A 56,343-nucleotide genomic window follows, 5' to 3' on the forward strand; every position below is an offset into this window, starting at 1 on the left:
GGCCCAAAGGTGATGCGCCTAGGCCTCGAAGCCTTCCGCCGCATCAAATACGGCACCACTTTGAGGCTCGAAAATGTGTGAATCGGATAGCCGGTGACCGGGCTTTCTTGCCACCGTCATCTCAAGCGCGAACTTGTTCGCGCGAAAAACTTAGCGCCAGCGTCGGGGCGCCAGGACCACACGACTTCGCCGTCCGTGATGCGCGTGCTCGTCAGTCACACGCTTCACGTCCACCGCATCTCACCGCAACGTTCGTGACGATCGCGACCCGCCCCTCATCCGCCGTGAGACGCGCGGATTAATAGTGCTGATTTGCCCGTCGGGTTAAGCGGTTTATTTTTCACAAGCCGGCTGGACGGGGCAAATCACCTTGGAATCGTTGCCGAATTTTTCTCCGCCGCGCCGTCATTCCGGGGCGATGCGAAAGCATCGAGCTATGATGCGCAATTTGCACATCAGAGAGTCCATTTCTCCGCCAGCGCAAGTGGTTGAATGGATTCCGGGCTCGCGCTCCGCGCGCCCCGGAATGACAGCGAGTGTTAGGACGCAACCTCCCGAAACTTGCTAGGCTCTTTTCCCCCTAAACGAGTCGCGGACACTATCTCGTGGGCTACCTGTTCGTCCTCATCGTCGGCCTGATTGCCGGAACCCTTTCGGGCATCGTCGGCACGGGATCGTCGATCATGCTGATGCCGGTGCTGATCTATCAGTTCGGACCGAAGCAAGCGGTGCCGATCATGGCGGTAGCAGCGGTGATGGCAAATCTTTCGCGCATCCTTGCCTGGTGGCGCGACGTCGATTGGCGGGCCTGCGCCGCCTACTCCGTCACCGGCATCCCGGCCGCGGCGCTCGGCGCCCGCACGCTGCTGGCGCTACCCTCTCGCGCCGTCGATATCGCGATCGGCCTGTTCCTGATCGCGATGGTGCCGGTGCGGCACTGGCTCGCGCGGCATCAATTGAAAGCACAGTTGTGGCATCTCGCTGTAGGCGGCGCCATCATCGGCTATCTCACGGGCATCGTGGTCTCGACCGGGCCTTTGAGCGTGCCGCTGTTCCTGTTCTATGGCCTCACCAAGGGCGCATTCCTCGCCACCGAGGCCGCAAGCTCGCTCGGCCTTTATGTGAGCAAGTCGGTGACGTTCGAGCGCTTTGGCGCGCTGACGCCTGACGTCGCGCTCAAAGGCCTGATCGCGGGCTCCTCGCTGATGGCCGGCGCCTTCATCGCCAAGCGCTTCGTGCTGAAGCTTGAACCAGATGTCTTCCGCCTGGTGATGGACGGCATCATGCTCGTGGCCGGCGCATCGCTGTTGTGGCCCTCAGCGACGCAATGAAGTTGGTTGTATCCTTGGCAAAGCCTTTGACCTGACGCTCCAGGCAAGCTAAGGAACAAACTGAGAACAATCGGCGCAACACGCGCCAGTCAACTTAGCGCCGCTTGCACATGGCCAAGTCCACCCTCTCCTTTGTCTGCCAGAATTGCGGCGCGGCGTATAATCGCTGGCAGGGGAAGTGCGACGCCTGCGGTGAGTGGAATACGCTCGCGGAGGAGGACACGACCGGCAATGTGCCGGTGTCGATCCGCTCCAAGCGCAAGGGGCGGACGTTTGCGCTGGAGTCGCTGTCCGGCAAGAGCCATGACGCTCCCCGCCTCTCCTCCGGGATGGCTGAGCTCGACCGTGTCACCGGGGGCGGTTTCGTGCGTGGGTCGGTGCTGCTGGTCGGCGGCGATCCCGGCATCGGCAAGTCGACGCTGCTGACGCAGGCGACCAGCATGATGGCGCGCGCGGGGCACCGCGCGGTCTATATCTCAGGCGAGGAGGCGGTGGCGCAGGTGCGGCTTCGCGCCGAGCGGCTCGGGCTTGCCAATGCGCCGGTGCAACTGGCCTCGGAAACCTCGGTCGAGGATATCGTCTCGACGCTGTCCGAAGGCACCGTGCCGCGCCTGATCGTGATCGATTCGATCCAGACCATGTGGACCGACACGGTCGAATCCGCGCCCGGCACGGTGACCCAGGTCCGCGCCTCGGCGCAGGCGCTGATTCGCTTCGCCAAGAAGACCGGCGCGGCCATCATCCTGGTCGGGCATGTCACCAAGGATGGCCAGATCGCCGGCCCGCGCGTGGTCGAGCACATGGTCGACGCGGTGTTGTCGTTCGAGGGCGAAGGCTCGCAGCAGTTCCGCATCCTGCGCGCGGTCAAGAACCGCTTCGGCCCGACCGACGAGATCGGGGTGTTCGAGATGACGGGGCTCGGCCTGCGCGAGGTCTCGAACCCCTCCGAATTGTTCCTCTCCGAGCGCGACCTCGGCAGCCCCGGCACTGCCGTCTTTGCCGGGATCGAGGGCACCCGCCCGGTGCTGGTGGAACTGCAGGCACTGGTCGCCCCGACCTCGCTCGGCACGCCGCGGCGTGCGGTGGTCGGCTGGGATCCAAGTCGCCTGTCGATGGTGCTGGCGGTGCTGGAGGCCCATTGCGGCGTGAAACTCTCCGGCCATGACGTCTACCTGAACGTCGCCGGCGGCCTGCGCATCCAGGAACCCGCCGCCGACCTTGCCGCGGCCGCAGCGCTGGTGTCCTCGCTCGTCAACGCTCCCCTGCCGACGGATGCGGTCTATTTCGGCGAGGTTTCGCTATCCGGCGCGGTCCGCCCGGTGGCGCAGACCTCGGCCAGGCTGAAGGAAGCGGCGAAACTGGGGTTTGGCCGCGCCGTGCTGCCCGAATCGGCCCGCGGCGACGTCGGCGATGCCGGGCTTGCCCTGAACTCGGTCGGCGGACTGACCACGCTGGTGGCCGAGATCGCTGCCCGCGGCACGCCCAGGGGCAACCACCAGGCTCAACGGGACGCTGAACCGGTTGAGAAAAATGCCACACCGGCCCGATTCCGTCGCGAGAAGGGCTAAAGCGGGGTGACCTTAACGGGCCTCGCCGCTATACATCCCGCCACGTGGGACAGGCACTTTCCGGCCTTGCCGGAGACGCTATAAGCCCCTCAGCTAGAGCGGAACCGAAACGCCGATTCGCGACAGCCGACCCCTGCGGCACCCATAAGAAGAACGAGCGGACCTGACCACCCGATGCCGATAACGATCCTCGATCTCGTCCTGCTCGCGGTGATGCTGATCTCGGGCCTGCTCGCGATGGTGCGCGGCTTCATGCGCGAGATCCTGTCCATCGCGGCGTGGGGCGCGGCGGCGCTGGTCACGCTCTATGCTTTCTCGAAGCTTTTGCCGACCGCCAAAACTTACTTCAACAATGACACGGTCGCCGCCGTCGTGGTGGTCGCCGGCACTTTCATCGGTACCCTGATCGTGGTGTCCATCATCACGGTGCGGATTTCCGACATGATCCTGGATTCGCGCATCGGCGCGCTCGATCGTACACTCGGCTTCCTGTTCGGGCTGGCGCGCGGGCTCCTGATCGTGGTCGTCGCCTTCCTGTTCTTCAGCTGGCTGGTTCCTGACAAGCAGCGGCCGGACTGGGTGACGGGCGCAAAATCGCGCGTGGTGCTGCAAGGAACCGGGGATTGGCTGATGTCGCTCTTGCCTGATGACCCCGAGAACACCATCTTAAAGCGGTTCAAGAAAAACAAGCCGGAAGACGATCAGACTGACGCCGAACCCGCAGCACCGGCGTCTGGCGATGGTTATAGTAAACCTGCCCGCGACAGCCTTAAAAAGCTGATCGAGAAACCCGCGGGCCGTTAAACCTTGACTTAGGTCTGTTGGGCTAAACCCATCGTAGGCCACAAAGAAAGGCGATGAACGCGATGCAATCCCCTTCCGATCACGCCGAGCAGCTTGGCCCCGATTCCGGGCCCATCGAATTGCAGGATGATCTCGAAGGCGACACGCTACGCGAGGAGTGCGGCGTGTTCGGCATTTTCGGCCACCCGGAAGCCGCCGCCATCACGGCGCTCGGATTGCACGCCCTTCAGCATCGCGGCCAGGAAGCTTGCGGCATCGTCACCTTCGACGGCAGCCGCTTCCACTCCGAGCGCCGGCTCGGCCTGGTCGGCGACACCTTCTCCCGCCGCGAAGTGATCGAGCGCCTGCCCGGCACAGTCGCGGTCGGCCATGTCCGCTATTCCACCACCGGCGCCACCATCCTGCGCAACGTGCAGCCGCTGTTCGCCGAGCTCAATGCCGGCGGCTTTGCGGTCGGCCATAACGGCAACCTCACCAACGGGCTGTCGCTGCGCCGCGAGCTGGTCAGGAACGGCGCCATGATGCAGTCGACCACCGACACCGAGGTGATCCTGCACCTGGTGGCGCAGTCCAAGCGCAGCCATTTCGTCGACCGCTTCATCGAGGCGCTGCGGGCGATCGAGGGCGCCTATTCGCTGGTGGCGCTGACCAACAAGAAGCTGGTCGGCGCACGCGACCCGCTCGGCATCCGGCCGCTGGTGCTCGGCGACCTGGACGGCCGCCCGATCCTGACGTCGGAGACCTGCGCGCTCGACATGATCGGCGCCAAATATGTCCGCGATATCGAGCCGGGCGAGATCATCGTGTTCGATGAGGAAGGCGCGCATACGCACAAGCCGTTCCCGCCGAAGCCGCCGCGGCCCTGCATCTTCGAGTACATCTATTTCTCGCGGCCCGACTCCATCGTCGGCGGCCGTTCGGTGTATGAGGTCCGCAAGGCGTTCGGTGCGCAGCTCGCGCGCGAGAGCCATCCGGATATCGATGTCGTGGTGCCGGTGCCGGACTCCGGCGTGCCTGCCGCGGTCGGCTACAGCCAGTATTCCGGCGTGCCGTTCGAGCTTGGCATCATCCGCAACCACTATGTCGGCCGCACCTTCATCCAGCCGACCCAGAGCGTGCGCGAGCTCGGCGTGCGCATGAAGCATTCGGCCAACCGCGCCGCGATCGAAGGCAAGCGCATCATCCTGATCGACGACTCGCTGGTGCGCGGCACCACCTCGAAGAAGATCGTGCGCATGATGCGCGACGCCGGCGCCCGCGAGGTGCATTTCCGCCTCGCCTCTCCGCCGATCCTCTATCCCGACTATTACGGCATCGACCTGCCCGACCGCGGCGGCCTCCTGGCCGCGACGCACACGCTGGAGGAGATGCGCGAGATCATCGGCGCGGACTCGCTGGCGTTCCTGTCGATCGACGGCATGTACCGCGCCATGGGCTATCCCGGCGGCCGCGATCCCGCCAACCCGAAATTCGCCGACCATTGCTTCACCGGCGCCTACCCGACGCATCTCACCGACCACAGCGAAACCGAGCCGCAGCCGCGCCAGCTCTCGCTTCTGGCGGAGGCAAGCTAGCATTCCACGATGAGCTCCCAATCGCTGCTCGGAATGCTGATTGGGATCGTGTTTGTTGGCTTCGTCGTATTCGCATTTCGCCAAGGCATGAAGGTTGTGCCTGACGATCGCGAGGACCGCGGGCCGTCGGTAGGCGGCGGTCCTGACCCTTAGGCGATTTGCTTTTGTGTCGACTTGTCCCGGCCATCCACGTCTGTAAAAGCAGTCGCAAACGTGGACAGACATTATGACAAAACCCCTCGCCTCCCGCATCGCCCTCGTCACCGGCGCCTCGCGCGGCATCGGCTATGCCACTGCGCTGGCGCTGGCCAAGGCCGGCGCGCACATCGTGGCGGTGGCGCGCACGCAAGGCGGGCTGGAGGAGCTGGACGACGAGATCCGGAAAATCGGCGGCAGCGCCACGCTGGTGCCGCTCAGCCTCACCGATTCCGACGGCATCGCCCGGCTTGGCGCGGCGCTGCATGAGCGCCATGGCAGGCTCGACATCCTCGTCGGCAATGCCGGCGTCGCCGGTCCATCTTCGCCACTCGGCCACATCGATCTGAAATCATGGAGCGACGTGATTGCGGTGAACGTGACCGCGAACTTCCAGCTGATCCGCTGCATGGAGCCGCTCTTGAAAGTGTCCGACGCGGGACGCGCGGTGTTCATCACCTCAGGCGCGGCCAACAAGGCGCTCGCCTATCTCGGCCCCTATGCGACGTCGAAGGCCGCGCTGGAAACGCTGGTGCGCGTCTGGGCCAACGAGACCGCGAGCACCAAGCTGCGCGTCAACCTGTTCAGCCCCGGCCCGATCCGCACCCGCATGCGGGCCGCGATATTTCCCGGCGAAGATCCGATGGACCTCGACACGCCCGAGCAGGCGGCGGAATTCATCGTGCCGATGTGCGCGCCGGAGTGGCACGAGACCGGCAAGTTCTACGACTATCCGACACGCAAGCTGATGAGCTTCCGCCCACCGGCGTAATTTCTCCGTCATTGCGAACGAAGCGAAGCAATCCATCTCTCGGCTTGCAGAGGCATGGATTGCTTCGTCGCTGTGCTCCTCGCAATGACGGCCGCAACGGTTGACACCCTTCCCGCCCCGCGATTGACTGCCACCCGAGCGGGCAAACCGCCAAGAAAAATCACGGGAGGCCATCATGACGGCGAAACTCAATCGCGCGCGCACCCTTTTCGGATTCATCTTAAGCTGTATCGCCTGCTTCTGTCTGTCGGCGCCATCGCATGCCGGCGACATTCCGACCTTCGCGGTCGATGCGGCCTGGCCAAAGCCGTTGCCGAACAACTGGATCCTCGGACAGGTCGGCGGCATCACCGTCGACTGGCAGGGCCATATCTGGGTGATCCATCGCCCGCGCTCGCTGACCGATGATGAGAAAGGCGCAACGCTCAATCCGCCGCGCTCGAAATGCTGCGTCCCGGCGCCGCCGGTGCTCGAGTTCGGCGCCGACGGCAATCTCCTGCGCGCGTGGGGCGGGCCCGGCGAAGGCTATGAATGGGTCGGCCGCGAGCACGGCATCGAGGTCGACGAACGCGGCTTCGTCTGGGTCGGCGGCAATGCCGACAATGACAATGCGATCCTGAAATTCACGCTCGACGGCAAGTTCGTCTCGCAGATCGGCAAGATCGCGCCGAGCAAGGGCTCTAACGACACCACCCAGCTCGGCAAGCCCGCGGAGACCGCGATCGACAAGGCGGCCAACGAGATCTACGTCGCCGACGGCTATGGCAACCGCCGCGTGATCGTGTTCGACGCCACCACCGGCGCCTACAAGCGACACTGGGGCGCCTATGGCAACAAGCCTGATGACGACAAGCAGGCCGCCTACGATCCCAAGGCGCCGGTTGCCCAACAATTCGGCAATCCCGTGCATTGCGTGAAGCTCGCCAATGACGGGCTGGTCTATGTCTGCGACCGCATCAACAACCGGATCCAGGTGTTCAAGAAGGATGGGACCTTCGTCAAAGAATGGTTCTTTGAAAAGAACACGCTCGGCAACGGCGCGGTGTGGGATATCGCGCTCTGGCCCGATCCGAACCAAACCTATCTTCTGAGCGCCGACGGCGAGAACAACGAGATCCGGGTCCTCAGGCGCGATGATGGCACGGTGGTCGGCAGTTTCGGCCGCAGCGGCCGCAATGCCGGGCAATTCCACTGGGTCCACGCCATGGCCATCGACGCCAAGGGCAGCGTCTATACCGCCGAGGTCGACAACGCCAAGCGCATCCAGAAATTCAAACTGACCTCCGATGCGCTACGATAAGCGCATTGCCGGACGGCGCGAGACAGGATAAGCGGGAACCTGGATCGTCCCATCGATCGCGCCGCTGGTGAAAGGCCCCAAAAAAGAGGGCCATGCCGGCATTAACAGGAGGGAACACATGAAAACGACGCGCGCGCGGCGTTACGCCGCGCTATTCGCTTGCGCCGGATTAGGTCTTGCGACCCCGGCTTTCGCCCAAGACAAAACTCAGGACAAAACAGTCAAGATCGGCGTCCTGAACGATATGTCGAGCCTTTACGCCGACATCGGCGGCGCCAATTCGGTCGCCGCGGTCAACATGGCGGTCGAGGATTCCGGCCTGCGTAACAAGGGCTGGAAGATCGACGTGCTGAGCGGCGATCACCAGAACAAGCCGGACGTCGGCGTCAACATCGCCCGGCAATGGATCGACAACGAGAAGGTCGACGTCATCGTCGACACGCCGAACTCGGGCGTCGCGCTCGCGGTCAGCAATCTCGTCAAGGAGAAGAACGCGGTGCTGCTCAACTCGGGTGCGGCCACCGCCGATCTCACCGGCAAGGCCTGCACGCCGAACACGATCTCCTTCACCTACGACACCTACATGCTCGCCAACGGCACCGGCAAGGCGCTGACCAAGGCCGGCGGCGATAGCTGGTTCTTCCTGACCGCCGACTACGCCTTCGGCCATGCGCTGGAGCGCGACACCACCGCGGTGGTTCTCGCCAATGGCGGCAAGGTGCTGGGCGGCGTCAAGCATCCGCTCAACACGTCCGACTTCTCCTCCTTCCTTCTGCAGGCGCAGTCCTCGAAGGCGAAGGTGGTCGGTCTCGCGAACGCCGGTGGCGACACCACCAACTCGATCAAGCAGGCGGCGGAATTCGGCATCGTCTCCGGCGGCCAGAAGCTCGCGGCACTCCTGCTCTTCATCACCGACGTGCACTCGCTCGGCCTGAAGACGGCGCAGGGACTGACGTTTACGGAATCCTTCTACTGGGATTTGAACGACAAGACCCGCGAATGGTCGAAGCGTTTCGCCAAGGTGTCGCCGAAGGGCATGATGCCGTCGATGACGGTCGCCGGCAATTACGCAGCCACCCTGCATTACCTCAAGGCGCTGGAGGCGATGGGCGGCAATGCGCATGACGGCGCCAAGACCGTCGTCAAGATGAAGGAGCTGCCGACCGACGATCCCCTGTTCGGCAAGGGCCCGCTCCGCATCGATGGCCGTCGCATCATCCCGGCCTATCTGTTCGAGGTGAAGAAGCCGGAGGAGTCCAAATATCCCTGGGACTATTACAAGCTGATCGCCACCATCCCGCCGGAAGATGCGGCCAAGCCGCTCGAAGCCAGCGAATGCCCGCTGGTGAAGAAGTAATGTTGTGAGGCGTAGGGTGGGTTAGCCGCAGGCGTAGCCCGCCCTACGAAGCTTCACTCACGACAAGCGCTTGCGCTTGTGGGCGAAGGGATTGGCTTTCTCGCGCAGCGTGATGCGCACCGGCGTGCCCGGCAGGTCGAAGGTTTCGCGCAGCGAGTTGGTGAGATAGCGCAAATAGGATTGCGGCACGGCGTCGGCGCGCGAACAGAACAGCACGAAGCTCGGCGGCCGCGCCTTGTTCTGGGTGATGTAGTTCAGCTTCAACCGGCGGCCGGAGACGGCCGGCGGCGGATTGGCCGCGATCGCCTGCTCGAACCAGCGATTGAGCGCGGCGGTGGAAACCCGCTTGTTCCAGGTGGCATAGGCCTCTTCGATCGCCTTCATCAGGCGATCGACGCCCTCGCCCATCAACCCGGAGACTGCGACGATCGGCACGCCCTTCACCTGCGGCAGCCAATGATCGGCATCGGCGCGCAGGCCTGCGATCAGGTTCGGCTTGCGCTCGACCAGGTCCCATTTGTTGACCGCGAGCACGATCGCACGGCCTTCGCGCTCGATCAGATCGGCGATGCGCAGGTCCTGCTCCTCGAACTTGTTCTGCGCGTCCATCATCAGTACGACGACTTCGGCAAAGCGCACAGCGCGCAACGCGTCCGCGACCGAGAGCTTCTCCAGCTTCTCCTCGATCCGCGACCGCCGCCGCAAGCCCGCGGTATCGAACAGGCGGAAATCGCGGCCCTGCCAGGTGATCTCGACCGCGATGGAGTCGCGCGTGGTGCCGGCTTCCGGGCTGGTCAAGAGCCGCTCCTCGCCGAGCAGGTGATTGATCAGCGTGGACTTGCCAGCGTTGGGACGGCCGACGATGGCGACACGGATCGGACGGTTGCCGATGTCCTCATCGGTTTCAGGCGCGTCATCGTCGACGTCTTCATCTTCGGCGGGCGCCGGCATCAGCGCGCTCAGCGCGTCATAAAGGTCGCCCATGCCCTCGCCATGCTCGGCGGAAATCTGGACGGGATCGCCGAGGCCCAGCGCGTAGGATTCCATTGCGCCGAGCTCACCATGTTTGCCCTCGGCCTTGTTGGCGACCAGCACCACCGGCTTGTTGGCGCGGCGGGCGAAATCGGCGAAGGCGCGATCGGTCGGCGTCAGCCCTACGCGGGCGTCGATCACGAACATCAGCGCGTCCGCAAGGCCGATCGCGGTTTCGGTCTGCTCCTGCATGCGCGCGGTCAGCGAACCCTTGGCGCCCTCGTCGAGCCCTGCGGTATCGATGATGGTGAATTCGAGATCGCCGAGCCGTGCCTGCCCCTCGCGGCGGTCGCGCGTTACGCCCGGCTCGTCATCGACCAGCGCGAGCTTCTGCCCGACGAGACGGTTGAACAGCGTCGATTTTCCGACATTGGGCCGGCCGATGATGGCGATCGTAAAGGACATGGATCATCAAAGCGCTGTTCGCGGAAACGCGTGTCAGTGGAGTCGAGGTCAAGAGAGTCTAGAGCGTGATGATTTTTCTTCGAATCATCATCCCGCTCTATCTTTTTGTTTGAGCATGATCTCTTCGGAAAACCGGTATCCACTTTTCCGGATCATGCTCTAGCAGGAACTAGCGCGCAAAGCTGCCGCTCGGCAGCGGGGCCGGGAATGGTGCGGCGGATTGCTGCGTGGGCTGTGCAGGAGCCGGCTCCGCGGTCGGTTGGACCGTCGTCTGATCGGGCGGCGGCGCGGTGGTGCGCTTGCGCGCCATCCTCTTCGCCTTCGGCTCCTCCGGCAGCGCAGCGGGCGCGCCTTCCTCGGACGGCGCGGCATTGGGATCAGCGGCGGCTGGCTCGGCTGCCGGCGCCGTGCTGGCGGTGGCCGCCCTGCCCTTGCCCTTGGCCGCTCGCTTCGACTTCGCCTGCTCCGGCGGAGGCTCAGGCGGCGGAGCAGCGGCGGCAGCCGCCTGCGCGTTCTGCTCATCGATCTGCTGTTGCTGCGAGCCCTTGTACAGTTCTTTCGGCACGCCCTGCTCCAGGCCCGGCACGCCATCCGGGAACACCGGCTTGCGGTCGCCCGGCAGCTTCTTCTTGGTGTCGAGGAAGTCGAGCAGGTCCGACGGGTCGAAATTGGACAAGCCCCCGCCCCCGCAGCCGGCCAGCACGCTGCAAAGCGCGACGGCGACGGCGGCTGCGATCAGACGTTGCGAGCGGCGCATGGGCAATCCCTCACTCAACTCGTTAGCTCTTGGCGACCGGCGGCAGCAGGGCCTGCAACGCCTCGGCACGCGAGCGCAAGCTCGGCGGCGTCTCGGCGTCGTTGGCGATCAGGTCGAGCCACTGCCGCGCCGCGGCCGCGTCATTGGCGCGGTAGGCCGACAATGCCAGCAATTCGCGCGCGGTGTGACGGAAGGTCGAGTTCGCCGCCGTGGCGGGCTCCAGTCGCTGCAGCATGTTCTGGTAGGTCGTGCCTTCCAGCAGCAATTGCGCGGCGCGGATCCGCGCCAGATCCTGCTCCGCAGCACCGACGCTGCGGTCCGCGGTGATCTCGTCATACATCTTCGCAGCCGCCTGCGGGTCGCGGTTCGCGACCTCCGCGGCCAGACGCAACCGCGCCAGCACGCGATACCCTGCCGGCGCCTTCGCAGCCAGGTCGGCGAAAGCAGCCTCCGCCTCAGTGTGCTTGTTCTGCTCGGAAAGCTCGATCGCCCGGTCAAAGGCAGCCCCCGCCTCGGCCGCCTTCTGGCCCTGGAGGTATTCGTAGCCGCGCCAGCCGCCGACGCCGGCGACGATCAGAATCGCAAGCGCAATGATGTAAAGCGAATACTTGTCCCACAGCTTCTTGAGCTGCTCGCGACGTAGTTCTTCGTCGACTTCACTAAATAATTCAGACACTTAAGGCTATCCCATCCCCGGAGGGCGAAGCAAAATGCCAAGGCGCCAGACGCGCCTGATCCCCACATCGCGGCGGCGTTACCCTAATGATATGGCGGTGGCAAGGCAAAGCGAGGCGGATCAAAGCGTTAACGGTGGAAGGCTGCCTGCTCCCGGAGAGCCTATAGCCGCGCAGATCGGTCAGGGTGGAGGATTGAGTGCGGGCTGTTGCTGATCGACACTCGCCGCAGTTGTCCGCTTCAACGTTCCCCCGTGAAGGAGCATGCCGTTCGGCGCCGCAACCTCGATCAGTTCTGCGGCAAGGAAAGCGTGTTGATCGGGTTTGAATTGGAAACTGTGGTTGCCGCTTCCAAGATTGGCGCCTTCAAGATCTTGTCGATAGCGGTCGGCCAGAACTCGACCTGCCAGCCTGCCGTCAAAATAGAGTTCCACGCGAAGCGGGATTTCGGGATGGTCGACACATTGAGCCCAGCCAGCAATGGCGTGAGGCTCTATATGATCGACGTAACCCCGCAGCGTGCCAACCTTCAAGATATCCTGGATGCCGTCTTCGATCGCGGCGAGATCCTGCTGGCACAGATCACGTGATAGCGCGAGGCTGAACTGATCCGTGTCGAGCGCCCGAGAGAGCAGTTCCTTTCGGTGAGCCTTCATCTCCAGGAGCGCGGTCACATTCTTCAGTCTGACATAAGCGCCAACGACTTGCTGGATTCCCTGGTTCATCGCCTTGCGAAATCCCTTAAAAATCGTCGAGAAAATATGCCTTGGCTGTCAGGCGAGAACAAGGCTGTCCTGACAGCCGCAGGGTGTCGCAGGGCAGCGATGCGATCGCGGTGGCGGGATGGGATAGCAAAGGAACCAATTGACCCAAGATACCTGCGAGAAGGGAGACTTGTCGTGACGCCGCAACATCTCTCCGAGGTCTATCGAGACTACATCGCCTGCTTGAACGCGCAGGACTGGATGAACCTGGGACGGTTCGTCCACGACGACGTGCGCCACAACGGCCGACAGATTGGATTGTCAAGCTATCGCGAGATGCTGGAAAACGACTTTCACCAGATCCCGGACCTCTCCTTCAATATCCAGCTCCTGGTCTCGGATCCGCCCTACGTGTCGAGCCGCCTGCTTTTCGACTGCACGCCGAAGGGAGAATTTCTCGGGCTCACGATCGATGGGAAGCGGGTCTCGTTCGCCGAGAACGTTATTTACGAATTTCGAGAAGACAAGATCGTGGAGGTTTGGTCGGTCATAGACAAGCCGGCCATTGAAGCGCAGCTTCAACGCTCGAAATGACTCCGTCGTCACGGCCTCGCGCGCCTTTGGCGTAGCCGGGAGCCGGACGACGATAGCCAGCGTGCTCCGTCGCGTAGGGTGGGCAAAGCGAAGCGTGCCCACCATCAAGAGCGGTGCAAGAAAAGGTGGGCACGCTGCGCTTAGCCTACCCTACAGCCCCGCCAGCGCTTCCCGTAGCTGCCGCTTGATCACCTTGCCGTTGGCGTTGCGCGGCAGCGGGTCGCGCGTGACCGTCATCGTCTCCGGCACCTTGTAGTCGGACAGCCGCTCTGCGCACCAGGCGCGCAACACGTCCGCGCCGACCTCGTCGCGGGTCACGATCACCGCATGGACGCGCTCGCCCAGCACCGGACAAGGCTTTGCGATGATCGCGCTTTCGACGACCGTCGGATGGCCCGCCAGCACGGACTCGACCTCGGCGGAATAGATCTTCAGGCCGCCGCGGTTGATCATGTCCTTCTGGCGGTCGAACACACGGACGAAATCACGATCGTCGATCGAGCCGAGATCGCCGGAGTGCCAGAAGCCGGCGGTGAAGCTCTCCGCGGTCGCCTTCGGATTGTTCCAGTAACCCTTGATGACCGAGCCGCTGCGGATCCAGATCTCGCCGATCTCGCCGCGCGGCAGCTCGCGATGATTGCCGTCCATCACGATGATCTCGGCGCCGGGGCACGGCAGGCCGACGCTGTCGATATGCGCGGCAGTCAATTCGCCGGGCATCAGCGTCGAGGGCGACGTAGTCTCGGTTGCGCCGTAGCAATTCGCGAGCTTCAGTCCGGGTATTTTCGCGTCCAAGCGCTCGATCGTCGCGACCGGCATCGGCGCGCCGCCGAAACCGCCGATGCGCCAGCTCGAGAGATCGTAGCTGTCGAAATCCGGTTGCAGCAGGCAGAGATTGTACATCGCCGGCACCATCACCGTGTAGGTAACGCGCTCGCGGGAGGCGACCTTCAGATATTCCGCCGCCTTGAACTCGGGCATGATGATCAGCGCGCCGCCGCAGCGAGCCATGGTCGTGATATTGGCGACCGCGCCGGTGACATGCGCCAGCGGCACCGCCGCGATCGAGCGATCCGCCGCCGTGAGTTTCAGGGCAGACACGAACACCATCGAGGAATGGATGACGTTGCAATGCGCGAGCATCGCGCCTTTCGGCCGCCCGGTGGTGCCTGACGTATAGAGGATCATCGCGGTATCCTCTTCGCCGACCATGGCGGGCGCCCCTGATGGCGCATTGTCGAGCAGTGCTGCGAATGGCGATGCGCCGGCGCATGGTAATGCGCTGTCGTCGCTGACCGAAATCCGATGCTCCAGCGCGGGGACATCGGCTGCGTCGGGCACACGCGCGGCGAGCGTCGCCTCGTGGATCAGGAGCTTCGCGCCGCAGTCGCTCAGAACGTAGGCGATCTCAGGCTTCTGCTGCCGCGTCGAGAGCAGCACGGTCACCAGGCCCGCATGCGCGGCGGCGAACATCGTCAGCACGAACTCGATGCGATTGCCGAGCAGCACCGCGACACGATCGCCGGCGCGCAGGCCGAGCTTCTGCAATCCGGCCGCAACCTGCGCGGATTGCTGCACGACCTCGCGCCAGGTCATCCGCCTGCCGCCGCAGATCAGCGCCTCGCCGTCAGGGTTTCTTGCGGCGGCCTCCAATATCATCGCCCAGATGCTCGTCGGCCGCTCGCAAAACACCGGCACGACGCGGTCGCCGAAGCGCGCCTCGAGCCGCATGTCCGGAATCGAATGCCCGTACCAGTCCATCGGTGTGCTCCGCGAACTCACTTACGTCCCCCGCTTGCGGGGGAGGTCGGCGCACTCGAAGAGCGCAGCGGGTGGGGACTCCTTCCCCACGGACAGTCCCATCGTGGAGATACCCCCACCCCAGCCCTCCCCCGCAAGCGGGAGAGGGAGCGCAGCATCCATCGCGGATGAAATTCGACCTGAGCTCATCGTGCCCTAGCTCTTTTTCATGTCGTAGACATGCTCAGGCCCGGGGAATTTGCGCGCGCGGACGTCGGCGGCGTAACCCTCGATGGCCGCTTCGATCGACGGCCCGAGATTGCCGTAGCGGCGAACGAATTTCGGTATGCGCGGCGACAGCCCGAGCATGTCCTCGAGCACGAGCACCTGGCCATCGCAGGCGGCGCTTGCGCCGATGCCGATGGTGGGAATGGCGATCTCCTGCGTGATCTTGCGTGCGAGCGGCTCGGCCACCGCCTCGATCACGACCGAGAAGGCGCCGGCCTCCGCGATCGCCCTGGCATCGTTCTCGATCGGCGCCCAGCCTTTCTCGTCGCGCCCCTGCGCGCGAAACGAGCCGAGCGTGTTGATCGATTGCGGCGTCAGCCCGATATGGCCCATCACGGGAATGCCGCGCTCGGTCAGGAACGCCACCGTCTCGGCCATGCGGGCGCCGCCTTCGAGTTTCACCGCGCCGCACTCCGTCTCCTTCACTATCCGCACCGCGGAATGAAACGCCTGCTCCTTTGACGCCTCATAGGAGCCGAACGGCATATCCACCACGACAAGCGCGCGATCAGAGCCGCGCATCACCGCGCGTCCCTGCAGGATCATCATCTCCAGCGTGACAGGCACGGTGGTCTCGAGCCCATGCATGACGTTGCCGAGGGAATCGCCGACCAGGATGACGTCGCAGTAGCGGTCGACCAGCGCTGCCGTATGCGCGTGATACGACGTCAGCATCACGATCGGCTCGCCGTTCTTGCGGGCGAGGATATCGGGTGCGGTCTTGCGCTTGATGGCTGATTGTACGGACATTGTTAAGCTCCAACGACGGGGACGCCAATCACGACCGGATGGAACGCGAAGGCCAGTGCAACATAGGCGACGACGCCGACCGCGACCGCGATCATATCATTGCCGGCACCGCCGACCGGGATCGGCGGGGCGCCGGCATCAGTGCGATGTTTCAGTGAAATGCGGTCAAACACCGCCCATGCCAGGAACGAGCCGAACAGGATGATCGAACCGAGATCGCCATTGGCGAGCAGATGCGCCGCCGCCCATAATTTGATGCCGGCGAGCATCGGATGTTTCAGCGTCGTGTAGATGCGGCCGCGGATGTAGGACGCCACCACCAGGATCACGGCCGGCAGCATCAGCGCGATGGTGATGTGCTTCATGAATGTCGGCGGATACCAGACGTCGATCCAGCCCGTCGCGCGGTAGCGGGCAAATCCCCAGATGATCAGCGCGAGCCCGACGGCGGAGACCACCGAATAGCCGATCTTGTAGCCGCCCTCGCCCATCACATCGATGCAGCGCGCGCGCAAGCTGCGCTGGGTCGTGAGCGTGTGGACTGCGAAGAACAGAAGCAATCCCAGGATCATCACCAGCAGTCCCACGGTGTCCCTCCCTCGGCGCGGTGGTGCCTTATTGAGCATCCGCGTATCATTTCGGGGGCAGGTTGTGCAATGCGTCAGGCGGCGCTCCCGTCATTCCGGGATGGCCCGAGGAGCCAGCAGGCCAACGTCGGGATTCCGGGTTCGCGGACTTTGTCCGCGCCCCGGAATGACACGCCGCAGGGCTACGGCTTCTCCGCCTGCTTGCTCAATTCGCGATTGTCGACATAGCGGATCGCGATCGGGCGGCCGGCGAGCGCGCCGCCGAGGCCATTGCTGAATTTGAGCGGCAGGCAGCCCTTCAGCGATGTATCGATCGCGTTCAGGTAGGTGGTGCGGGTGTCTGCGGGAACGCCTGATGTTGCGAAGGTCATGCGCGGCGCGCCGATCATCTCGCCGGAGCGCTTGAAGCTGAAACGGACCGACATCTGCATGCCCCCACGCGCGTCGTCCGCCGCCGGCGGGGTCCAGCAGGAGCGCAGCGCCTGGAAGAGATCGCCGATGGTATCGAGATCGTGATCCGGCTTCTTGTATTTCGCCGCCTGGTCCTGTGGCGGCACCGTCAGGATCGTGAGCTGCAGGTTCTGGCCGTAGGGGTAGTCCATCTCGGGGATGCACGGCCCATGGTTGAACACGCTGCAATAGGACGGCGTGCAGGGCCCTTCGTCCAGCACGCTGCAGGGCGTATGCGCGAATGGCACAGGGTTGATCTGCTGCCGTTCCGCAGCGTGGCCAGCGGAAATTCCCAAGACGATGAGTGCGAGGCAGATCACGACGCGTCGCAGCATGAGATAAGCCCTTTGGATGCCGCCCCCTCAAAAATGAGGGCCGCGAGCAACCGCATCAAGCCGGCGGGTGTTCACTTCCTTGCGTGCGCGGCCGGTTCCGCACATACCACTGTCATCGCCCGACTTGATCGGGCGATCCAATATTCCAGAGACAGCTTTGCTTCAGTGAGAGGCCGCCGCGTACTGGGTCCCCCGCCTTCGCGGGGGACGACGGCCACTGCAAGCAGCCCTTACGCCTTCCGCTTGACGTCCTTGACGTTGGAGAAGGTGATGCCCTCCGCGCGCTCCTGGGTATAGCCGAGGTAGAACTCGTTCCTGGCCATGAACACCGGATCGCCGTCGACGTCGTCGGCGATGGCGGAATTGTTGGCGGCGACGAAGGTGTCCAGCTTCTTGCGGTCATCGGAGGAGATCCAGCGCGCGAGCTGGAATTCCGACACCTCGAATTCCACCGGCAGCGAATATTCGGCATCCAGCCGCGCCTTCAGCACGTCGAGCTGCAGCGGGCCGACCACGCCGACCAGAGCCGGCGCGCCATCGCGCGGGCGGAACACCTGCACGACGCCTTCCTCCGACATCTGCTGCAAAGCTTCCTTCAGCTTCTTCGCCTTCATCGCATCGGTCAGCCGCACGCGGCGGACGATTTCCGGCGCGAAGCTCGGCACGCCGACAAAGGTCAAATCCTCGCCTTCGGTGAGCGTATCGCCAATCCGCAGCGTGCCGTGGTTGGGAATGCCGACGACATCGCCGGCGAAGGCTTCGTCCGCCACCGAGCGGTCCTGGGCGAAGAAGAATTGCGGGCTCGACAGGCTCATGTTCTTGCCGGTGCGCACCAGCTTGGCCTTCATGCCGCGGCTGAGCTTGCCCGAGCAGAGCCGCGCGAACGCAATGCGGTCGCGATGGTTCGGATCCATGTTGGCCTGGATCTTGAAGACGAAGGCGCTCATGCGCGGTTCGGCCGCCTCGACCTTGCGCAGATCGGAATCCTGCGCACGCGGCGCCGGCGCGAACTGGCCGAGGCCTTCGAGCAAATCGCCGACGCCGAAATTGCGCAGCGCGCTGCCGAAATAGACCGGCGTCAGATGGCCTTCGCGGAAGGAAGCGAGCTCGAACGGCTTGCAGGCTTCCGACACCAGCGCGAGCTCGTCCTTGATCTCGGCAACGTCGAGATTGGGATTGCGGCTAGCGAGATCGGCGATGTCGATCTGTTCGGCCTGCCCGGTCTTGGCGCCGCCGCCCTCGAGCAGGCGCACGCCGCCGTTCCTGACGTCATAGGTGCCCATGAAATCGCGGCCGCGGCCGACCGGCCAGGTCATCGGCGTGGTGTCGAGCGCCAGCGTCTTTTCGATCTCGTCGAGGAGATCGAAGGTGTCGCGGCTCTCGCGGTCCATCTTGTTGATGAAGGTGATGATCGGGATGTCGCGCAGGCGGCACACCTCGAACAGCTTTCGCGTGCGCGCCTCGATGCCCTTGGCGGCATCGATCACCATCACGGCGGAGTCGACGGCGGTCAGCGTGCGATAGGTGTCTTCCGAAAAGTCCTCGTGGCCCGGCGTATCCAGGAGGTTGAACACGTGGTCCTGGAACTCGAAGGTCATCACCGAGGTGACCACCGAGATGCCGCGCTCGCGCTCGATCTTCATCCAGTCGGAACGCGTGTTCCGCCGTTCGCCCTTGGCCTTGACCTGGCCGGCGAGATTGATGGCGCCGCCGAACAGCAGGAGTTTTTCCGTCAGCGTGGTCTTGCCGGCGTCCGGGTGGGAGATGATCGCAAACGTGCGCCGCCGCGCCACTTCATCGGCAAGCGGGGAACGAGACGGCGATTCGGCTGTCAGGGCAAGGTCGGACATGGCGGGAGCGTTTGGCAGGGAAACCGGTGTCAATCAACCCCATATGGTGATTGCGAAGCCCGATAGCCAGCCCCATATTCGCGGTCTCTCTGGGGCATGTCTCCGCGCAAACGCTTTGTCGCGAGGGAAAAGCGGTTTCCACTTTTCCGGATCATGCTGCGACGGGAAGGACGACCTTCCTGTTCACGACATCAGCTGCGGGGACGACCCTGCCCTATCAGGAGGGTCGTCATGGCCTGGACTATCTTGCTCATTGCCGGTCTGATGGAGGTCGGCTGGGCGATCGGGCTCAAATATACCGAAGGTTTCACAAGGCTCGTTCCATCGGTGCTGACGCTTCTGAGCATGCTCGGCAGCATCCTCCTGCTCGGGCTCGCGCTGAAGACGCTGCCGATCGGAACCGCCTATGCGGTGTGGACCGGCATCGGCGCGGTCGGAACGGCGATGCTCGGCATCGCCCTGTTCGGCGAACCAGCCACCGCGCTTCGGCTTTCGAGCATCGGGCTGATCGTGGCCGGCATTATCGGGCTGAAGCTGGTTACGTAGGTTTTTGACGCGTTAATGCGAACCGGCGTCCGCTTCGCTTGAAACGCTATGATCAGCGCAGCAGCACCACAGCCCAATAGGTGACGGCCGCGACCGCCGCCGCGGCCGGAATGGTGGTGACCCAGGCATAGACGATCGAGCTTGCGACATTCCAGCGCACCGCCGAGACCCGGCGCGCCGCGCCGACGCCGACGATGGCGCCGGTGATGGTCTGGGTGGTGGAAACGGGAACGCCGAGGAAGGTCGCGACGAACAAGGTCGCCGCCCCGCCGGTTTCGGCGCAGAAGCCCTGCATCGGCGTCAGCTTGGTGATCCGCAGGCCCATGGTGCGGACGATGCGCCAGCCGCCCATCAAGGTGCCCAGCGCCATCGCCGCCTGGCAGGCCAGCACCACCCAGAACGGGATGCTGAACTCCTCACCGAGATGGCCCTGCGAATACAGCAGCACGCCGATGATGCCCATGGTCTTCTGCGCATCATTGCCGCCATGGCCGAGCGAATAGAGCGAGGCAGAGGCGAATTGCAGAACGCGAAACGCGCGGTCGACCGCGAACGGCGTCGAGCGCACCGACAGCCAGGATACGATCGCAACCAGCACCAGCGCCAGCAGGAAGCCGATCAAAGGTGACAGCACGATCGCAAGCAGCGTCTTGGAGAGCCCGCTCCACACCGCCGCCGAGACCCCCGCCTTCGCCATGCCGCCGCCGACCAGGCCGCCGATCAGCGCATGCGAGCTCGACGAAGGAATCCCGAACGCCCAGGTGATCACGTTCCAGACGATGGCGCCGACCAGCGCGGCGAAGATCACGGTGGCATCGACGACCTCGGGCTCGATGATCCCGGTGCCGATGGTGTTGGCGACGTGCAGGCCGAATACCATGAAGGCGATGAAGTTGAAGAATGCCGCCCAGAACACCGCGAACTGCGGCCGCAGCACGCGCGTCGAGACGATGGTCGCGATCGAATTCGCGGCATCGTGCACGCCGTTCAGAAAATCGAACAGCAGGGCGACCGCGATCAGGATCACCAGGATCGGAAAACCAAGCGTGGCGTCCACGTGACGTCCCTGCTCTACACTTGCTCGATCACGATCGAGTTGATCTCGTTGGCGACGTCGTCGAAGCGGTCGGCGACCTTTTCGAGGTGATCGTAGATCTCGGCGCCGACGATGAAATCCATCGTGTTGGCGTCGCGGTGCTTGAGGTAGAGCTCCTTCAATCCGATGTCGTGGAGGTCATCGACCCGGCCCTCAAGCTTGGTCAGTTCCTCCGTGATCTGGGACAGCATCGAGACGTTGCTGCCGATCGACTGCAACAGCGGCAGCGCGCGCCCGACCAGGTTGGCGCATTCGACGATCAACCCGCCGATTTCGCGCATCGGCGGCTCGAACGCGCGCACCTCGAACAGCATCACCGCCTTGGCGGTCTGCTGCATCTGGTCGACGGCGTCATCCATGGACGTGATAAGGTTCTTGATGTCGCCTCGGTCGAACGGGGTGATGAAGGTGCGGCGGACGGCGGTCAGAACCTCGCGGGTGATGTTGTCGGCGTCATTCTCGAACTGGTTGACGCGCTGGCAGTGGACGGGCGTCTCGTCCCCACCCTTCAGCACGTCCCGCAAGGCCATCGCGCACTGGACGGAAGTCTTGGCGTGGCGGGCGAACAGGTCAAAAAACCGCTCCTCCTTGGGCAGAAAGGCTCGAAACCAGCGTAGCATAGGTCAAATCCATTGTTCCGGAGGACCGCTCCGCAACATGTCACAAAACTGTCATACATCATTTTGTGCAGGAACAGCCAGCGCTCCGCCGGCGGAACCGGATCATCCACCGCTTTGTGAAAGTGGTCCCGACGCCTTCCAGGGCCCAACGCAAGTGTCGTAGCCCGGGTGGAGCGCCAGCGTAACCCGGGGCCGCTGTGAACACGGACGCAAATGCCCGGGTTACGCGTTCCGCTCCACCCGGGCTACGATGCGTAGCAAGTCCTACAGCGACCGCCTGAGCAGACGCGCGATCTCGCCGATGATGCCGCGGCGGAAGGTCAGCACGCAGGCGACGAAGATGACGCCCTGGATCACCGTCACCCACTGGCCGTAACCGGCCAGATACTGCTGCATGGCGATGATGATGAAGGCGCCGACCACGGGACCGAAAATGGTGCCGAGACCGCCGACCAGCGTCATCAGCACGATTTCGCCCGACATCGACCAATGCACGTCGGTCAGCGAGGCGTTCTGGGCCACGAACACCTTGAGCGAGCCGGCAAAGCCCGCCAGCGTGCCTGATAGAATGAAGGCGAGCAGCTTGTACTGGTCGGTCTTGTAGCCGAGCGAAATCGCGCGCGGCTCGTTCTCGCGGATCGATTTCAGCACCTCGCCGAAGGGCGAGTTGATGGTGCGGTAGATCAACAGGAAGCCGGCGAGGAAGCCGGCCAGCACGACGTAATAGAGCACCGTCGGCTTGGAGAGGTCGAAGACGCCGAACAGATGGCCCTGCGGAACGCCCTGGATGCCGTCTTCGCCATGAGTGAACGGCGCCTGCAGGTAGATGAAATAGAGGAGCTGGGACAGCGCCAGCGTGATCATCGAGAAGTAGATGCCCTGCCGGCGGATCGAGATGTAGCCGGTGATGACGGCAAGCCCGCAGGCCGCGGCCGTGCCGATGATGATGCCGAGCTCAGGCGGCAGCGCCCACACCTTCAGCGCATGCGCCGAGACGTAGCCGGCCGTGCCAAGGAACATCGCGTGGCCGAACGAAAGCAGGCCGCCATAGCCGACCAGGAGGTTAAAGGCGCAGGCGAGCAGCGCAAAGCAAAGCGCCTGCATCACGAAGAACGGATAGATGCCCGTGAGGGGCACCACGGCCAGCAGCACGGCCATCAGGGCGAAGGCGACCATCTCGTCGCGCATCGCGCGCGGCGTGATGGGCAGGGTGTCGTCGGTGAGTGCTGACATATCAGGCCGCCCGTCCGGTCAGTCCCGTCGGCTTCACAAGCAGGACCAGCACCATCAGGACGAACACGACGGTGTTGGAAGCCTCGGGGTAAAAATACTTGGTCAGTCCCTCGATCACGCCGAGCGCAAAACCGGTGATGATCGATCCCATGATCGATCCCATGCCGCCGATCACCACCACCGCGAACACGACGATGATGAGGTCGGCGCCCATCAGCGGCCGCACCTGGTTGATCGGCGCCGACAGCACGCCCGCGAGCGCCGCAAGCCCGACGCCGAGGCCGTAGGTCAGCGTGATCATCCTGGGCACGTTGATGCCGAAGGCGCGCACCAGCGTCGGATTTTCGGTCGCGGCGCGCAGGTAGGCGCCAAGCTGCGTCTTCTCGATCAGGAACCAGGTCGCCAGGCATATCACCAGCGAGAACACGACCACCCAGCCGCGATAGATCGGCAGGAACATGAAGCCGAGATTCATGCCGCCGCGGAGCGCGTCAGGGATCTGGTACGGCAGGCCTGAGGAGCCGAAATAGTTCTGGAAGACGCCCTGGATGATCAGCGCGATGCCGAAGGTCAGCAAAAGGCCGTAGACGTGGTCGAGGCCGGACAGCCATTGCAGCATGGTCCGCTCCAGGATCATGCCGAAGATGCCGACCACGATGGGCGCGATGAGCAGCGCCCACCAATAGTTGATGCCGGCGATGTTGAGCAGGAAATAGGCGCAGAAGGCGCCCATCATGTAGAGCGCGCCATGGGCGAAATTGATGATGTTGAGCATGCCGAAAATCACGGCAAGCCCCAGGCTGAGCAGCGCGTAAAACGAGCCGTTGATCAGTCCCACCAGTAGCTGTGCGTAGAGAGCCTGCATCGCGTTGGCCTTCGCCCCCTCCCCCCGAATGGAGCCCGCCGGCTTCAGCGCCGGCGGGCGATGATAGTTACTTCTTGAGCAGCGCGCACTTGCTTTCGGAAAGCGGCGTGAACGCCTGGTCGGCCGGAACGGTGGCGACCAGCTTGTAGAAATCCCACGGCCCCTTGGATTCCGAGGGCTTCTTCACCTCGAACAGGTACGCCGGATGGATGGCGCGGCCGTTCGGCTGGATCTCGCCCTTGCCGAACAGGTCGTCCTCGGTCGGGATCGACTTCATCTTGTCCACGACCTTGACGCCGTCATGCGGGTTGCCGCCGAGCGCTTCCAGCGCCTTGAAATAGTGACGCAGCCCCGCATAGACGCCGGCCTGGACCATGGATGGCATGGCATGGTTCTTCGACCGTTCGCCGAACCGCTTGGAGAAGGTCCGGGTCTGGTCGTTCATGTCCCAGTAGAAGGTCTCGGTGAAGTTCAGGCCCTGCGCGGTCTCGAGCCCGAGCGCCTTGACGTCGGTGAGGAACAACAGCAGCGCCGCGAGCTTCTGGCCGCCGGAGACGATGCCGAATTCAGCGGCCTGCTTGATCGAATTGGTGGTGTCGCCGCCCGCATTCGCGAGGCCGATGATCTTCGCCTTGGACGATTGGGCCTGCAGCAGGAAGGACGAGAAGTCCGAGGTGTTGAGCGGATGCTTGACGGTGCCGAGCACCTTGCCGCCATTGGCGGTGATGACGGCTGTGGTGTCGCGTTCCAGCGCGGCGCCGAAGGCGTAGTCAGCGGTCAGGAAGAACCAGGTGTCGCCGCCGGACTTCACCAGCGCCTGTCCAGTGGAATGCGCCAGCATGTAGGTGTCGTAGGTCCAATGCACGGTGTTCGGCGTGCACTGGGCGTTGGTCAGGTCGGAGGTCGCCGCGCCCGAGTTGATGTAGACGCCGTTCTTCTCCTTGACGACGTTGTTGACGGCGAGCGCCACGCCGGAGTTCGGCACGTCGACGATGATGTCGACCTTGTCGACGTCGAACCACTGCCGCGCGATGGTCGAGCCGATGTCGGGCTTGTTCTGGTGATCGCCGGAGATGACGTCGATCTTCCAGCCCTTGGCGAGCAGCCCGGAGTCCTCAACCGCCATCTGCGCCGCGAGCGTCGAGCCGGGCCCGCCGAGATCGGAATAAAGCCCGGACTGATCGGACAGCGCACCGATCTTGACGGTCTTGTCCTGGGCAAGCGCGAGGCCAGCCGATGCGAACGTCAGGGCGGTGCCGAGCAGCAACGCCGAAATCCTGTTTTTCATATGATTGTGGTCCTTCTTGCTTTTCTTGATGTCGGCAATTTCAGACGCCGAGATAAGTGTGGAGCTTGTCCATGTTGGCGGAGAGCTCCGAATTGGCAAAACCGTCGATCACCTTGCCGTGCTCGACAATGTAGTAGCGGTCAGCGACCGTCGATGCGAAACGGAAATTCTGCTCGACCAGCAGAATGGTGAATCCCTCCGATTTGAGCCGCGCAATGGTGTGGCCGATCTGCTGGATGATGACCGGCGCGAGCCCTTCGGTCGGTTCATCCAGCATCAGGAAACGTGCGCCGGTGCGCAGGATGCGCGCGATCGCCAGCATCTGCTGCTCGCCGCCGGAGAGCTTGGTGCCCTGGCTGGTGAGGCGCTCCTTCAGATTCGGAAACAGATCGAAGATCTGATCGAGCGACAGGCCTCCAGGCCGCACGGTCGGCGGCAGCAGCAGGTTTTCGCGCACGTCCAGGCTTGCGAAAATGCCGCGCTCCTCCGGGCAGAAGGCGATGCCCATCCGCGCGATCCTGTCGGACGACGCGCGGATGATGTCCTGGTTCTCGAAGCGGATCGAACCGGAGCGCTTGCCGATGATTCCCATCACCGATTTCAGCGTGGTCGTCTTGCCGGCGCCGTTGCGCCCAAGCAGCGTGACCACCTCGCCGGCATTCACATGAAAATTGATGCCGTGAAGGATGTGGGATTCGCCGTACCAGGCCTGGAGGTCCTGCACGGCCAATACCGGCGCGGCCGCGGGTTTGACGGCTGGCGCTTCGGCCATTTTCAGCTCAGGCATGACCGGCTCCCAGATAGGCTTCCTTCACGCGCTCGTCCTTGGAGAGATCGGCATAGTGGCCTTCCGCGAGCACCTGCCCTCGCGTCAACACGGTGATGATGTCGGAAAGGTTCGCCACCACCGAGAGGTTATGTTCGACCATCAGGATGGTGTATTTTGCGGAGATGCGCTTGATCAGGGCGGCGATCTTGTCGATGTCCTCATGGCCCATGCCGGCCATCGGCTCGTCCAGCAACATCATCTCCGGGTCGAGCGCGATCGTCGTTGCAATCTCAAGGGCGCGCTTGCGGCCATAAGGCATCTCGACGGCGGGAGTGTTGGCGAACTCGCTCAAGCCGACATCGTCGAGCAGTTCGAGGGCCCGGGCGTTATAGCGGTCGAGCACGCTCTTCGAGCGCCAGAAATCGAACGAATTGCCATGCTGGCGCTGCAAAGCGACACGGACATTCTCCAGCGCCGTCAGATGCGGAAAAACCGCCGAGATCTGAAACGAGCGCACCAATCCGAGACGCGCGACATCGGCCGGCGGCATCGCGGTGATGTCCTGCCCCTTATATGTGATCCGGCCCGCGGACGGCTTTAGGAATTTTGTCAGGAGGTTGAAGCACGTCGTCTTGCCGGCTCCGTTAGGCCCGATCAACGCATGGATGCTACCGCGACGCACTTTCAACGCGACGTCGCGTACGGCGAAGAAACCCGCGAATTCCTTGGTCAATCCGTGGGTCTCGAGAATGAACTCGTCGGCCAAACAATTTCCCCCGTCGGCCTCACCGCGATCTCGCGCGTGGCCAAGTTTTTTCCTGATCCGGCTGGTTTTCCGCGACCCCGGAAACCCATCCCGGACCGCCGCCCCCGGCGGCGGAATATGCCGATGCAACATGGGTTAGGCAAGGCGGAAAGCTGGGCGTCGAGGACGCACCCTCACCGGTTCCGTCTTCTCCAATAGTCGAATTGCAGCCGCACCCGATTTATCACTTCGGAAAGCGGCCATTAACGTTATTTTGCGGCGCAGCCAAGCCTTCATAGAATATTTCCGCGTCGAGCCGATGCTCTGGCCATTTAGTCCTGGGACGGATTTCGACCTTGGAATTTGAGAGCGCCAATTCATCGATCGTGAAATCGATCCGGCAGCGCGATCTGCTGAACGCCTGGCTCAGGCTGTATGCCCGTGACCGGTCGACGCCGCGCTTCGATGAGTACGAGCCGGAGCGACTGGAGGATGAGAGGCTCGACCTTGTCCACTACACGGTCGAAGCCGAGCGGCAGCCGCCGCGATTGACGATCCAGAGCGAGGGCACACGGATGGCGCACGCCTACGGCCACACCGGAAAGGGCCGCGCTCTCGACGACTATCTGGGCCCGCGCCTCGCGCCGATCGTGATGCCGGCCTATTATGAGTGCATCGCGCGCCGCCTGCCGGTCTACACGATCGCCCATATAGACGACATCTATGGACGGCTGGTGGCCTATGAGCGGCTGCTCCTGCCATTTGGTGAAGGCGGCCAGATCACCCGCATCATCGCCTCGCTGAAGACGATCTGCGAGGACGGCCATTTCGAGATCAAGAACCTGATGCGCGGCGGCGACAAGCTGCCGGTGCAAAAGTTGTGCGCGACCATCGATCGCGATCTCTTCCATCGCGCCCCCGGCCGCCTCGCAGCCCCCGACGCGCTCGAATTCGACTAGGGCCCTGAGCTCAATTTCGGCGAAACGAGTATCGCTGTCTATCGCGGCCATGGCGCGCGCGCCAAGTTCTTCGGCTGGAAAGTGCTCAAGCCCCAAAACGTGTTCGACGACGAAGGTGGATGGCGTTCCAGCGTAAGTTGCTCGGACGATCCACCGCTATTGTACCGCCATACTGCCCAACAACAGGACCTTCTTTAGGCATATTTTTGGCAGAGTTTTGCCATCTGGGGCGGCGATTTTCGCGCGGTATTAAATGGGGTCGACAATTATGATTGCTCCAAAGAGCTTCCGCTTCTTCCTGAAATACGCGTTAACGGATCCATCGCAGCTGACCGACATGGTGCGACGCAGGGCGCTCGAGCAGATCAAGGTAGCGCCGACCGGTATCGCAAAAGCGCATTTTAATGGCGTGCGGTATGAAATAGATATGTCGTTGCATCGCTTGATGACGAAGTATTTTTTTCAAACCCATGAGATGTTTCTGGAGCGCATCTTCCGGCGTTTCTTGAGTCCTGGAACGACCTTCATTGATATCGGCGCTAACTGCGGTTACTGGTCTGCTTATGCACTGTCGCTAGTAGGTCAGACCGGGGAAGTGCACGCATTTGAGCCGGTGCCTCAATACTTCGCCTTTGTCCAACGTCTCGCCGAACTCAATCCGGACTATCGGATTTTCGCTAACCAGACCGCTTGTGGCGCTCTCCGCGGAAACTCAATGATGGCCGTCGTTGCGCCGCGCCCAGAGAATTTCGATAACTACGACACGAACATCGGATCGAGTTCACTTGCTGCCGGCTTTCTCGATCACGCGAAGGATCTTACCGACAACATCAGCGTCGGCGTCATCGCTCTGGATGATTATGTGCGCGATCGGAAGATTGATCTTGATCGAGTAAGTCTGATCAAGATCGACGTCGAAGGCTTTGAAGGGGCGGTATTTGACGGGATGCAAGCGGTGCTGGCAAAGGACGGCCGCAAAGTCCCGCTTCTCTGTGAAATTCTCACGGACCTAAACCGTTCCAAGCCGCTCGACGGCAGGCTGATCATCGAGCGTCTCGAAGATAACGGATACCGCTGCCTTGATGCGACGCATTTGCGACCGATCAACCGTCGCGCCCTCGGCTTTGAAGAGAACATTCTTTGTGTGTAGTGGGTACCCACTTCGCTCGAAAACGCTCTAAGGATTACAAATCGACAACGACGTCGCCAGTCGGTTGTGAGCAGCAAATGAGAAGGTTGCCGTCGGCGGGCCTGTCGAGTGGCTCGGGTCCATAGGCGACCGCGCCCGAAATCAGGCCGCTTTCGCAGTTGTGACAAACACCGGTCCGGCACGACCAACGGACCGGGACATCGCACGCCTCGGCCAGCTCCAAAATGCTCTGATAGGCTGACACCTTCCAGTGTACGGCGATGCCACTTCGCGCAAACGATACCAGCGGACCGGTGTCGGCGTCGTCCGAGGGCACGTGTGGAGTTCGCGCCGCTCCGCCGACGACACCGGGTGTCAGTGACTCGCCGCCGTTGAAGATTTCGACATGAATTCGCTCCGGCGGCACGAAGGCCGCGAGCGTCGCTTTCATGTCCGCCATAAAGCGAACCGGGCCACAGAGGTAGACATCTGCCTCTCGCGGAATGCCGACCGCGTCGAAGACCGATTGCGACAGATGACCGGTGGCGTCGAAATCCTCGCCCATCCTGTCGCGCGAGCCCGGCCTGCTATAGCAAACATAGCTGCGGCTGCCGGTGAGCCCGAGCATGAGACGGCGGACTTCGGCGGCAAATGGATGATGCTCTCGATCGCGAGCCGCGTGCAGCCACAAGACCTGCCGTGCGGAGCGAGCCTCCGCCAGCGCGTGCAGCATCGCCAGAACAGGCGTCGCTCCGATTCCGGCGCTGAGCAACACTACGGGCCGCCCCCCGGACTGCAGAATGAAGCTTCCGCGCGGCGAGCTGACGTCGAGAGCATCGCCCACCCGAACATGCTCCCGCAAGTAGGCCCCAGCAGTCCCGTTCGGCTCGATCTTGACGCTGATCCGATAGCGCTCCGTCGAAACAGGACCCGAGAGCGAGTAGCTGCGAAACATCGGCGGGCCGCCACCCGCGTGAAGACGCAAGACGACGTACTGACCGGGTAAAGCCGCTGGCAGCGGCTGACCGTCCCGATGTCGCATCGACAGGGACAGGACGTCCGCGGACTCTTGATCGATCGCGGCCACCACGAGCGGCTGAAATCCTGGTGCAACCGGGTGCGCAGCTGCTGCCGGCGCGAGCCCCGCGTTGCCACTCCCCGCGGCAACCGCTTGGCTCTGCAGGAGTGCCTCAAACGACCGGCGCCATCCGGGCGAAAGCGCCGCAATCCGCAAGGCCCGCTCCAATCGATCGCGCGGATGATTGGGCGAATAGAGCAGCGCGTTGATTTCCGCGACCGTCATTCGCTCGTCGGCCTCCCCCACCTTCACGATTTCGTCGCCGGCGCCTACCTCGCCTTCCTGCAAAACGCGGAAGTAGAAGCCGGGACGTCCGCTGGATGTCAGCAATGCGGGCATCCGCGGCTCGGTCGTCCGAATGCCGACGCGATAGCAGGTCACACGAGGCTGAGTGACTTCGAACAGCGCAGTGCCGATCTGATAACGATCGCCGATGCAAACGGCATCGTCGGGCAACCCTTCGATGGTGAAATTTTCACCGAACTGTCCATGGACGAAGTCGGTCCTGTTCAGCTGATCCTGCCAGTAGCGATACGATTCGATCTGGTAGACGAAGACGGCGCGCTGCTCACCTCCGTGGCCGGCTAGGTCCCCTTGACCGTCTCCGTCCAGATTCAACCGGCCTGCCCGACAGCGGCCAGGCAGCGGATCTTTCCAGATCCCGGTGTGTACGGTGCGACCTTTCCAGTTGATATCGCGCGGAAGCCCGACGTTCACCGACAGTAATCGCGCCATGTCCCGCTCCGCTTTGATGGCGACCGGAGGTTTTCCCAGAGCGTTTTCGAGCGAAGTGGACACAGGTTCGCGTGAAGAAAACGCGTCAAAACTAGAATCCAGAGCTTCGGTTCTGATTGCATCAGAACCGAAGCTCTAGCCGCTCGCAGCCGATGCGGATCCGTTATCGGGCGACCGCTCATGGCCGTTTGCAGGGCGGACCACCTCGGCGACGTCGAGGTTGCGATCGGGGCCATGCGCGACCACCGCCTGACCCGGCTCAAGGTGGAGCTGGATGCCATCGAGATGGACCGTGACGATGTCCGGTTCGAACGACACCAGGTTGGAGATGCGGCGCACCTCGGGATAGGCGTCAGGATAGAACCAGGCTGCCTGGCGCGCGTCACCGATGCTGTAGTAGCTGCACAGTCCCTTGTATGGGCAGAAGGTCTGGAGTTTGACGGGAGTGAGGGCGGACTCATCGATGTCGGCGCGCGGAACGTACCAGCGCGGCGCGAAGCCGGACTCGTAGAGGACCACCGGCCGCTTGGTGTCGGCGATGACCTGGTCACCATAGCGGACGACGAGATTGCGGGAGGCTTGGCGAATGTCGATGCGGTGATAGGGATCAGCGGCATGGCCCAGGATTCGCTCGTCTTCTTCGTAGAACGCATCCATGGCCCGCCAGGCGAACGCGACGCGTGCCTGCAGTTCACTTGCGTGGGCCGGCAGACTCGTGTGCTGCCACGCTCCCCGCGGCACGATGTGTTGCTCGTCCGCCCTGACGCTGTACCAGGACGTGAGCCCGAGATCGGGGTGTTGGGTGGTATGCTCGGTGCGCTCCAGGACATTTGGAGAAACATCGTTCTCCGGGAAGTAGGCCACCGGATAGCGCCCCGGTTCGAAGAGCAGGAGCACGTTCTCGCTATCAGCGATCCATGTTCCTGCGAAGCGCACCCGCATACGCCGGCGCAGACGCTCTGCGTACAACAATCGCTTGGGCAGCGGTTCGGGCACGAGGAACCGACCAAATGCTCCCGTTGAGAGCGGACCTTGTTGCCAGGACAGTCCCACTGCTCCCTCCCTATAGGCTTGATAATGGAGGCCGGTACACGTCCAGAAATATTCATTACCTCAGAACGGAGACCGGCAGCAATGTTCCATGAGGATGGCGGTCTTCGGTCCGCGTCTGTCGCTAACTCGCGTCGACGAAATGATCAAATGTGTCGTGCGCCAAATGTTTACAATGAGAGACCAGCGTCGCGGGCGGATTCAAGATGAGGAAACTGACGCGGCGTGAGGCTCAAGACCTCGCGGTTTCGTGACCCCCGCGGCGCGCATACTTGCTCTGCTGTTCGACGGCTCAAAGCAACTCGTCAGTGTCACCTCGACAGGTCTTCCTTCCGGCATCCAAGCAATCGGGAAAGAAGCTCCGCGCAAGCCGGAACTTCCTTCTGATGACCAGGCAGATAGATCCGATGATCTTTTGCGACGGCTAGAGCGTGCCGGCGGCAAACCTGGCAAGCGCCTCCGCAACGCCCCTGCCGTAGGCCGGGTCAGCCTTGGCGCAGTTTGCCACATGCCGTTCCCGGATGTGCTTGGAAGCCTTGCCGACCTGGCGGGCGGTGTTATCGAACAACGCCTGCTTCTGCGCGGCATCCATCTTCCGGAACAGATTGCCCGGCTGTTGCCAGTGATCGTCATCCACACGGTGATCCCAATGGGCGGCAGCGCCCGTGATCTCAAGCGGCGGCTCGTTCAACTGCGGCTGGTCCGTCCACTCACCCAGGCTGTTCGGCCAGTAGGTCGGCGTACCGCCAAGATTGTCGTCGGTGCGCATCGCGCCATCCCGGTGATAGCTGTGGAATGGACATTTCGGCGCGTTGATCGGGATCTGGTGATGGTTGACGCCGAGACGGTAGCGCTGCGCGTCGCCATAGGAGAACAGGCGGGCCTGCAGCATCTTGTCGGGCGAATAGCTGATGCCGGGCACGACATTCGCCGGCGTGAACGCCGCCTGCTCGGTCTCGGCAAAGAAGTTCTGAGGGTTACGGTTGAGCTCGAAATAGCCGACCTCGATCAGCGGATAATCCGCCTTTGGCCAGACCTTCGTCAGGTCGAACGGGTTGAACGGGAAAGCCCTCGCCTGCGCGTCCGTCATCACCTGGATGAACAGCGTCCAGCGCGGGAAATCCCCGCGTTCGATGCTGGCGAAGAGATCGCGCTGATGGCTCTCGCGGTCCGCGCCGACCAGCGCCTCGGCCTCCGCATCGGTCAAGTTCTGGATGCCCTGCTGGGTGCGGAAGTGGAATTTCACCCAGATGCGTTCATTGTTCGCATTGATGAAGCTGTAGGTGTGGCTGCCGAAGCCGTGCTGGTGGCGGAAGCTGCTCGGAATGCCGCGCTCGCTCATAATGATGGTGACCTGGTGCAGCGCCTCGGGGAGCAGCGTCCAGAAATCCCAGTTCATGTCCGGATCCCGCATTCCCGTGCGCGGGTGTCGTTTGATCGCGTGGTTCAGGTCGATGAAGCGCAAGGGATCGCGGAAGAAGAACACCGGCGTGTTGTTGCCCACCACGTCCCAATTGCCTTCATCGGTGTAGAACTTGAGTGCGAAGCCGCGGATATCACGCTCCGCATCTGCGGCGCCGCGCTCGCCGGCCACCGTCGAGAACCGCGCGAACATCGGTGTCTGCTTGCCGATCTTCGAGAAGATCTTGGCCTTGGTATAGCGGGTGATGTCGTGGGTGACGGTGAATGTGCCGTGGGCGCCCGCGCCCTTGGCGTGCATGCGCCGCTCCGGGATCACTTCCCGGTGGAAATGCGCCAGCTTCTCGATCAGCCAGATATCCTGCAGCAACGCCGGACCGCGCGGTCCCGCCGTCATGATGTTCACGTTGTCAGTGACAGGCGCGCCGGAGGCATGGGTCAGAAGCGGTCGTTTTGTCTGGTCGTTCATTGGAAACTCCTGGATCGCGTGTTCGAGGAGTTAGAAAGCTCAGCGTGCGGATTCAAGGACTGACATCCACCAATTCTGGCCAAATGTCCGCTGATCTCGGCCAACGTCACTGGCGGCGGATGTGCTCCCAAATCAGGCAGCTTGCGATCAAGGCGACGGCTTACCGTCAATCTTGAGCATCGCCTTCATGTTGGGATGGAAGCGGCAGTAGTAGTCGACGGTGCCGGCCTTCTTCAGGACGTAAGTCACCGTCTGCTTCGGCGGTATCATCACGTCGAAATCGCCGTTCCTCGCAGTTGCGGTGTGCGCGAACACGTCCTTGTTCACCCATTCGATGGTATCGCCGACCTTGGCCGTAGCCTCGGCCGGCGAGACCACCAGATTCTCCATCACGATCGTGATCGTCGCGGCATGCGCGGGGACCGCCGTCGCCGCAAGGGAAAGCACGCCGGCGATCAAACCAAAGCGTCCGCGCTGCATGGGAGCCCTCCACGACCAACTGGTTACTTCAGGCCTGCGGCGACATGCTCGGCATGCTGCTCGTGGCCCTGAAAGATCTTCAGGCCGGTCTGCAGCAAGCTCTTCAGCTCGGCATTGCTGGCCGATGGGATCAACTTTGTTTCCAGCGCGCTGTCGACGGCCTTGTGATAGGCGACCTCGTTAGCGACATAGGCCTTGTCGAAGGCGGCGCCGTTGAGCTTGCCGAGCTCGGCGAGCTTCTCGGACGCCTGCTTCGACAGCGCCTTGCTGGTGTCGTTATCTTCGGGCGTTACATTGAGTTTCTTGACGAGGTCGAGCGCCTGCTTGTTCACGGCCTCATGGTCGCGCACCATGTCTTGCGCGAACGCCTTGACCTCCTTGTTGCTGGCTTTCGTCAGCGCCTGCTTGGCCGCCGCGATATCGATATTGCCGGCGGTATACGCAATATGGGCGATCTGTGGATCGGTGAGCTTGCTTTCGGCAAGCGCTGGGCCGCCTAACAACATCACCGCGGCGATCGCCGCTCCCACTTGAGCGAACATGATTAACCCTCCTGTGGCGCCGCGGGGTTCCAGCGGCGCATTTCGTTTGCACAGGAGTTGGATGGCGATTAGCGCCCGAGGTTCCCGGAATTCTTCAGATATAGCCGAGCCGTTGCAGCACGGCTTCGGTCAGCCGGTCGCAGCGGCGGCCGGCGAACGGGAAGACCTCCATGACTACCGGGCCGATCTTCTTCTCGACATTGTCGCGCAGCATGGCGCGGGCGCGATGCAGCCGCGTCTTCACCGTCTCGGGCTTCAGGTCAAGAAGTTCAGCAGTCTCCTCGACATTCATGCCCTCGACCACGCGCGCGATGAAGACGAGGCGAAACGCCTCCGGCAGTTCGTCGATCGCGGCCTCGACAACTCTGTGGATTTCGCGCTGGGCCATGGATTTTTCGGGATCGTCAGCAGTGGACATCAGGGGGAACTGGATGATCTGGGCTTCCAGCGCGCCTTGCGGCAGTGACGAAATCTCGACACCCACCCGCTCGCGGCGCAGCCGCCCCAGCGCCTCGTTCATCGCGATCCGCGACAGCCAGGTCGAAAGGCTGGACTCGCCGCGGAAGTCGGTGAGATGCGTGAAGGCGCGGACATAGGTTTCCTGGACGACGTCCTCGGCTTCGCTGTCGTTGCGCAGGATGCCGCGCGCCAGCCGGTAGAGCCTGCGGTTGTTGGCCTTGATGATGGCGCGGACGGCGGCCTCGTCGCGGGCCAGTGCGCGCTTGACGAGTTCGGCCTCGCCGGCCGCAGCCGGCGCTGTTTTGGGTGTGGAGGCGGATTGCATGGCGTTCTCGCCCTTAATTCCAGCGGATAATCGAAATTAGATGCGGCCGCGGCGCAGAGGTTCCCGGAAATCGTCCACGCCCTACCCTTTGCGGCCGCGCGATTTCACCTCCTTGGCGTAGACGTCATCCTTGAAGCCGACCAGGAGTTTGCCGCCGAGGTCGAGCACCGGCCGTTTGATCATCGACGGCTGCGCCGCCATCAGCGCCAGCGCCTTGCGCTCGTTCAGGCCTTCCTTGTCGGCATCAGGCAATTTCTTGAATGTGGTGCCGGCACGGTTGAGCAGCGTTTCCCAGCCGACCTCGTCGCTCCATTGCTTCAGCTTGTCCTTGGCGATGCCGGTCGTCTTGTAGTCGTGGAAATCATAGGCGACGCCATGGCCGTCGAGCCAGGCGCGCGCCTTCTTCATGGTGTCGCAGTTCTTGATGCCGTAGATGGTGATGCTCACAGCCGTTCCTCGCATGCGTTGCGGCGAGAAAGTGGCTTCGCAACGGCTGTTGCGCCAGATCGGGCGCCACGCCTCCTGTGAATTCCCGGGAGTCTTTGTTCGAGCATGATCTTTTCGGAAAACCGGATTCCACTTTTCCGGATCATGCTCTAGCGTCCATATCGCGTGAAGACGAAATCGTGGTCTTTCGCGTGGGCTTCGTGGCAGGCGAAGCAGGTCCGGTGCTGGGCCTCGTCCACGGGCTTGCCGTCGATGAACCGGCCAAAACCCCAGCCGCCGGTGGAGGCGTATCTGGCGGAGTCCTTGACCATGATCTGGACGGTGGTGGGCGAGCCGCTGATGAAGGCGCCGTTGAGGCCCTCGACCGGGACATGCTTCCAGGCAAGCTTGACGAAGGTGGTGCCGTCCGGAAACGGCAGCGCGCCGCCCTCGCTGGCTTTGACCGCGGTGGGGTTGCCGAGGACGCCCCGGAGTTCATCGAGGCCGACCTCCTGCCCGACGGCGATCAGCTTCCAGTCGCGATAGCCGTCGGGAATCCTGACGCCGAAGATCGGCGACACCCCATCATCGGCAGGGCTCGCGGCGAAGGGCGCTGCCGTCGCAGCGCACGTCACCATCAGGGCCGCGAGGGCCCATTTCAGATTCTGTTGCATCCGTTCGATACCCGCTGTTTTTCAATCAGGCCTTGTCGACATCGATGACGGCCTGCGCAAAGGCTTGCGGGGCCTCCTGCGGCAGATTGTGGCCGATGCCGCCGGTGATGAGGCGGTGTTCGTACTTGCCGGAGAATTTCTTGGCGTAGGCGCTCGGTTCCGGATGCGGCGCGCCGTTGGCATCGCCCTCCATGGTGATGGTCGGCACCGTGATGACAGGGAATGTCGCGAGCTTCTTCTCCAGATCGTCGTATTTCGCTTCGCCCTCAGCGAGCCCAAGCCGCCAGCGATAGTTATGGATGACGATCTTGACGTGATCTGGGTTGTCGAAGGCATCAGCGCTGCGCTCGAAAGTGGCGTCGTCGAAATGCCATTTCGGCGACGCGAGCTGCCAGATCAGCCTGGCGAAGTCGTGCCGGTATTTGTCGTAGCCCTGCTGTCCGCGCTCGGTGGCGAAATAGAACTGGTACCACCATTGCAGTTCGGCCTTTGGCGGCAGCGGCATCTTGCCGGCCTCCTGGCTGCCGATCAGGTAGCCGCTGACGGAGACCATCGCCTTGCAGCGCTCCGGCCAGAGCGCGGCAATGATATTGGCCGTGCGCGCGCCCCAGTCATAGCCGGCAAGCGTCGCCTTCTCGATCTTGAGCGCATCCATGAACGCGACGATGTCGGACGCGAGCGCCGCCGGCTGGCCGTTCCGGAACGTCGCATCGGAAAGGATACGCGTGGGGCCATAGCCGCGCAGGTAAGGGATGATCACGCGATAGCCGGCGGATGCCAACAGCGGCGCGACGTCGACATAGCTGTAGATGTCGTAGGGCCAGCCGTGCAGCAGGATCACCACCGGACCATCAGCGGGTCCCGCCTCGGCATAGCTGACATTGAGAAGGCCGGCGTCGATCTGCTTTAGCGGGCCGAACGACGTATGCGCTCCCGGCTGCGCCGCGGGCAGCGTGGCCTTCTTGGCACCCTGCGCATGGGCGGCTCCGATCAGGCCGAACTGGGCTGCGGCGAAGGTTCCGGCGGCAACGCCGAAGAAGCGGCGGCGGCTCTGATTGATATCCTGGGACATGGCGATCTCCGGTTCGAACTGGCGACCTTTTGCCTCCTCCTGACTATGCGCGCTTGGAGATTATCTGGATTTATCCTTCAGATGGCTTTGATTTTTACGACACGCGCCTTGTGCTACGTTCACTGCCACTCCCGTCACAGCCGGCAGGCCATAGAATTTGCTCTATCATTTCAACGACTTCGTCCTGGATACCGACCGCCGCGAGTTGCGCCGGGGCGACGGGCTTATCGCCGTCGAGCCGCAGGTGTTCGATCTGTTGGAGTTCCTGATCCGTTCACGCGACCATGTCGTCAGCCGCGACGACCTGTTGGCCGCCGTCTGGCGCGGGCGCATCGTCTCGGAGGCAACGCTGAGCAGCCGGCTGAACGCCGCACGCGCGGCGATCGGCGACAATGGCGACGAGCAGCGGCTGATCCGCACGCTCCCCCGCAAGGGCATTCGTTTCGTCGGCGAGGTCCGCGAGCAAGCGGCCGACGAGAGCGCAGGGCCGCCCGTTGCCGCCTTCGAAGGTCCCTCGATCGCGGTGCTTCCCTTCACCAATATGAGCGGCGATCCCGAGCAGGAGTATTTTGCCGACGGGGTCGCCGAGGACATCATCACGGCGCTGTCGCGCTGCAGCGGATTGTCCGTGATCGCGCGGAACTCCTCCTTCACCTACAAGGGCAAGGCGGTCGATATCCGCCAGGTCGGCCGCGAGCTAGGCGTCGGCTATGTGCTGGAAGGCAGCGTTCGCCGCGGCGGCGATCGGTTGCGAATCACTGGCCAGCTCATCGACGCGAGTTCGGCCGTCCATCTCTGGGCCGATCGCTTCGACGGCGACGCGCGCGAGGTCTTCGACCTGCAGGACCGCATCACCGAAAGTGTGGTGGCCGCGATCGAGCCGACGCTGCACCTCGCCGAAGCCGAGCGCCGCCGCTCCTCTCCGCCGAGCCAGCTCGATGCCTACGACCTGCTGCTGCGCGCCTACAGTCTTCGTTACGAGTTCACCACCGAGAGCATTGCGGCGGCAATCGACTGCCTCGACCAGGCGCTGGCGATCGATCCAACCTATGCGCCGGCAATGGCGGCATCCGCCTATTGCCATGCGCTGCGCCATTTCCAGGGCTGGATCAGACCGAACGAGGAATATCGCAGCAAGGCCGTCGCGCTGGCCTGGCGCGCGGTCGAACTCGCGCCGAATGATGCGCAGGTCTTGTGGATGGCGGCGTTCGCAATCTGGAACATGGCCGACGAAATCGAGCCCGCACGCGAATTGTTCAGCCGCTCGCTTGCGATCAACCCGAATTCCGCGATGGCGCTGACGCTCGGCGGCTGGATCGAGGCGATGTGCGGCAAACAGGGCGCCGGCCGCGCCATGATCGAGCGGGCACAGCGGCTCAATCCCCGCGACCCGCGCGGCTGGTTCGCCTCCGGCGCGCTCGCGATCTGCGCCGTGCTGGACGAGAATTTCCCCGAAGCGATCGTCTGGGCGGAGAAGGCGCTGGCGCAAAACCGCCGCTTCGCGGTGGCGCTGCGCGTCCTGACCGTGGCGCTGGTGAAGAGCGGCGAGCGCGAACGCGCGGCACAGGTCGCACGCGAATTGCTGAAGGTCGCGCCGGATTTCTCGATCACGAACTTCCTGTCGCGAATCCCCTTCCCGGTCGAGCCTATGGCGCGGACCTATACCGAGGCGCTGCGGGCCGCCGGCGTGCCGGAATGAGGCGTCTTCGCTGACGCCTCAAGCGCTCTTTGGTTTCTTGGAAAGGTTGAGTGCCACGGCCGCGCGAATGAGCGCCTTCAACGCCGCTTCATTGATCTTGGCGCCTTCCTGCAGATCGATCGCACGCCTGGTGTTGCCTTCGAGGCTGGAGTTGAAGAGGCCCGAAGGGTCCTCGAGCGAGGCCCCCTTGGCAAAGGTCAGCTTCACGGCGTTCTTGTAGGTCTCGCCGGTGCAGATGATTCCGGCGTGCTCCCACACCGGAACGCCTCTCCACTTCCATTCCTCGACCACCTCGGGGTCGGCCTGCTTGATGAGATTTCGGACTCGAGCAAGCATCTCGCCTCGCCAATCGCTCAGTTCCTTGATTCTCGCATCTATCAGCCGAGAGGGAGAGTCTCCTTCTCCCTCCTTGGAGCTGCTCTTCTTCACGGTTGTCAACTTGCTGGATGCTCTGTTGGCCATTGCGTTCACCTGCAGACTTCAATCCGTCCGCGCCAGGACCTGCTCCAGATTCGCGAAGAACTGCTGCCACCCGGCGTGGGCGCCGCCGTAGGCCTGCTTCTGATCCGGCCGGAAGCCCGATTGCTCCATGCGCAAATGGGTTCCCCTGCTCGTCGGCGTGAGCGTGAAGGTCACCACACTCGTCAGATTGAAGGCTGCATCGTCGTGCGCAAAATTCCAGGTGTAGGACAGCGCCTTGTTCGGCTCGATCGCGAGGACCTCGCAGTCCAACACGCCGCCCCACTCGCCGCGCAGGTTGAAGCGGTGGCCCACGACTGGCTTGAAGTCGCTCTTCATCAGCCACTCCTCGATCAGGTGTGGTTGTGTGAGCGCGCGCCAGATCTTTTCCGGCGGATAGGGAATCTCGCGTTCGACAATGACGGAGCGCGTTTCGGTCGCAATGTTGGTCATTGGTCCATCCTTTTGAGCAGATCTTCGAGGTGATCGAACCGGCTTTGCCAGAAGCCGGCCATTTGGCTGGTCCAGTCGATCAGCGGGGCCAACGCGCCGAGTTGCGCGCTGTAGTGCGTCTGGCGGCCTTCGTGGCGGTCGCGCACGAGTCCCGCCTGCTTGAGAACCCCAAGATGCTTCGAGACGGCCGGCTGCGAAACCCCGGCGAGAGCCGTCAGAGCTCCGACCGTCTGCTCGCCTTCACGGCACAGTCGCTCGAAGATGGCCCGCCGGGTCGGATCGGCGAGCGCCCTGAAGAGCTCATCGTGAGCATTCGGCATTTGATATCGATAACCCGCTGGCTATTGATTGACGTATAACCGACGAGATATAGGTCAGTCAAGCGGGCAGATAGAGCGGTACTAACCTAGGTCACCGCAGGCCAAAGGGAGCAGGCGTCGCACCGCTCCCTCAACCCACATACCCCTTGGTTATGCATCAGGCGTTGCCGCTACCGACCAGACGTGGCCTAGGAGCCGCCACCGCCCGGCTCGAGCGCCTCGCCGAGTTCGAGGGGGTGTGCCATGGTCTCGTGCAGCTTCTGCTTGTCGAGCTCGCCCTCAGAAAGGCTGATGACGACGCAGGCAACGCCGTTGCCGATCAGGTTGGTGAGCGCGCGGCATTCGCTCATGAACTTGTCGATGCCGACGAGGATGGCGAGCGACTGGATCGGGATGTCAGGCACGATGGACAACGTCGCCGCCAACGTGATGAAGCCGGCCCCGGTGACGCCGGACGCCCCCTTCGAGGTGATCATGGCGATGCCTAAGATGCCCAGCTCCTGCCATATCGTCAGAGGCGTGTTGGTCGCCTGTGCCAGGAACAGCGTCGCCAGCGTCATGTAGATGTTGGTGCCGTCGAGATTGAAGCTGTAGCCGGTCGGGATGACGAGCCCGACCACCGGGCGCGAGGCGCCGAGATGCTCCATCTTCTGCATCATCTGCGGCAACACCGTTTCCGACGACGAGGTGCCGAGCACGATCAGAAGCTCGTCCTTGATGTAGCCGATGAAGCGGATGATCGAGAATCCCGAGAGCCGTGCGATCGAGCCGAGCACGATCAGCACGAACAGCGCGCTGGTCAAATAGAAGGTGCCGATCAGCGCTACGAGATTCCGGAGCGAGCCCAGTCCGTAAGCTCCGACGGTGAACGCCATCGCCCCGAAGGCGCCGATCGGCGCAACACGCACGATGATGCGGATCACGCCGAAGAACACTTTGGCAGCCTGGTCGATCGCGTGCGCAATCGGCTCGCCAGCCTTGCCCATGAAGGCGATGGCAAAGCCTGATAGAATCGAGATCAAGAGCACCTGCAGCAGGTCGCCGCGTGACAGCGCGCCGAAGAAGCTATCGGGAATGATCGCCATTAGATGGGCAACGATCCCCTCCTCTTTCGCCTTGGTCACGTAGGTCGCGACCGATTTGGCATCGATCGTGGACGGATCGATGTTGAAGCCGCTCCCGGGCTGCAGGGTCCTGCCGACGATCAGGCCGACCGCCAGCGCCACCGTCGAGACGGTCTCGAAATAGATCAACGCCTTCAGGCCGACGCGGCCGACGCGCTTGAGGTCGCCCATCGAGGAGATGCCGTGTACGACGGTGCAGAAGATCACCGGCGCGATCATCATCTTGATCAGCGCGATGAAGCCGTCGCCGAGCGGCTTCATCTCCTTGCCGAGATCGGGATAGAAATGGCCGAGCAGGATGCCAAGCGCGATAGCGATCAGAACCTGGATGTAGAGGACCTTGTACCAGGGCTGGTGACGGGCCGCGGGGCGGATCGCTTCTGCTGTCATGAGAGCTCTGCGGATGGAGGAATCAGGATGGCGCCATCATGGAATGAGGTGACGCCGCGAACAATGCACGTTCCCGTTCATGGTGCTTTGCGGAATAATCGACCCTAACCCCGCTACCCTAGCACGTTGCGCCAGCATAATCTTTCCAGAAAACCCGATGCCCGCTTTTCCGGATCGTGCTCTGGTGTACGGTTGGGCTTGGCGCGACGAGAGTCCAGACAGGTGGATGAGAAACAAGCGTCTGTAGCAGCCGGTCTGAGCGACGAAGAACTCGCGCGGCATCCGACTGTGTTTGCGGTGGATGCGCTACAGCACCAGGTCGTGGTGATCTCGGGCGGCGCCGGCGGCATCGGGCGCGCGATCGCCTTTCTGTTCGCGCGGCTCGGCGCGCATGTCGCTCTCGTCGGCCGCAACAGGGAAAGGCTCGACGCGCTCGCCACGCAACTGGCCGAGCGAAACCTGAAAGCATCCGCGCATGTCGCCGATATAAGGGAGCCGGACGCGGTCGCCGGACTGTTCGATGCGGTATGGGCCACCCATGGTCGCGTCGACTGTCTCATCAACAGCGCCGGCGGGCAGTTTCCGCAAGCCGCGATCGATTTCTCGATCAAGGGCTGGAACGCCGTCATCAATACCAACCTCAACGGCACCTGGTACATGATGCAGGCCGCCGCGCAGCGCTGGCGCGAGCGGAAAGTGCCCGGCAGCATCGTCAACATCGTGGTCGTGACCACGCACGGGCTTTACGGCATCGCACACACGATCGCCGCACGCTCCGGCGTGATCGGCCTTTCGCGTGCGGTCGCCGTCGAATGGGCGCCGCTGGACATCCGTGTCAATTGCATCGCTCCGGGCGCGATCGAGACCGAGGGCTGGAATGTCTACAGCGAACAGGCCCGCGCCGCCTATCCGCGCTCCAACCCGATGATGCGCGCCGGCTCGCCCTGGGACATCGCGGAAGCCTGCGCCTATCTCGCCGCCCCCTCCGGCAAGTTCATCACCGGCGAGACGCTGACGGTCGACGGCGGCGGCCAACTCTGGGGCGAGACCTGGACCACGGAAAAGCCGGCGTATTTTCGCGGCGAGGAGTAAGTAGCGAGTTTAAGCGGCGGCCTCCTCAGGCTGAGGGGAACGATCCGAGCGCGCCGCTCTCTCCATCGTCATTGCGAGCGCAACGCAGCAATCCATCTCTCCTCACGCGCGGAAGCAATCGATTGCTTCGCAGAGCCTGTTATCGGCGGCGCTCCGCGCCGACCCGTTGGCTCGCAATGACGGGTGACGCTTCATCAAGCCCTTCAAACCCGCGAAATACCCCGTTGCACGTCATACGGATATCAATAATATGTCAGGCATATACAAAAAGCATAAAATGCATTTCGGGGAGGACGAACATGAGTAGCTTGACGACGGGCGGCTCCATCGGTCTGGCGCGACCGCTCTCTGACGAGGCGACATCGACCGCACAGACATCCGCGATTGCTGCCCGCCTCGAGCGGCTGCCTCTCACTTCCTACCAGCGCGGGATCTTTGCCATCATCGCGACCGCCTGGTTCTTCGACAGCATGGACCTCGGCGCGCTCACCTTCGTGCTGGGCCCGATCAAGCAAAGCTTCGGCCTGTCGACCGCGGAAGCCGGCCTGCTCTCGAGCATGAGCTTCCTCGGCATGTTCATTGGCGCGGCATCGGCGGGCATGCTGGCCGATCGGTTCGGCCGCACGCGTGTGTTTCAGGTCAGCATGATCTTCTGGGGCCTGGGCAGCATACTGTGCGGGCTTGCGCCTTCGGTGGAGGCGCTGGCCGCCGCACGCGTCCTGCTCGGCTTCGGCATGGGCATGGAGTTCCCCGTTGCGCAATCGATGGTCTCCGAGATCATTCCCGCGAAGCAACGCGGCCGATACATCGCGCTGCTCGAAGGGTTTTGGCCGCTCGGCTTCATCGCATCGGGCCTATTGTGCTACGCTGTACTCTCGTTTGCCGACTGGCGGTGGGTGTTCATCCTGCAGGGCATTCCGGCGATCTTCGTCCTGATCGTGCGCCGCTACGTGCCGGAATCGCCGCGCTGGCTTGCCGCCCATGGCGATGCCGCCGGCGCCGACCGGGTGATGTCGGAGATCGAGGCCAAGGTCACGCAGCGGCTCAACGGCGCCGCGCTGCCGGCACCTCAGCCGCAATTCGTCGAAGTGCAGAGGACGCGCGGCCTCTCCACGCTGTTCGCGCCCGGCTACGCACGCCGAACGGTGATGCTGTGGAGCCTCTGGTTCTTCGCCCTGCTCGGCTTCTATGGCCTGACGACATGGCTCGGCGCGCTGTTGCAAGCCAAAGGTTTCCCAGTGACCAAGTCGGTCTTCTACACGATCCTGATCTCACTGGCTGGCATTCCGGGCTTCCTCACTGCAGCATGGCTGATCGAAAGACTGGGACGAAAGCCCACGCTGGTCGGCGCACTGCTCGGCGCAGCCATCGCCTGCTATTTCTACGGTGGAGCAACCAGCCAGACCCAACTGATCGTCGCAGGTCTCTGCATGCAGTTCTGCGCCTTCGGGATGTGGTCGGCACTCTACGCCTACACGCCGGAGCTCTATCCCACGCATGTGCGCGCGACAGGCACCGGCTTTGCGTCGGCGGTGGGGCGCATCGGCTCCCTCATTGGGCCCTCGCTGATCGGCTTCATCCTGCCGGTTACGGGACAGGCCGGTGTATTCGCGCTCGGTGCCGGCGCTTTTGTTCTAGCAGCTCTTGTCGTACTCACGCTGGGCGAGGAAACCAGAGGTCGAACGCTCGAAAGCATCTCGCATTGACCGAGCATGTTGCGGCTCCGAGGCCCAATTGACCCTCCTCGTCACGCGTGAAATATCGTCGTGACGAGCAGAGGGAGAATCACGGCAGATGGCCGCGGACAGGCGAACCGGGCGAGCCCGCACCAGCAAGATTGCCAGGTCCCGGAAGAGCGAGCCGGGCTTGCGCGATGTGCCGCGTGGCGTCGACGTCGAACGCGACGAGCGCGATCAGGAGACCTTGACCGACCGCGCCTATCGGCAGCTCGAGGAACTGATCGTCACCCTCGCCTTGCCGCCCGAAACCATTTTGTCGGAACAATCGCTGGCGGCGAAACTCGGCATCGGTCGTACCCCGATCCGGGAGGCGTTGCAGCGGCTCGCCCGCGACGGCCTGGTCGTCATCCTGCCGCGACGGGGCATCCTGGTGTCGCAGATCAACCTTAAGACCCAGATGCGCCTGCTCGAAGTGCGCCGCGAGCTCGAGCGATTGATGGCCCGCGGCGCCGCAGAGCGCGCGACGCCGGAGGAAATCGCTCAATTCGTGACCATCGCCAGGGACATGCGCCGCGCCTCCGATGAAGCCGACGACATGACCTTCATGCGGCTCGATCGTGCCTTCAATGAGCTGGTCAGCCAGTCAGCGCGAAACGAGTTCGCTTCGCGCGCGATGGGCCTGATGCACGGCCTGTCGCGCCGCTTCTGGTACCAGCACTATCGGGAAGTCGGCGACCTGCCGCTCTCGGCGCGCCTGCATGCCGACGTCGCCGAGCGGATCGCCGCGCGCGATCCGGACGAAGCAGCGAAAGCGTCCGACCGCCTGCTCGACTACATCGAAAGCTTCACCCGCAAGACCATCGAGACGTGATCCAGAGCGTTTTCGAGCGAAGTGGGTCCCGATTCGCTAGAACATCACGACGCTGCGGATTGCCGCGCCGCGCCGCAGCGCCTCGAAACCCTCGTTGACTTGTTCGAGCGAGATCCGCGCGGTGATCAACTGATCCAGCTTCAGCCGGCCGTCGAGCGCGGCCTGCGCCAGCAGCGGGAAGTCGCGCAGCGGTCGGGCGCCGCCATAGCTGGAGCGCCGGATGCGCTTTTCCTGCATCAAGGAACCCCACCGGAATGCGACGTCCTGCGCGACATCGATCTTGCCGAGCCAGATGACCTCGCCGCCCGGCCGCACCGCCTCGCTCGTCATCCGAAACGCACGTGCGCTGCCGGCCGACTCCAGAACGACGTCGACGCCGCGACCGCCGGTCAATTGACGCGAGAGATCGATCACGTCTTCTTTGGCGGCGTTGATCGCGTGCGTCGCCCCGAGCCGCTTGGCCAGATCGAGCTTGTTGTCGTCGAGATCGACGGCGATGACGATTCCGGCGCCGGCCATGCGCACGCCCTGCACGGCTGCGAGACCCACCGCGCCGCATCCGATCACCATCGCGCTGTCGCCGTAGTGGATCGACGCGACGTTGAGCGCGGCGCCAACGCCGGTCATGACGCCACAACCGATCAGGCAGGCTTGATCGAAGGCAAGCTCCTTCGGCACCACGATCGCCTGTTGCGCCGGCACGATGCAGTATTCAGCGAGCGCGCCAAGATACATCAGATGCTTGAGCTCGCGCCCGTCGCCTAGCCGAGCGCGGCTGCGTCCATCGAATTGCACCGCGAGCGGCGCCTGCCCGAGATAGGACTCGCAGAGGATCGGCAGGTCGCGATCGCAATAGAAGCAATGCCCACAGTGCGGATTCCAGGAGAGGACGACGTGGTCGCCGACGGCGACGCCACGCGCGTTCGCCCCGACCTGCTCGACGATGCCGGAGGCTTCATGACCGAGCAGGATCGGCATCGGATTGCGCAGGCCGCCTTCGATCACCTCCAGATCTGTATGGCAAAGCCCCACCGCCTTGATGCGGACGAGCACGTCCTCGGCCACGAGTTCGCCCGCCTCGACGGTCTCGATGACGAGCGGCGACTTCGGCGCGTGCAGGACCGCCGCCTTGTATTTGAGCCCCACTTCCAGATCTCCCGTCCCGCCCTGTTTCAGGATGCCGCCCGAACAGCACCCCCGTCCTTTCGCAACGCCGCGAGCGCCGCGTCGATATCGGCGGAACTCATTTCCCACTCATTCCCGAAATTGGCAACCACCGCCTTCATGAACGGCTCCACCAGCGCCTTTGCCGCGGCGGCATCGTTCAAGTGCTCGGCAAGGATCGCCAGCGACAATTGTCGCGGCTCTTCGCCCTCATAGCTCCATTCAAAGCCGTTCGCGGTGTAGCGGTGCAGATCAAGCCTCTGATCGAGCGGCCGGCCATCCACCGTGACCACCACTCCGTCGATGGTGCGGTCTCCGCAAAACCTTTTCATGCGTGGTTCCTCCCCGACAGCTTAGAGTTTGAGCATGATCTCCGCGCGAACGCTTCGCGTTTTTCGCGAGGGAAAACCAGTTTCCACTTTTCCGGATCATGCTCAAGGCGTTACTCGCCGCCTTGCTCAATTGATAGATTAGTGATATATCACGCACAAAATCGAATGTCATCTTAGTTCGACATCGGGAGGTCGGCCATGGAACTCGCATCAACCGCGATGTCGGATCGGCAGCGCCGCTACCGCGAAACCTACCGCGAGCGGGTCGCCGGCTGGTACAATGGCTGGCTGCACGTCTTCATCATCTACGCGATCGGCTTCACCGCGCTCTACATCTATCTCGCCAATGTTCGCGACCTGCGCGCGTGGGAATTGCTCATCGTCCCCGTGACTTTTCTGGGTGCGAATTTCTTCGAGTGGTGGATCCACCGCTACGTGATGCACCGCCCCTCGCAGATCAAGGCGTTCCGCGCGATCTACAATCGCCACACCTTGATGCATCACCAGTTCTTCACCGATCAGGAGATGCGTTTCGCCGATCATCATGACTGGCGCGTGACCTTCTTTCCCCCTTACGCGCTGGCGACTTTTACGTTGATGTCGATCCCGCTCGCGATCGTGGCCGGCACCATCATCTCGGCCAATGTCGGATGGCTCCTGATCGCTACGACGACGTCGATGTACCTGATCTACGAGTTCATGCATTTCTGCTGCCACGTCGAGGAGAACTGGTTTGTCCGCAGCGTGCCGATGGTGAACACGATCCGCCGTCACCACACCGCCCATCACGATCAATCGATCATGATGGAGCGGAACATGAACCTCACCTTCCCGATCATGGACTGGCTGTTCGGCACGTCTGATCTCGACCGCGGGCTGCTCGGCCATCTCTTCAACGGCTACGAGACGCGCTTCGTTAAGCGCAACATGCGCAAGACCTCGCGCACCCCGCGGATCGATCCGGCCGTCAGCTCCGTGCCGGCGGAGTAATCGCGATGGCCGGCATCGAGCCGAACGGCCTCGCGCTGGTGCTGTTCGCGGCAGCCTTCGCAGCCTGCTGCCTCAGCTTCTTCACGCTGGTCGGCATGTTTCCATCGAGCGCCAGGCCGCAATCGATCGCGGGCGCGGCCGGCGCGCTGCTCGTGTTCGCCAATCTCGCGCTACTGGTGATCCTGCTCGCGGGCGTGGCCTCGTTTGCGCACCAGACGCTGCGCTGGACCTCCTTCGTGGTGTTCGGCGGCCTGATCTTCCTGTTCGTTCCCGCGGTGTTCCAGGTCATCCCGAGCGCATGGCGCGACAGCCGCGGCGGGCTTGCCGTCCTCGGCCTTGTCCAGATCGCAGCGCTCGCGCTGATGCTCTCCCCGCTGCAGGGATTTACCGCGTCATAGAGGAGTTTGCCGATGCCCGTCCCGATCAAGACAGCTCTGTCGATCATCGTGCTGCTGGTCGCCTGCGCGGCCTATTTCTACCAGGACTCGATCGGGCAGCACGGTCCGAAGATCGCGATCCTGGTGCTCGCTCCGTTTATGGTGGTCGCGATGTGGATATTCCCGGAAGTGACGCGGAAGTGAGCGCGGCGGCGCTTGCCGCTTCTAGATTCTTCTTTTGACGCGTTTTCTTCACGCGAACCGGTATCCACTTCGCTCGAAAACGCTCTAATAGTTGATCTCCATCCGCAAGCCGCGAACGTCGACCTCCTCGCCGCCAAGACGCGCATTGCTGTCCCGGGCGGCCACCGCGCAGGCACAGGCGTCGATCAGATCGTCGCGTCCGATCCCGGTGCCGTAACGTTGCGCCAACCAGCGTGATAGTTTGACAAAGCCCCGCTCGGCCAAGAGTTTCAGACGCTGCTCGCGGCCTCGTTCCGACTTCTTGCCTTCCAGTCGGATCTGCTTGCCGAGATTCCGGAAGATCAGTTCCGGATGCGCCTCGCCGATGGTCGCCTGACGCTCCGGCGTGATGAAATCGTCGACCTCCCTGATCTTGTCCCTGATGTTCCAGAGCTGGCAGGACACGCCCATGCCCGGGCCTTCGTAGCGCCAATAGTACCGGTTCGCCGAAGCCTGATCCGCAAACTCCCAAAGATTGCGCCGCGCGCCGAGAAACACGGAAGCGCCGACCAATTCGCGGGCACGCAGGTCGCAGGTCCGGTGCCCCTTCATCGTCAGGCCGATCGGCATATCGATCATGGCGCGCTTGTGCGCAGCCGCGAGCAGCCGATCCAGGCGCGGCGAATAGTCGAAGCCGTGGTCGCCCTGATCGTCGATCCAGGCCACCACCCAGCCGCCGCGAAACCCATCGAGACCGAGATAGCAGGACACGTCCGCTCCTTGTTTCGTTCAGGTTACACCATTGGCCGCTCCTTGCTCGAACGCCGTGACGGACCTTGCGATTGTCCATCGACACCAGCACTATCCTCTCGCATTTCGGGAAAATGCGGAGGCGGTTCGATGGAAGAAATCGAAGCCTTTCTAGCGATCATTGAGACCGGCAGCCAGACGGCCGCGGCGCGTCGACTCGGCCGATCGGTGCAGGCCGTCAATCGCTCGCTGCTGGCGCTGGAACATAAAGTCGGCGTCGAACTCGTCAGGCGCACGACGCGAAAATCCTTCGCCACAGAAGCGGGCCTTGCGTTCTATCGGCGCGTCAAGCCGGCCTTCTCCGAGATCAGCGAAGCGCGCCTGGAAGCGGCGAGCCGGCGGGCCGAGCCATCGGGACTGCTCCGCGTCACCGCGCCGGTCCTGTTCGGATCAACCTTTGTCGCGCCCGCGCTTGCAGACTTCATCGCGCGCAATCCGCGCATCAAGGCCGACTTGCAGGGCTCCGACCGCCAGATCGACCTGGTCGGCGCCGGTTTTGATCTTGCGATCAGGATAAGAGACCTGCCGGACTCCTCGCTGAAGGCACGACGTCTCGGCGAGCTTCGCACGGTGGTTTATGCCGCCCCTGGCTATCTCGATCGCCACGGCCGTCCCGGCCATCCGGATGGCCTCGTCCGCCACCAATGCATCCTGCACGGCACGAGCGAAGGCGAGACGGCAACGTGGCGGTTCCACGTGCGCGGCCGCATCAGGAATGTGCGCGTGAGCGGCTGCTTCCGCACCGACAATGTCGCCGCGGCGCATGCCGCCGCCTGCCATGGCCTTGGCATCGGATACGGTCCGTTCTGGCAGATTGCCGAACAGTTCGATCGCGGCGCGCTGGAGGTCCTGCTCGAGGAGTTCGAGGCTCCGCGGATTCCGATCCAGGCGGTGTTTCCACCGAGCGGCATGGCACCGGCGAAGACGCGGCTGTTCGTCGAACTGCTCGCCGAGCGACTGAAGCGCGAGCGCCTCTGATCTGATTTTCTCGATTTTCGGAAAAGTCTATTCCATCAGGCGCTGATTGTTTCTCGCGCCCAGCGAACTCAACTTACAGCCAACTCGGCGCGAACTCCGCGCTCGCCAGGCTTTTCAAATCGAGGAGCACGTCATGTCCACCGACAGACGCACGCTGCTGCGTGCCGGTTTTGGCCTCACCGCGGCATTCGCTTCCGGCAGTCACGTGACTGCATCGGCCCATGCAAGCGACGGACCGCAATTCAAGGGCGGGCTCAGTTACGACGAGGCCGTTCGCGCCGCCGCCGCAGACGATTTCGGCCGGATCATTCACAAAGAGCCGCGCGCGGTCCTGAAGCCAGCCGAGAGCGATGACATCGCGACCTTGATGCGATGGGCCGCCGAGCGTGGATGGAAGGTCGCAGCGCGCGGCCAGGGCCATTCGACCTACGGACGTTCGCTGACCGACGGGATCGTCGTCGACATGCGCGAGCTCAATCGCATCGGCGAAATCGAGACAGACCGCGTCGTGGTCGAAGCCGGGGCGACATGGCAGAGCGTGCTCGACGCGGCGCTGGCGCGCGGACTGACGGCGCCGGTGCTGACCAATTATCTCGGCCTGTCCGTCGGCGGCACGATCGCGATCGGCGGCATCGGCGGAGCGTCGTCGCGACATGGCATGCAGGCCGATAACGTGCTCGAATTGAGCGTCGTCACCGGCGACGGCCGCGAGCTGACCTGCTCGGCGACCGAAAATCCCGATCTGTTCGATGCCGTCAGAGCCGGGCTCGGCCAATGCGGCATCATCACCCGCGTCAGCCTGCGCCTGGTGCGCGCGCCCGAGCGGGTCCGCCGCTATCAGCTCTTTTATCGCGATCTGGCTTCGCTGACCGCCGACCAGCGGCGCATGTTGGCGACGGGGCGTTTCGACCAATTGCAGGGCGCGATCCTGCCTGATGGCAGCGGCGGCTGGCGCTACCAGCTCGATGGCGCGATCTTCTACAATCGCGACGCCGCGCCCGATGAAAGCACGGCGCTTGCGGACCTCGCCGATGACCGCGGCAAGGCTGTTATCACCGACCTCGCCTATCGTGATGACGCGCTCGTCTTCGCCAAGTTCGAGAGCTTGCTGCGGTCGAAGGGGCAGTGGTCCATTCCGCAGCCCTGGCTGTTCACCTTCCTGCGCGGCAGCAACGCCGAACAGGTGGCGCGCGAGATCATCGGCGAACTGGGCGACGCGGATGTCGGACCATTCGGGCGGATCACCTATTACCCGATGCTGACCGATGCGTTTCGCGCGCCGCTGCTGCGGTTGCCAGATGAGAATGTCGTATTTCCGTTCAACGTGGTCCGCATCCCCTCCGATACCGACGCGACGCAGATCGCGCGGATGGTCGCGGCGAACCGCGCGCTCTACGATCGCATTCGCAAAGCGGGCGGCGTCCTCTATCCCGTCAGCGCCTTTCCGATGTCATCAGACGATTGGCGCGAGCATTTCGGCCCGAAATGGTCGCTGCTGCGCGACGCCAGACAGCGCTACGATCCGCACAACCTGCTGACGCCCGGCTACAATTTGTTCCCGGGCCAGGCGTGATCAGCGCAGAGCCACGGCATCAGCGTTTCTGCGCAGGTCGTTTGCCAACACGTGAGCGCGGCGATTCAATTCCCGGGATCGAGCCGATCTCCCTGGCGAGAAAATCGATCAGGAGCCGGACGCGGGCGATGCCCGCGCGTTCCGGCACGATCAGCATGTTCAGCGGAACAGGCGACGGCGTATAGCGAGGCAGGATCGCCGTCAGCCGACCGGCTTTCAGGAGATCGTCCACCAGCCATCGATGCGCGGGCGCAATCCCGCGGCCCGCGACCATTGCCTCACGCGCGGCAAGGCCGTGGTCGACGCGAAGTCGTCCGCCGAACGGCACCGCATGATGCTCACCGCGCGGCCCTTTCAGGTCCAGCATGTCGCTGCCTGCGATGTTCGACATCCGAATGCCCTCGTGCTGCGCGAGGTCCTGCGGGACCGACGGCGTCCCGCACGAAGTGAGATAAGCGGGTGCCGCGACCAGGAGTCGCCGGGATTGGCCGAGCGGGCGGAGCTTCATCGAGCTGTCAGTCAGCGGCCCCAGCCGCAGCGCGATGTCGACTCCTTCGCGCACGAGATCGACGCGCTCGTCCGTAAGGCTGAGGTCGATCGCGATATCGCGATAGCGATCCTGAAACGCGAAGATCAATCGGCTGATATGCAAGACGCCGATCGCCGCCGTGCAGGAAATCCGGATCGTGCCCGCCGGCTGGCCGCGTGTGCCGCGGGCCTCGTCGCCGGCCTGTTCCACCAAACGCAGGATCTGGACGCAGTTGGCGTAGTAGCGACCGCCCTCGTCCGTCATGGTGACGCGCCGCGTGGTCCGCGACAGCAAAGGCACGCCGACGGCGTCCTCGAGCTCGCGCAGGTGACGCGTGATGGTGGATTGGCCGACGCCGAGTTCGCGCGCCACTGCCGACAGGCTGCCGCGCTCGGCAACGCGGACGAAGCTGCGCATCCGCTCCAGCGTGACGTCCGATCTATCCATTATTCGGCATAATCTTATGCATTGCCGACATGTAGTGGATCAGCACGACATCGTCTAGCTGAGGGACAGTTTTCCGCAAGGGATCATCGACCGATGAACGTGCTGCTTGTTTTCGCCCATCCCGAACCGCGCTCGCTCAACGGCGCGCTACGCGATGTCGCCGTCGCCGAGCTGAAGACCCAGGGCCATCATGTGCGAGTCTCGGACCTCTATGCGCAGGGTTGGAAGTCGCAGATCGATCGAGCCGACTTCCCCGCGTCGGCGAGCGACGCGCGCCTCAAGCCCGCTGCGGCTTCCGGCGAAGCCTTCGCCGCGGGCACGCTGACCGACGACGTCAAGGCCGAGCAGGAGAAGCTGTTATGGGCCGACATTCTGATCCTGCAGTTTCCGCTCTGGTGGTACACGATGCCCGCGATCCTGAAAGGCTGGGTCGACCGGGTCTACGCTTATGGTTTCGCTTACGGCGTCGGCGAGCACAGCGACAGGCATTGGGGCGACCGCTTCGGCGAAGGGACGCTTGCCGGCAAGCGCGCGATGCTGATCGTGACCACCGGCGGCTGGCAGGAGCACTATGCGCCGCGCGGCATCAACGGACCGATCGACGACCTCCTGTTCCCGATCAATCACGGCATCCTCTATTACCCGGGGTACGACGTGCTGCCACCGTTCGTGGCCTACCGTGTCGACCGTCTCGACGAGAACGGCTTCGATCTCATCGCCGATCGCCTGCGCGAGCGGATGCGAACACTAGCGACCACGCCGCCAATTCCGTATCGACCGCAGAACGGCGGCGACTATCTGATCCCGAGCCTGCAGCTTCGGCCCGAGCTAGTTGAACCTGATACCAGGGGATTTGCGCTTCATGTGGACGGCGCCGCGGCGCGCGCCCGCGACAACGTCGGTATGCGTCGGTTCCGAGAGGCCTGACGCCGCCCTGAGCGGGCCCTCGGTCACACCACTTCGAGCGGCACGAACGGCCCATCCGGCAATCGCACGACGATGACATCGTCCGGCCGCACGGCGCCGCCTTCAACGACGATACCCATGACGCCGCCCTTGCGAACCAGTTTGCCATCGACGCGCGTGATGATCTCGCGCAGCATTCCCGGCTGAAATGTATCGATCTGCACGCAACAGCTGCGCAAGCCCGTGATCTCGACGATCGCGTCGCGCCCGATGTGCAGGCGCGTGCCCACGGGCAGCGCCATCAGGTCGATCCCTCGCGTAGAGATGTTCTCGCCGAGGTCGCCGGGCCGCACGACGAAACCCTTGCGGGTCAGATCGTCGATGAGCTCTGCCTGGATGAGATGAACCTGCCGCAGGTTCGGCCGCGTCGGATCACGTTCCGCATCGAAGCGGTGCTTGACCAGCGGTCCACAATGCGCGTCGCCGTCGATGCCGAGCCCCTTGCGCAGCACGACGACGTCTTGCGGATGTTTGGTGAAGCTGTGCGTGCCGCTGAGGAAAACACCGAGCACGAAAGGCGGCGAGTTTCGGTCAAACCAAGCATGGCACAAACTCCATTGTGCTGATATGCGTTGGTTGACGTTAACGCCTACGCGGCAAGCTCGACGAGCAAACCGTCTGCTCTTTGTTTTTCACACCGATAACAGACTGGCAAGCCTAACTATGAGGCACGGGATGCCTAGCCCGGCTTGTCGTCGTCGAAGCTGACGATCACGGCGGCATTGGCGATGAGGATGGCATCGCTGCCCTGCTCGGCCGGAATCTCGAGCCCGCCCTTGACCGCGGTGACGGTCACCGTGCCGTAAGGCAGTTCCTTCGCGACAGCAGCAGTGTCGACCGCATCCGGATTCGGCACGCCGATGGTGACATCGACGAACATGTCGTTGGCGGTCTTGCCGAGCATGCGGAAGAAGCCAAGGCTCGAATGACGGATGGCGTCCGAGACCGCGCGCCTTGCCGCCTTGGTGGCATCCTTGCCGTGAACATCGACGCCCATGCCCATCTCGGTGATACAGCGAACGCGTGCCATTCAATTTCCTGTCTTGTCTTTGAGTGGGAGGAGGCCCTAAGGCGCGCCCTCCACTCGATTACCCCTGTGAGCATAGCTATCCACCTCACGCTGGCAAGGGCGGGGTCGCGCAAGCCGGCGTCCCGATCTTCGCTACCAGACCGAGGGGATGAACCGATAGCGCACGCGCGCGGCATACTCGTCGTATCCCTTCAGCTCCGCCCTCAGTGCGCCCTCCTCGTGCAGCGTCCGCCATGCGATGCCGAGAATGAACACCACCGACATCGCAAGACCGATCCAGGACCCGAGCAACAGCGGCAGGCCGACGATAAGGAGCAAGGCGCTCGTATACATCGGGTGCCGCACGATAGCGTACGGCCCAGTATCGATCACCCGCTGATCCTCCTGGATCTTCACCACCGGCGCGGCAAAGGTATTTTCCCGGAAGGTCCACCACACGCCGAGCAGATAGAGCACGGTGAGGACGCCGCCGACCACCTGCAGCCAGACCGGCACCGCGGTGAATCCCGTGCGCGCGGCATCCCATGACATGAAGATCATCCAGGCGCAGAACAGCACGATGAAGAGCGTCAGCCAGATCCGGTCCCACGGCTTTTGATCGCGCTGCACCGGTGAACCCATGCGCTCGCGCAACAGGCGCGGATTGCGCTTGGCGAGCCACAGGGTGATTGCAAGGCCGCCGATCCCGAATAGGGCGAGGAACGCCCAGCCTCCGGGATAAGCCAGTGTGCCGGCCGGCCACAGGATCATGGCGGCCATGATCGCGGTCCAGACCACGAGCTGAAGCGTGACTTTCACCATGACATGCTCCCGGCACCGGTCCGGGCTTGAGTCTGAAGCGTAGCGGCCATGGCAACTCTCCGCTCTGTCGCCCCATATTGGACAAATCCACAATATCCAGTATATTCGGGAAATGCCGAATATGTCAAACAAAGGTCCGACCGGCGCCGAACGGCGCTTCATCGAAGATGTGGCGCGGCTGCTGGTGCCCTGGGGCGTTCCGCAGGCGGCCGCCCGCCTCTACGGCTACCTGCTGCTGTTCCCGGAGCCGGTCAGCCTCGACCGCATGGCGGCCGATCTCGAGATGAGCAAGAGCACCGCCAGCGTCGCCGCCCGGCTGTTGGAGAAATACACGCTGGCGCGCCGCCACGGCCAACGCGGCAGCAAACGCGTGCTCTATGAAGTGTCCGACAATTACGAGGGCATGCTGACCGAGCAGAACCGCCTGCTCGATGCGCTCGCCGAACTTTTGAAGCAGGGCGCGGGCATCGCTGCCCGCGGAAAGACACGCAGTCGCATGGAGGAGATGGCCGAGTTCCACATGACGATCCGCCGGTCGATGGAAGCGGCGCTGAAACGCTGGCGCGCAAGGAAGACGCGGTAGGTCAGCGCAGCACCCATCGATCTCCTCCTCAGGCCGGCACAGGCGCCGGCTGAGGCTTGGCGCTCGGAAACGGCCTGAACGTCAGCGCGATCAGGAAGGCGCCAAGTCCAACGGCCCAGGAGCCGATGTAAAGCCAGGCGTAACTGGCGAAGGTGTCGTAGATCAAACCTCCGGCCACCGGCCCCGTTGCCATGCCCAGGCTGCCTGCCATCGCCGTTCCACCGATCACCGTGCCCATCATCCCTAGCGGAAAATTCTCTCGCGCAAGCACGGCGTAGAGCGGCATGGTGCCGGCATAGATGAAGCCGAACACCGCCGCGACGGCGTAGAACGCGCTGAGCTCGCGCACGAAGGCATAGGCGAGCGCACCGAATGCCTGGGCAAACAGCCCCGAGACCAGCACGCGCTTGGCGCCAAAGCGGTCGCCGAGCAGGCCGAACGCGATCC

59 protein-coding genes (1 of these 59 only partly in view) are annotated in these 56,343 nt (G+C 63.3%); 22 read left to right on the forward strand and 37 right to left on the reverse strand.

The window, feature by feature from the left end; translation table 11 throughout:
- Positions 1-605: 605 nt before the first annotated feature.
- The 7 genes from K288_RS0110775 to K288_RS0110810 all read left to right on the forward strand — a co-directional run bounded on the left by K288_RS0110775 (position 606) and on the right by K288_RS0110810 (position 8,901).
- Positions 606-1,331: a sulfite exporter TauE/SafE family protein gene (locus K288_RS0110775; RefSeq protein ID WP_027579560.1), complete on the forward strand. Its 726-nt coding sequence runs from the start codon at positions 606-608 to the stop codon at positions 1,329-1,331.
- Positions 1,332-1,441: 110 nt separating this feature from the next.
- Positions 1,442-2,899, forward strand: coding sequence for a DNA repair protein RadA (gene radA, locus K288_RS0110780; RefSeq protein WP_027579561.1), 1,458 nt, complete (start codon positions 1,442-1,444; stop codon positions 2,897-2,899).
- A 174-nt stretch (positions 2,900-3,073) separates the two neighbouring features.
- Positions 3,074-3,703, forward strand: a complete 630-nt coding sequence (locus K288_RS0110785; RefSeq protein WP_027579562.1) for a CvpA family protein — start codon at positions 3,074-3,076, stop codon at positions 3,701-3,703.
- A gap of 62 nt (positions 3,704-3,765) precedes the next feature.
- Entirely contained in the window at positions 3,766-5,277 is a 1,512-nt protein-coding gene (gene purF / locus K288_RS0110790; protein WP_027579563.1) for an amidophosphoribosyltransferase, read from the forward strand.
- Positions 5,278-5,503: 226 nt separating this feature from the next.
- A complete protein-coding gene (locus K288_RS0110800; RefSeq protein ID WP_027579564.1) occupies positions 5,504-6,244 on the forward strand; it encodes an SDR family NAD(P)-dependent oxidoreductase in 741 nt (246 codons plus the stop codon).
- 175 nt (positions 6,245-6,419) lie between these two features.
- On the forward strand, positions 6,420-7,544 hold the full coding sequence (locus K288_RS0110805) for a hypothetical protein (RefSeq protein ID WP_027579565.1): 1,125 nt from the start codon (positions 6,420-6,422) through the stop codon (positions 7,542-7,544).
- Between the two features lie 118 nt (positions 7,545-7,662).
- Positions 7,663-8,901 carry an ABC transporter substrate-binding protein gene (locus tag K288_RS0110810; RefSeq protein WP_027579566.1) on the forward strand — a complete coding sequence of 413 codons (1,239 nt, stop codon included), beginning with the start codon at positions 7,663-7,665 and terminating at the stop codon, positions 8,899-8,901.
- Positions 8,902-8,958: 57 nt separating this feature from the next.
- Here K288_RS0110810 and der read toward each other — a convergent pair whose 3' ends face one another.
- From der to K288_RS52285, 4 genes are all read right to left on the reverse strand, one after another.
- The gene (gene der, locus K288_RS0110815) at positions 8,959-10,338 is read right to left on the reverse strand and encodes a ribosome biogenesis GTPase Der (RefSeq protein WP_027579567.1); all 1,380 of its coding nucleotides are present in this window, start codon (positions 10,336-10,338) and stop codon (positions 8,959-8,961) included.
- Between the two features lie 169 nt (positions 10,339-10,507).
- Positions 10,508-11,095 carry a hypothetical protein gene (locus tag K288_RS0110820; RefSeq protein WP_027579568.1) on the reverse strand — a complete coding sequence of 196 codons (588 nt, stop codon included), beginning with the start codon at positions 11,093-11,095 and terminating at the stop codon, positions 10,508-10,510.
- Between the two features lie 22 nt (positions 11,096-11,117).
- A complete protein-coding gene (locus tag K288_RS0110825) occupies positions 11,118-11,771 on the reverse strand; it encodes a tetratricopeptide repeat protein (RefSeq protein ID WP_027579569.1) in 654 nt (217 codons plus the stop codon).
- 180 nt (positions 11,772-11,951) lie between these two features.
- On the reverse strand, positions 11,952-12,494 hold the full coding sequence (locus tag K288_RS52285) for a hypothetical protein (protein WP_152535473.1): 543 nt from the start codon (positions 12,492-12,494) through the stop codon (positions 11,952-11,954).
- 174 nt (positions 12,495-12,668) lie between these two features.
- On the opposite strand from K288_RS52285, the gene K288_RS0110835 reads away from it, so the two are divergent.
- A complete protein-coding gene (locus K288_RS0110835) occupies positions 12,669-13,067 on the forward strand; it encodes an ester cyclase (RefSeq protein WP_027579571.1) in 399 nt (132 codons plus the stop codon).
- A 150-nt stretch (positions 13,068-13,217) separates the two neighbouring features.
- Here K288_RS0110835 and K288_RS0110840 read toward each other — a convergent pair whose 3' ends face one another.
- From K288_RS0110840 to K288_RS0110865, 5 genes are all read right to left on the reverse strand, one after another.
- A complete protein-coding gene (locus tag K288_RS0110840) occupies positions 13,218-14,828 on the reverse strand; it encodes a class I adenylate-forming enzyme family protein (RefSeq protein ID WP_027579572.1) in 1,611 nt (536 codons plus the stop codon).
- Between the two features lie 195 nt (positions 14,829-15,023).
- On the reverse strand, positions 15,024-15,845 hold the full coding sequence (panB, locus tag K288_RS0110850) for a 3-methyl-2-oxobutanoate hydroxymethyltransferase (RefSeq protein ID WP_027579573.1): 822 nt from the start codon (positions 15,843-15,845) through the stop codon (positions 15,024-15,026).
- Between the two features lie 2 nt (positions 15,846-15,847).
- The gene (locus K288_RS0110855; RefSeq protein WP_027579574.1) at positions 15,848-16,432 is read right to left on the reverse strand and encodes an NnrU family protein; all 585 of its coding nucleotides are present in this window, start codon (positions 16,430-16,432) and stop codon (positions 15,848-15,850) included.
- Positions 16,433-16,614: 182 nt separating this feature from the next.
- A complete protein-coding gene (locus K288_RS0110860) occupies positions 16,615-17,217 on the reverse strand; it encodes a hypothetical protein (RefSeq protein ID WP_027579575.1) in 603 nt (200 codons plus the stop codon).
- A 230-nt stretch (positions 17,218-17,447) separates the two neighbouring features.
- Positions 17,448-19,067 carry a peptide chain release factor 3 gene (locus tag K288_RS0110865; protein ID WP_027579576.1) on the reverse strand — a complete coding sequence of 540 codons (1,620 nt, stop codon included), beginning with the start codon at positions 19,065-19,067 and terminating at the stop codon, positions 17,448-17,450.
- Between the two features lie 231 nt (positions 19,068-19,298).
- Here K288_RS0110865 and sugE point away from each other — a divergent pair, with 231 nt between their 5' ends.
- Positions 19,299-19,613 carry a quaternary ammonium compound efflux SMR transporter SugE gene (sugE, locus tag K288_RS0110870; protein ID WP_027579577.1) on the forward strand — a complete coding sequence of 105 codons (315 nt, stop codon included), beginning with the start codon at positions 19,299-19,301 and terminating at the stop codon, positions 19,611-19,613.
- A gap of 52 nt (positions 19,614-19,665) precedes the next feature.
- Here sugE and K288_RS0110875 read toward each other — a convergent pair whose 3' ends face one another.
- The 7 genes from K288_RS0110875 to K288_RS0110905 all read right to left on the reverse strand — a co-directional run bounded on the left by K288_RS0110875 (position 19,666) and on the right by K288_RS0110905 (position 26,250).
- Positions 19,666-20,670, reverse strand: a complete 1,005-nt coding sequence (locus tag K288_RS0110875; protein WP_027579578.1) for an inorganic phosphate transporter — start codon at positions 20,668-20,670, stop codon at positions 19,666-19,668.
- Between the two features lie 14 nt (positions 20,671-20,684).
- Positions 20,685-21,329 (reverse strand): DUF47 domain-containing protein, encoded by a 645-nt coding sequence (locus K288_RS0110880; protein ID WP_027579579.1) that lies wholly within the window; start codon positions 21,327-21,329, stop codon positions 20,685-20,687.
- A 264-nt stretch (positions 21,330-21,593) separates the two neighbouring features.
- Positions 21,594-22,562, reverse strand: a complete 969-nt coding sequence (locus K288_RS0110885; RefSeq protein ID WP_027579580.1) for a branched-chain amino acid ABC transporter permease — start codon at positions 22,560-22,562, stop codon at positions 21,594-21,596.
- Between the two features lies 1 nt (position 22,563).
- Positions 22,564-23,427: a branched-chain amino acid ABC transporter permease gene (locus K288_RS0110890; RefSeq protein ID WP_027579581.1), complete on the reverse strand. Its 864-nt coding sequence runs from the start codon at positions 23,425-23,427 to the stop codon at positions 22,564-22,566.
- Positions 23,428-23,494: 67 nt separating this feature from the next.
- A complete protein-coding gene (locus tag K288_RS0110895) occupies positions 23,495-24,715 on the reverse strand; it encodes an ABC transporter substrate-binding protein (protein WP_027579582.1) in 1,221 nt (406 codons plus the stop codon).
- 40 nt (positions 24,716-24,755) lie between these two features.
- Positions 24,756-25,502, reverse strand: a complete 747-nt coding sequence (locus K288_RS0110900) for an ABC transporter ATP-binding protein (RefSeq protein ID WP_027579583.1) — start codon at positions 25,500-25,502, stop codon at positions 24,756-24,758.
- On the reverse strand, positions 25,495-26,250 hold the full coding sequence (locus tag K288_RS0110905) for an ABC transporter ATP-binding protein (RefSeq protein WP_027579584.1): 756 nt from the start codon (positions 26,248-26,250) through the stop codon (positions 25,495-25,497). Before K288_RS0110905 ends, K288_RS0110900 begins: the two co-directional genes overlap by 8 nt.
- Before the next feature lie 335 nt (positions 26,251-26,585).
- On the opposite strand from K288_RS0110905, the gene K288_RS0110910 reads away from it, so the two are divergent.
- Both K288_RS0110910 and K288_RS0110915 read left to right on the forward strand, forming a co-directional pair.
- Positions 26,586-27,188: a hypothetical protein gene (locus K288_RS0110910; protein ID WP_043159614.1), complete on the forward strand. Its 603-nt coding sequence runs from the start codon at positions 26,586-26,588 to the stop codon at positions 27,186-27,188.
- 268 nt (positions 27,189-27,456) lie between these two features.
- Positions 27,457-28,338: an FkbM family methyltransferase gene (locus K288_RS0110915; protein WP_027579586.1), complete on the forward strand. Its 882-nt coding sequence runs from the start codon at positions 27,457-27,459 to the stop codon at positions 28,336-28,338.
- A 34-nt stretch (positions 28,339-28,372) separates the two neighbouring features.
- Here the strand turns inward: K288_RS0110915 and K288_RS0110920 are convergent, their stop codons facing one another.
- The 9 genes from K288_RS0110920 to K288_RS0110965 all read right to left on the reverse strand — a co-directional run bounded on the left by K288_RS0110920 (position 28,373) and on the right by K288_RS0110965 (position 37,046).
- Complete coding sequence (locus K288_RS0110920) at positions 28,373-30,130, reverse strand: MOSC and FAD-binding oxidoreductase domain-containing protein (protein ID WP_027579587.1); 1,758 nt, start codon at positions 30,128-30,130, stop codon at positions 28,373-28,375.
- Positions 30,131-30,265: 135 nt separating this feature from the next.
- Positions 30,266-31,183: a DUF427 domain-containing protein gene (locus tag K288_RS0110925; protein WP_027579588.1), complete on the reverse strand. Its 918-nt coding sequence runs from the start codon at positions 31,181-31,183 to the stop codon at positions 30,266-30,268.
- A 421-nt stretch (positions 31,184-31,604) separates the two neighbouring features.
- Positions 31,605-33,068 (reverse strand): catalase, encoded by a 1,464-nt coding sequence (locus tag K288_RS0110935; RefSeq protein WP_027579589.1) that lies wholly within the window; start codon positions 33,066-33,068, stop codon positions 31,605-31,607.
- A gap of 147 nt (positions 33,069-33,215) precedes the next feature.
- Positions 33,216-33,548 (reverse strand): cupredoxin family copper-binding protein, encoded by a 333-nt coding sequence (locus K288_RS0110940; RefSeq protein ID WP_027579590.1) that lies wholly within the window; start codon positions 33,546-33,548, stop codon positions 33,216-33,218.
- A 23-nt stretch (positions 33,549-33,571) separates the two neighbouring features.
- Positions 33,572-34,090, reverse strand: a complete 519-nt coding sequence (locus K288_RS0110945; protein ID WP_027579591.1) for a DUF4142 domain-containing protein — start codon at positions 34,088-34,090, stop codon at positions 33,572-33,574.
- A gap of 94 nt (positions 34,091-34,184) precedes the next feature.
- A complete protein-coding gene (locus K288_RS0110950; protein WP_027579592.1) occupies positions 34,185-34,874 on the reverse strand; it encodes an RNA polymerase sigma factor in 690 nt (229 codons plus the stop codon).
- Positions 34,875-34,955: 81 nt separating this feature from the next.
- Complete coding sequence (locus tag K288_RS0110955; RefSeq protein WP_027579593.1) at positions 34,956-35,321, reverse strand: ArsC family reductase; 366 nt, start codon at positions 35,319-35,321, stop codon at positions 34,956-34,958.
- Positions 35,322-35,470: 149 nt separating this feature from the next.
- The gene (locus tag K288_RS0110960; RefSeq protein WP_244443125.1) at positions 35,471-35,938 is read right to left on the reverse strand and encodes a cytochrome P460 family protein; all 468 of its coding nucleotides are present in this window, start codon (positions 35,936-35,938) and stop codon (positions 35,471-35,473) included.
- 61 nt (positions 35,939-35,999) lie between these two features.
- Positions 36,000-37,046, reverse strand: a complete 1,047-nt coding sequence (locus tag K288_RS0110965) for an alpha/beta hydrolase (protein WP_027579595.1) — start codon at positions 37,044-37,046, stop codon at positions 36,000-36,002.
- Between the two features lie 157 nt (positions 37,047-37,203).
- Between K288_RS0110965 and K288_RS0110970 the strand changes: the two genes are divergently transcribed.
- Positions 37,204-38,745, forward strand: coding sequence for a winged helix-turn-helix domain-containing protein (locus K288_RS0110970; RefSeq protein ID WP_027579596.1), 1,542 nt, complete (start codon positions 37,204-37,206; stop codon positions 38,743-38,745).
- 18 nt (positions 38,746-38,763) lie between these two features.
- Here the strand turns inward: K288_RS0110970 and K288_RS0110975 are convergent, their stop codons facing one another.
- The 4 genes from K288_RS0110975 to K288_RS0110990 all read right to left on the reverse strand — a co-directional run bounded on the left by K288_RS0110975 (position 38,764) and on the right by K288_RS0110990 (position 41,491).
- Complete coding sequence (locus K288_RS0110975) at positions 38,764-39,207, reverse strand: DUF1801 domain-containing protein (RefSeq protein WP_043159618.1); 444 nt, start codon at positions 39,205-39,207, stop codon at positions 38,764-38,766.
- Positions 39,208-39,225: 18 nt separating this feature from the next.
- Entirely contained in the window at positions 39,226-39,657 is a 432-nt protein-coding gene (locus K288_RS0110980) for an SRPBCC domain-containing protein (RefSeq protein WP_027579598.1), read from the reverse strand.
- Positions 39,654-39,977, reverse strand: coding sequence for a metalloregulator ArsR/SmtB family transcription factor (locus K288_RS0110985; protein ID WP_027579599.1), 324 nt, complete (start codon positions 39,975-39,977; stop codon positions 39,654-39,656). The genes K288_RS0110980 and K288_RS0110985 overlap by 4 nt, the downstream gene beginning before the upstream one ends.
- Before the next feature lie 188 nt (positions 39,978-40,165).
- Positions 40,166-41,491 (reverse strand): dicarboxylate/amino acid:cation symporter, encoded by a 1,326-nt coding sequence (locus tag K288_RS0110990; protein WP_027579600.1) that lies wholly within the window; start codon positions 41,489-41,491, stop codon positions 40,166-40,168.
- 222 nt (positions 41,492-41,713) lie between these two features.
- Between K288_RS0110990 and K288_RS0110995 the strand changes: the two genes are divergently transcribed.
- From K288_RS0110995 to K288_RS0111005, 3 genes are all read left to right on the forward strand, one after another.
- A complete protein-coding gene (locus K288_RS0110995) occupies positions 41,714-42,583 on the forward strand; it encodes an SDR family oxidoreductase (protein WP_043159619.1) in 870 nt (289 codons plus the stop codon).
- Between the two features lie 299 nt (positions 42,584-42,882).
- Positions 42,883-44,289 carry an MFS transporter gene (locus K288_RS0111000; RefSeq protein ID WP_084799550.1) on the forward strand — a complete coding sequence of 469 codons (1,407 nt, stop codon included), beginning with the start codon at positions 42,883-42,885 and terminating at the stop codon, positions 44,287-44,289.
- Between the two features lie 88 nt (positions 44,290-44,377).
- Positions 44,378-45,133 carry a GntR family transcriptional regulator gene (locus tag K288_RS0111005; RefSeq protein WP_027579603.1) on the forward strand — a complete coding sequence of 252 codons (756 nt, stop codon included), beginning with the start codon at positions 44,378-44,380 and terminating at the stop codon, positions 45,131-45,133.
- Between the two features lie 36 nt (positions 45,134-45,169).
- Here K288_RS0111005 and K288_RS0111010 read toward each other — a convergent pair whose 3' ends face one another.
- Entirely contained in the window at positions 45,170-46,279 is a 1,110-nt protein-coding gene (locus tag K288_RS0111010) for a Zn-dependent alcohol dehydrogenase (RefSeq protein WP_027579604.1), read from the reverse strand.
- A 26-nt stretch (positions 46,280-46,305) separates the two neighbouring features.
- Positions 46,306-46,629, reverse strand: coding sequence for a DUF6166 domain-containing protein (locus K288_RS0111015; protein ID WP_027579605.1), 324 nt, complete (start codon positions 46,627-46,629; stop codon positions 46,306-46,308).
- A 198-nt stretch (positions 46,630-46,827) separates the two neighbouring features.
- Between K288_RS0111015 and K288_RS0111020 the strand changes: the two genes are divergently transcribed.
- The 3 genes from K288_RS0111020 to K288_RS54060 are packed head-to-tail and all read left to right on the forward strand — an operon-like array spanning position 46,828 to position 48,200.
- Positions 46,828-47,619, forward strand: a complete 792-nt coding sequence (locus K288_RS0111020; RefSeq protein ID WP_027579606.1) for a sterol desaturase family protein — start codon at positions 46,828-46,830, stop codon at positions 47,617-47,619.
- Between the two features lie 5 nt (positions 47,620-47,624).
- The gene (locus K288_RS0111025; protein ID WP_027579607.1) at positions 47,625-48,017 is read left to right on the forward strand and encodes a hypothetical protein; all 393 of its coding nucleotides are present in this window, start codon (positions 47,625-47,627) and stop codon (positions 48,015-48,017) included.
- Positions 48,018-48,029: 12 nt separating this feature from the next.
- Positions 48,030-48,200, forward strand: coding sequence for a hypothetical protein (locus tag K288_RS54060; RefSeq protein WP_201449660.1), 171 nt, complete (start codon positions 48,030-48,032; stop codon positions 48,198-48,200).
- 84 nt (positions 48,201-48,284) lie between these two features.
- Here the strand turns inward: K288_RS54060 and K288_RS0111035 are convergent, their stop codons facing one another.
- Positions 48,285-48,950, reverse strand: a complete 666-nt coding sequence (locus K288_RS0111035; RefSeq protein WP_027579608.1) for a DUF429 domain-containing protein — start codon at positions 48,948-48,950, stop codon at positions 48,285-48,287.
- A gap of 129 nt (positions 48,951-49,079) precedes the next feature.
- Between K288_RS0111035 and K288_RS0111040 the strand changes: the two genes are divergently transcribed.
- Both K288_RS0111040 and K288_RS45210 read left to right on the forward strand, forming a co-directional pair.
- Positions 49,080-49,967, forward strand: coding sequence for a LysR family transcriptional regulator (locus K288_RS0111040; RefSeq protein WP_043159622.1), 888 nt, complete (start codon positions 49,080-49,082; stop codon positions 49,965-49,967).
- A gap of 133 nt (positions 49,968-50,100) precedes the next feature.
- On the forward strand, positions 50,101-51,540 hold the full coding sequence (locus K288_RS45210; protein ID WP_043159624.1) for an FAD-binding protein: 1,440 nt from the start codon (positions 50,101-50,103) through the stop codon (positions 51,538-51,540).
- 19 nt (positions 51,541-51,559) lie between these two features.
- Here the strand turns inward: K288_RS45210 and K288_RS0111050 are convergent, their stop codons facing one another.
- The gene (locus K288_RS0111050; protein ID WP_027579610.1) at positions 51,560-52,516 is read right to left on the reverse strand and encodes a LysR family transcriptional regulator; all 957 of its coding nucleotides are present in this window, start codon (positions 52,514-52,516) and stop codon (positions 51,560-51,562) included.
- Positions 52,517-52,609: 93 nt separating this feature from the next.
- Between K288_RS0111050 and K288_RS0111055 the strand changes: the two genes are divergently transcribed.
- Positions 52,610-53,443: an NAD(P)H-dependent oxidoreductase gene (locus K288_RS0111055; protein WP_027579611.1), complete on the forward strand. Its 834-nt coding sequence runs from the start codon at positions 52,610-52,612 to the stop codon at positions 53,441-53,443.
- A gap of 23 nt (positions 53,444-53,466) precedes the next feature.
- On the opposite strand, the gene K288_RS0111060 is transcribed toward K288_RS0111055, so the two are convergent.
- The 3 genes from K288_RS0111060 to K288_RS0111070 form a co-directional block, all read right to left on the reverse strand.
- Positions 53,467-53,994, reverse strand: coding sequence for an MOSC domain-containing protein (locus K288_RS0111060; RefSeq protein WP_027579612.1), 528 nt, complete (start codon positions 53,992-53,994; stop codon positions 53,467-53,469).
- 167 nt (positions 53,995-54,161) lie between these two features.
- Positions 54,162-54,512, reverse strand: coding sequence for a Lin0512 family protein (locus K288_RS0111065; RefSeq protein WP_027579613.1), 351 nt, complete (start codon positions 54,510-54,512; stop codon positions 54,162-54,164).
- Between the two features lie 132 nt (positions 54,513-54,644).
- On the reverse strand, positions 54,645-55,313 hold the full coding sequence (locus K288_RS0111070) for an isoprenylcysteine carboxylmethyltransferase family protein (protein WP_027579614.1): 669 nt from the start codon (positions 55,311-55,313) through the stop codon (positions 54,645-54,647).
- Between the two features lie 121 nt (positions 55,314-55,434).
- On the opposite strand from K288_RS0111070, the gene K288_RS45215 reads away from it, so the two are divergent.
- Complete coding sequence (locus K288_RS45215) at positions 55,435-55,896, forward strand: hypothetical protein (RefSeq protein ID WP_244443121.1); 462 nt, start codon at positions 55,435-55,437, stop codon at positions 55,894-55,896.
- A gap of 28 nt (positions 55,897-55,924) precedes the next feature.
- On the opposite strand, the gene K288_RS0111080 is transcribed toward K288_RS45215, so the two are convergent.
- On the reverse strand, positions 55,925-56,343 hold the end of the coding sequence (locus K288_RS0111080) for an MFS transporter (RefSeq protein WP_027579615.1). It continues 802 nt past the right edge of the window; only the last 419 of its 1,221 coding nucleotides appear in the window; the start codon falls outside the window, past its right edge — the gene reads right to left on this strand; it ends in the stop codon at positions 55,925-55,927.

The sequence above is a fragment of the Bradyrhizobium sp. Ai1a-2 genome (assembly GCF_000426245.1).
In the GTDB taxonomy this organism is placed as follows: Bacteria; Pseudomonadota; Alphaproteobacteria; order Rhizobiales; family Xanthobacteraceae; genus Bradyrhizobium.

Coding starts and splice junctions, on each gene's coding strand:
- radA (WP_027579561.1), top strand. CDS start 1,442: ATGGCCAAGTCCACCCTCTCCTTTGTCTGCCAGAATTGCGGCGCGGCG.
- K288_RS0110785 (WP_027579562.1), top strand. CDS start 3,074: ATGCCGATAACGATCCTCGATCTCGTCCTGCTCGCGGTGATGCTGATC.
- purF (WP_027579563.1), top strand. CDS start 3,766: ATGCAATCCCCTTCCGATCACGCCGAGCAGCTTGGCCCCGATTCCGGG.
- K288_RS0110800 (WP_027579564.1), top strand. CDS start 5,504: ATGACAAAACCCCTCGCCTCCCGCATCGCCCTCGTCACCGGCGCCTCG.
- K288_RS0110805 (WP_027579565.1), top strand. CDS start 6,420: ATGACGGCGAAACTCAATCGCGCGCGCACCCTTTTCGGATTCATCTTA.
- K288_RS0110810 (WP_027579566.1), top strand. CDS start 7,663: ATGAAAACGACGCGCGCGCGGCGTTACGCCGCGCTATTCGCTTGCGCC.
- der (WP_027579567.1), bottom strand. CDS start 10,338: ATGTCCTTTACGATCGCCATCATCGGCCGGCCCAATGTCGGAAAATCG.
- K288_RS0110820 (WP_027579568.1), bottom strand. CDS start 11,095: ATGCGCCGCTCGCAACGTCTGATCGCAGCCGCCGTCGCCGTCGCGCTT.
- K288_RS52285 (WP_152535473.1), bottom strand. CDS start 12,494: ATGAACCAGGGAATCCAGCAAGTCGTTGGCGCTTATGTCAGACTGAAG.
- K288_RS0110840 (WP_027579572.1), bottom strand. CDS start 14,828: ATGGACTGGTACGGGCATTCGATTCCGGACATGCGGCTCGAGGCGCGC.
- panB (WP_027579573.1), bottom strand. CDS start 15,845: ATGTCCGTACAATCAGCCATCAAGCGCAAGACCGCACCCGATATCCTC.
- K288_RS0110860 (WP_027579575.1), bottom strand. CDS start 17,217: ATGCTGCGACGCGTCGTGATCTGCCTCGCACTCATCGTCTTGGGAATT.
- K288_RS0110865 (WP_027579576.1), bottom strand. CDS start 19,067: ATGTCCGACCTTGCCCTGACAGCCGAATCGCCGTCTCGTTCCCCGCTT.
- sugE (WP_027579577.1), top strand. CDS start 19,299: ATGGCCTGGACTATCTTGCTCATTGCCGGTCTGATGGAGGTCGGCTGG.
- K288_RS0110880 (WP_027579579.1), bottom strand. CDS start 21,329: ATGCTACGCTGGTTTCGAGCCTTTCTGCCCAAGGAGGAGCGGTTTTTT.
- K288_RS0110885 (WP_027579580.1), bottom strand. CDS start 22,562: ATGTCAGCACTCACCGACGACACCCTGCCCATCACGCCGCGCGCGATG.
- K288_RS0110890 (WP_027579581.1), bottom strand. CDS start 23,427: ATGCAGGCTCTCTACGCACAGCTACTGGTGGGACTGATCAACGGCTCG.
- K288_RS0110895 (WP_027579582.1), bottom strand. CDS start 24,715: ATGAAAAACAGGATTTCGGCGTTGCTGCTCGGCACCGCCCTGACGTTC.
- K288_RS0110900 (WP_027579583.1), bottom strand. CDS start 25,502: ATGCCTGAGCTGAAAATGGCCGAAGCGCCAGCCGTCAAACCCGCGGCC.
- K288_RS0110915 (WP_027579586.1), top strand. CDS start 27,457: ATGATTGCTCCAAAGAGCTTCCGCTTCTTCCTGAAATACGCGTTAACG.
- K288_RS0110920 (WP_027579587.1), bottom strand. CDS start 30,130: ATGGCGCGATTACTGTCGGTGAACGTCGGGCTTCCGCGCGATATCAAC.
- K288_RS0110935 (WP_027579589.1), bottom strand. CDS start 33,068: ATGAACGACCAGACAAAACGACCGCTTCTGACCCATGCCTCCGGCGCG.
- K288_RS0110940 (WP_027579590.1), bottom strand. CDS start 33,548: ATGCAGCGCGGACGCTTTGGTTTGATCGCCGGCGTGCTTTCCCTTGCG.
- K288_RS0110945 (WP_027579591.1), bottom strand. CDS start 34,090: ATGTTCGCTCAAGTGGGAGCGGCGATCGCCGCGGTGATGTTGTTAGGC.
- K288_RS0110950 (WP_027579592.1), bottom strand. CDS start 34,874: ATGCAATCCGCCTCCACACCCAAAACAGCGCCGGCTGCGGCCGGCGAG.
- K288_RS0110960 (WP_244443125.1), bottom strand. CDS start 35,938: ATGGTGACGTGCGCTGCGACGGCAGCGCCCTTCGCCGCGAGCCCTGCC.
- K288_RS0110965 (WP_027579595.1), bottom strand. CDS start 37,046: ATGTCCCAGGATATCAATCAGAGCCGCCGCCGCTTCTTCGGCGTTGCC.
- K288_RS0110975 (WP_043159618.1), bottom strand. CDS start 39,207: ATGGCCAACAGAGCATCCAGCAAGTTGACAACCGTGAAGAAGAGCAGC.
- K288_RS0110980 (WP_027579598.1), bottom strand. CDS start 39,657: ATGACCAACATTGCGACCGAAACGCGCTCCGTCATTGTCGAACGCGAG.
- K288_RS0110985 (WP_027579599.1), bottom strand. CDS start 39,977: ATGCCGAATGCTCACGATGAGCTCTTCAGGGCGCTCGCCGATCCGACC.
- K288_RS0110990 (WP_027579600.1), bottom strand. CDS start 41,491: ATGACAGCAGAAGCGATCCGCCCCGCGGCCCGTCACCAGCCCTGGTAC.
- K288_RS0111000 (WP_084799550.1), top strand. CDS start 42,883: ATGAGTAGCTTGACGACGGGCGGCTCCATCGGTCTGGCGCGACCGCTC.
- K288_RS0111005 (WP_027579603.1), top strand. CDS start 44,378: ATGGCCGCGGACAGGCGAACCGGGCGAGCCCGCACCAGCAAGATTGCC.
- K288_RS0111015 (WP_027579605.1), bottom strand. CDS start 46,629: ATGAAAAGGTTTTGCGGAGACCGCACCATCGACGGAGTGGTGGTCACG.
- K288_RS0111020 (WP_027579606.1), top strand. CDS start 46,828: ATGGAACTCGCATCAACCGCGATGTCGGATCGGCAGCGCCGCTACCGC.
- K288_RS0111025 (WP_027579607.1), top strand. CDS start 47,625: ATGGCCGGCATCGAGCCGAACGGCCTCGCGCTGGTGCTGTTCGCGGCA.
- K288_RS54060 (WP_201449660.1), top strand. CDS start 48,030: ATGCCCGTCCCGATCAAGACAGCTCTGTCGATCATCGTGCTGCTGGTC.
- K288_RS0111040 (WP_043159622.1), top strand. CDS start 49,080: ATGGAAGAAATCGAAGCCTTTCTAGCGATCATTGAGACCGGCAGCCAG.
- K288_RS45210 (WP_043159624.1), top strand. CDS start 50,101: ATGTCCACCGACAGACGCACGCTGCTGCGTGCCGGTTTTGGCCTCACC.
- K288_RS0111050 (WP_027579610.1), bottom strand. CDS start 52,516: ATGGATAGATCGGACGTCACGCTGGAGCGGATGCGCAGCTTCGTCCGC.
- K288_RS0111055 (WP_027579611.1), top strand. CDS start 52,610: ATGAACGTGCTGCTTGTTTTCGCCCATCCCGAACCGCGCTCGCTCAAC.
- K288_RS0111065 (WP_027579613.1), bottom strand. CDS start 54,512: ATGGCACGCGTTCGCTGTATCACCGAGATGGGCATGGGCGTCGATGTT.
- K288_RS0111070 (WP_027579614.1), bottom strand. CDS start 55,313: ATGGTGAAAGTCACGCTTCAGCTCGTGGTCTGGACCGCGATCATGGCC.
- K288_RS45215 (WP_244443121.1), top strand. CDS start 55,435: ATGTCAAACAAAGGTCCGACCGGCGCCGAACGGCGCTTCATCGAAGAT.